We start from the raw sequence: 57,671 nt of genomic DNA, 5'->3' as shown, positions 1-57,671 counted from the left end.
TGCAATTTCGCGTCAACGCCTGTTGCGGCACTGGGCCGGTGCCATGGACATGACGATGGATGGATCGCCGATCATTGCGAAACTGCCCGTTGAAGGGCTCTATTTGAATGGCGGCTGGTGTTACGGCGGCTTCAAGGCCACGCCCGCAGGAGGATGGTGTTTCGCCTGGACCATCGCCAAGGACGAGCCCCACAAAGACAACGCCGAATTCACATTATCCCGGTTCGAACAGGGCTACCAGATCGATGAAAAGGCCCATGGGCCGCAGGCGAACCTGCAGTAAAGGGAAACAGATGATCCGTTTGAATTGCCCGGTGTGCGGGCTGCGTGACGAAACAGAATTTACCTATTTGGGAGACGCGACAGCGCGCCGCCCGAAGATGGACGAGACCGACCCCAAGCCTTGGGTGGACTTTGTTTTCTTTCGCGATAACCCGCGTGGCTCGCACAAGGAATATTGGCACCATGTCCTGGGCTGCAGGCAATGGTTGATCGTGGAGCGCGATACAGTGAGCCATGACATAAGCAGTTCTTCATTGGCAAAGGACGTCTCAGCATGAGCGCGCGTAGACTACCCGAGGGTGGACGGATTGACCGTAGCGCCTTACTTCAGCTGACATTCGACGGGCGAAGCATCGAGGCCTATCCGGGCGATACACTGGCATCGGCGCTGCTGGCTGCCGATGAGGCGATTATTGCCCGCAGTTTCAAATACCATCGCCCTAGAGGCATTGTCGCCGCCGGTGTGGAAGAGCCCAACGCGCTGGTGCAACTTCGCAGCGGTGCTCGAACCGAACCAAACACACGCGCCACAACGCTTGAAGCCTATAGCGGTCTGAACGCAACAGGGCAAAATGCCTGGCCAAGTCTGAAGTTCGATCTGCAATCTGTGAACCGGCACCTTTCGCCATTCTTCGGTGCAGGGTTCTATTACAAGACATTCATGGGTCCGTTCAAAGGGACCGGCTTCTGGATGACTTGCGAAAAGTTCATTCGCAAGGCGGCGGGGATGGGGAAAGGGGACCATTCCCCGGACCCTGACAGTTATCAGACAAGCAATGCCTTTTGCGATCTGCTGGTTATTGGTGCCGGCCCTGCGGGTCTGGCCGCGGCATTGGCCGCCGGAGAAAACGGCGATCGCATTCTTCTGATCGAACAGGATCATGAACTGGGCGGCTCTTTGCTGTCCAATCCCGTAGGTGGTCAAAGCGATACTTGGCTGGCCGAGATGCGCGCGCGTCTGACGGCGCTCGATAATGTGAAAATCCTGACACGCACGACGGTTTTTGGTGCCTATGACAGCGATGTATATGGCGCGGTCGAGCGGCTCTGGGACCACGTGGAGACGGTTCCGCCGCATCAGCATCGGCAAATCTTTTGGCAAATTCGGGCCAAACGTGCGGTCATGGCCACCGGTGCAATTGAGCGGCATCTGGCCTTTGGTCACAATGATTTGCCGGGGGTCATGCTGGCATCCGGGGTGCGCAGCTATCTCAATCGCTATGCCGTGCTGGCAGGGCGTTCGATCGTTGTCATGACCAATAATGACAGCGCCTATGGTGCCGCAATCGAACTGGCGCAGGCCGGGGCAAGTGTCACATTGGCGGACCTGCGCAGGACGCCGCCCGATGGATTGTCCAAACGTCTGGATGCGGCGGGTGGAACGGTTTTGGCCGGGCACGGGGTTCTTTGTGCGTTGGGCCGGAAGCGCGTATCGGGCGCGCAGATTGCTCCGCTGGACGAGCGCGGGCAAAGCTGCGGTGCCGCGCGCAAGGTCGATTGTGATGTCATTGCTGTCTCTGGTGGGTGGTCCCCGGTGTTGAACCTGTGGAGCCATCGACAAAAGAAACCCGTCTTTGATGAAAGTGCCTGGTGTTTCAAACCAAGCGCCGATGCTTTGCCGACACTCACTCCCGTGGGCAGTGCGGTGGCGGCCGGAACCTTGCAGAACACCATCGCAGATGGAGCCAAAGCCGGGGCTGTCAAGGGCGTGATGCCAGACCTGGCATCCGATAACCCGGACGCAGACCATTGGGTACGCGACATAAGCCCGGTCTGGCGCATCACTGGTGCGAACGGCAAAACAACAGGCAAAGCCTTTGTTGATATGCAGCATGATGTTGCGGTGTCCGATATCGAACTGGCTCATCGTGAAGGCTATGTTTCGGTGGAACATCTTAAACGCTACACGACAACCGGCATGGCGACCGATCAGGGTAAGCTGTCGAACATGCCCGCACTTGCGCGCATGGCGGAATTGCTGGGTAGCTCCATTCCAGAGGTTGGAACCACGACGTTCCGCCCCCCCTTTACACCGACAACGGTTGGGGCGCTGGCGGCAAATGATGCAGGTCACCACTTTGCCCCAACGCGGCGCTCGGCGCTGCATGACTGGCATGTGGAAAACGGCGCCAAGATCATGCAGGCAGGCCTGTGGCTGCGGCCCTGGTACTATCCTGATTCTGGCGAGGATCTAGACGCGGCCTATCGGCGCGAAGCCTCTCATGTACGTGATCATGTCGGAATGGTGGATGTCTCGACCTTGGGGAAAATTCAGGTACAGGGTCCGGATGTGGCCGAGTTCCTGAACCGGATTTACGTAAACGGTTGGAAGACCTTGCAAGTTGGTCGCATTCGATATGGCCTGATGCTGCGCGAGGATGGGATCGTTCTTGACGATGGTGCGACCGCGCGCCTGGGTGAGCATGAATATTTCATGACCACCACCACGGCCAATGCCGCCAAGGTTTTGGCGCTGGCTGAACAGCTGTTGCAAACCGAATGGCGGGACCTGAAGGTACATGTCACCTCGGTCACCGACCAATGGGCTGCCATGGCCGTTGCCGGGCCAAATGCACGGGATGTGTTGGCATCGGCGTTTGAGACTGTTGATCTGAGCGCCGAAGCTTTGCCCAACAATCATTTTGTCAAAGCGATAATTGATGGCATCCAATGCCGTATCCACAGGATGAGCTTTTCCGGGGAGCTCGCTTATGAGGTCTATGCGCCTGCGAAGTTTGGCTATCATCTGTGGGCCCAAATAATGGCACATGGCGCCACTTATGACATTCGTCCCTATGGCATGGAATCCATGGGCACGCTCAGGATTGAAAAGGGCCATGTTGCCGGACCGGAACTGGATGGCAGAACCACTCTGCACGACATTGGACTTGAAGGTATGGCATCAAGCAAAAAACCTTTTGTAGGCTCTGTGTTGCGCAACCGGCCACGGCTTGCGGATAAAACCCGCCCAACGCTCGTCGGGCTGGAAATCCAAGGGGATACCGGCGCGAAATCTGGGTCCATTCTTTATGACATGACCGGTAGCACGGACAATCACGGCCTCGGCTGGGTGTCATCCACAACTTATTCTCCGGCTCTGGGGAAATACATTGCACTGGGGTTCCTGGCCGAGGGCCGTGAACGTCACGGACAGCAGGTTCGCGTCATCGACTTTCTCGGGACCGGCACGCAGACAGCAACGGTCACCTCGCCGCATTTCTTCGATCCGAAAGGGGTTCGGCAAAATGGCTGATCAACGCTCACCACTGATCTCAGCGATGCAACCTGGCCGCCTTGGCGGTATGTCGCACAACGCCGGTGTTTCGATATGCGAAAAATCCTTGGGCGGGGTGGCTCAGATCGCTGGTTGGGAAGATCTCTCTGAGGAATTGTCACGGGTGTATGACCTGACCGGCCCCCTTTCCAATACCGCGAAACAGGCTGTCGGGGAGTTCACCCTCTTCAAGATCGCGCCCGAACGTGTGCAATTGCACCACCCTGACGCTGATGTGCTTGCGCAAAGTGGCCAACAACTGGACACCCAAAAAGCAGGCTATGTTGACCTTGGCCATGCCCGGTGCCGCCTTTGCCTAAGCGGCCCGGACGTAGAACAGGTTCTGTCACGCCTGGCCGCACTGGATTTTTGTACAAGCGCATTCCCCGCTGACGACTTTCGCCAGTCCGGTATCCACCACATAGGCACGTTGTTTCACCGCACGGCAGAGCATGAATTCGACCTGTTTGTGCCTACAACATGGGCCGTTAGCGTGTATGAATACATCTATGATGCGGCCCAGAGCTTTGGGATCGACGTCGCACCTTTCGAAGTTCACAAGGCATTATGAAATGGCTCAGGATACAACGGGAACCTTCACCAAGGGTCAGATTTTTGATCTGGCTTTCGACTGTTTGCATCGCAATGGGTGCGATGATGAAAATGCCCGGGCAATAGCCGACAACATAGCCCGCGCAGAGCTTGATGGCTGTGCCTCGCACGGGTTGTTCAGATTGCCAGGCTATGTCGCGGCCCTGCGGAGCGAAAAAGTTGACGGGGCCGCGCGGCCGCACACTGCGGTTTCTCAAAAGGCCCCAAGCGTTCTAAAAGTCGATGCGGCAGGTGGATTTGCCCCGCTCGCGCTTGAAGTCGCTCGCCCGGAATTGATTTCCCTGACGAAGAAAATGGGAATCGCCGCGATTGGCGTTGTTCACGTTCATCATTTTTCCGCCCTTTGGGCCGACGTCGAACCGCTGGCCGAAGCAGGGCTGGTTGCACTTGCGTGCACGGCCTACTTGCCTGCGGTCGCCCCCGTTGGAAGTAGTACGCCGTTTTTTGGAACCAATCCGATGGCGTTTGCCTGGCCCCGTAAAGGAAAACCACCGATGGTCATCGACCAATCGTCAGCCGCCATGGCAAGGGGAGAGGTCATGATTGCGGCGCGGGATGGCAAGGACGTGCCCGAAGGGGTCGGTCTTGACACGGACGGGCAACCAACGACCGATCCGGCGAAAGTTCTGGAAGGCGTGATGCTTCCGTTTGGCGGGCACAAGGGGTCCGCGATTGCCTTGATCGTCGAACTTCTGGCCGCGGGTCTAATTGGTGAATCCTTTAGTGTAGAGGCCAAGGAAAGAGATAACGCTGATGGTGGCCCGCCACGCGGTGGAATGTTCATGATGGCGATCAATCCAGATATGTTTGGCGACGAGAGTTGGGATGCACATTCCAATACCTTCCTGACAAAGCTGGAAAACCTTGATGGCGTAAGATTGCCGGGGCAACGACGCATCGCCAATCGCACGAACAACGCTGAACATGGTATTCGGGTAAAACAGGAGTTGCTGGATACAATTCGATCGCTTCCTTCCCTTGAGTAAGGTGATGGTCAGGTCGCGTCCATCGCAACCGCGTGCGCCAAGTTGATAGTTTCTCTGGGTGCATACAAATGGCCGGGCCTTGATCCTTTTGGGCTTTCGATTAGCGACCCACGGTAGGTGAGCCACTCAACTCACATCAGATCGGCCATTGAGTCCTGGCGCTGCAAAGGCTAATTTTGCCCGCGACTTTCCCATGTACCTTTATACTTTCACTGCGGGTCACATGAAGGGCTGCTCTGCTCACCGCAGTGAGGCGCGAGGTTCTGCCGCCGTGCAGCAGGAGAAATTCAGCCAGCAAACTTTGCGAGATTTTGGCACTTTTGCTCTGGGCTCTTCCAGAACCTTCGCTGCGTTATCCACGAACGGTAAGTCTAGGACGACACGCCTTTTGCTGCACCGTCTGCGAACTCAACAAGCGCGGAGATACTGTTGAAGAAGTCGATGTTTTGGTCGGCGCGGTGTTGAGCGAGAGGCGGCCGCGCGCCGTTTTCTTTCACGTTGGCGCCGCTACTGGCACCATCTTTGCCAGTTTCCGGACATAGCTGACTTTTGTATCAATAAGAGCAACGTCCGCATTCACTCGTCTTTGCCGACATTTGACCTTGAGACATTAGGCTCTGTTCGAGTTGAGTCCAAAAGCCACTTTTTTGGTTCGGGAGATCCAGTGGCCGAACTACCTTGCGCGCCACGCCAACCCGGCTTCAGTGCGACCGGCGGGGTGATATTCGCATCCAATCCATCCGGTATAGCTCAATTTTTTCAAGGTGCTAAACACTGCCGCATAGTCGCAATCACCATGATCTGGCTCGTGCCGGTCAGGGACACTTGCAATCTGGATGTGCGAGATGCAGGGGAAATGCATCTCCAGAGCACCAACTGCATCGCCCCCCATGATTTGGGCATGGTAGCAATCAAACTGAAGCCTCAAATTTGGCTCACCCAACTCTGAGAATAGTTGGTGTGCCTCGTGGGGATGGTTCAGGAAATACCCCGGCATATCGGTTGTGTTGATCGGTTCAATCAGTGCGGTGAGTCCCGCGTTAGCAAAGCGTCGTGCCGCATGGTTCAGGTTTTCAAGATAGATTTCTCTGGCACTATCTCGGTCCAAGTCATCGACACATCCAGCCATTATGTGCATCTGCCGTAACCCAGTGACATCGGCATATGACAACGCTGTTTCTACCGATGCCCTGAATTCCTGTTGCCTGCCCACAAGGGCTGCGATGCCCCTGTCGCCCGCCACCCAATCGCCCGGCGGCAGATTGTGCAGCACAAGCGTCAGCCCAGCGCGTTGCACGAACTCCGCAATCTCGGTGGGTGAGTAAGCATAGGGAAACAGAAATTCCACACCCCGAAACCCGGCATTAGCAGCGGCTTGGAACCGTTCATGAAAAGGCAGTTCGGTGAACATGAAACTGAGATTGGCGGCAAATTTCAAAGACATCAGACAATACCGGTCAAGATCTGGATTTATTGGTCTCACGAACGAAGGCAAAATAGCCCGATTGGTCCAGTTCACCCATTCCGCTCTCTACCATGGCAGCCCAAAGCCACTGGCTTTTGGACAATAGTGGTAAAGACAGTTCAACCTCCCTGGCTAAATCCACGGCATGTCTCATGTCTTTATGCTGTGTGGTCGCACGAGCACCGGGTGAGAACGCGCCGTCAATCATCCGCTGACCGTGCAGTTCAAGAATGCGGCTGCCTGCAAACCCGCCCATCAGGGCTTCGCGGACTTTCGCGATATCGGCCCCTGCAGCAGCGGCCAACGCAAGGGATTCGGCGATAATTCCAACTGTGGTCCCGACAATGGCCTGATTGGCGACTTTTGCAGCCTGTCCTGTTCCGACGGGACCAATGTGGGTCAGCGCGCCCCCGAGAACATCAAATACCGGCTTTGTTGCGTTGATATCGGTGGGATCCCCTCCTGCCATGATCGACAATGTGCCAGCCTTTGCGCCGACTTCCCCTCCGGATACCGGCGCATCTATATAGCGTCCACCGCGCATTTTAACTTCAACAGCCAAGCGACGTGTCGCACTGACTTCGGAGGTCCCCATATCGATCACCACCGCACCGGGAACAAGACCCGCCAGCACCCCGGAGTCTCCGTCAAGTGCGGCCTCAAGGGAAGGTGTATCGCTTACGCACAGGATAATGGTTCCTGTTCCGACATCGTGTGCGACCTGGGCAGGAGTCACCGCAACTTTAGCGCCCAGGTTAGCCAGCCCCGCACATTTTGATGAGGTCCGGTTATAGACGGTCAGGTCGGCATTTGCCTCCAACAGGTTTTTTGCCATTGGAGCGCCCATGAGGCCTAAGCCGATAAAGCCTATCTTTTTATATGTGAGGGGCACGCAAGCCTCCGATGGAATTAGTAGTAATTCTACAGGCCAGAATCTCCGTGAAGACCTGGCCTGCAAAAACCATTCTGAAGTGGCAAAAGCCCACCATCAACTGCCCTTCAGTATCCGAGAACCGATGGCAGCCAAAGTGATGCGGCTGGAACGAATGTCACAATCAGCAGTGTCCCGATCAATGGCACCATGAACGGAAGCGTTCCCATTATCGTATCTTTCATTGACACCCCGCTGACAGTACTCAGCACGTATAGTACGATCCCAAGCGGCGGAGAGAGCAACCCGATCATCAGGTTGAGTACCATAATCACACCAAACTGCGTCGGGTCAACGCCTGCGGCCACTGCAACCGGCATCAGGATTGGGGTCAGGATGGTGATCGCGGCAATGGCATCCAGGAAACAACCAACGATGATCAACAGCAGATTGATTAAAAGCAGTATGACGATGACATTGTCGGTCACACCGAACAGTGCTTCGGAGAATCCTTGTGCCACGCGTTCAGTTGTGATGATCCAGGCAAACAGTGCGGCCGCGCTGACGATAAACAGGATCGAGGCAGTCATTTCGGCGGATTCTTTGGTTGCCTGCCAGATCTCTTTGGGGCCCAGCGTCCGGTAAACAAAAAGACCGAGAATCAGCGCATAGGCTGCGGCCGCTATCGCGGCTTCGGTTGGCGTGAATATCCCGCCCAGAATGCCGCCAACAATAATGACCGGCGTCAACAGCGACAGGATTGCTTTATTGAAAGACTTGTTGACCGTGCACCACGAGAAGTTCCCATCCTTTGGCAAATCATTGCGCGCCGCGATCCAGCGCACCATGATCGCCAATGCGATCGCCATGATGATACCGGGCAGGAATCCTGCAACGAACAGTTTCCCGATGGAAACATCCGCCACAAAACCGAAAATGATCATCGGCAGGGATGGTGGAATTAGTGGTCCAATGATGGAGCTGGCGGCGGTCAGGCCGACCGACAAACGGTCGCCGTATCCCCGGTCGCGCATGGCTTTGATTTCAATTGCACCAAGCCCGCCCGCATCCGCTACCGCCGCACCACTCATTCCGGCGAAGATGACGCTGGCCACGATATTAACGTAGCAAATTCCTCCACGGGCCCATGCGAACAAATGTGAGGCAAATGTGAATATTCGGTCGGTTATCGCTGACGAATTCATCAATGCACCCGCAAGGATGAAAAAGGGAATTGCCAAAAGCGGGAAGCTGTCAATCCCGCTGACCATTTTCTGAATAATGACAAGGCTTGGAATGCCCTTAGCCAGGACAAACACGACTGATCCCAAAGCCATCGACACGGCGACTGGGATTCCGATGACGATCATCAAAGTGACCGCGATAATAAGAATTGTTGCGGCCATGTCAGATCCCCAGGTTTCTGTTTTCGTTTACGTCGCTGTCCCCATCATTTTTGATGGCGTGAAGCAGGTAGTGAAACGCCATCAAAAAGAGCGCGACAGCGCAAATCCAGAACAGGAAACTTTTTGGAATGGGGACGCTGCTCATTTTCAGGCTGGTGACATTGGCAAAGCGGACAGCAGTCCAGCTGAGAAACAAGAAGAATACCGCTGATACCACGTCAAAGCTGCGCACGAGCAGAGCCTTGAGTTTGGGCGGGAGCATGTCGAGGATCAAATCGACCTTGATGTGGCTATCTCTTTGCGCGCAAACCACTGCGCCCACATAGGTCAATACGATAAGAAACATCCGCGCGACCTCTTCGGTCCAGCCCAAAGAGTCATTGAGCACATAGCGCGTGAAGAACTGCAGTCCGACAATCAAAAACAATGCCCATAGCGTAAGGCACATTGCAATGACCTGGAGTTTATTAAGAATTTGCATCTGTCCCTCGCGTTATAGCTAAAAGGCCTGCGCGGCGATCACCGCGCAGGTCGTTTTCGGGATTATTCTGCGCCCAAGGCGAGCAAGTCTTCGATGTGACGTGCTTCCCAAGGCCAGTCGTCGGTCAAGATCGTCGGCCTGACGATATCAATGAATGGCTGGCGATCCAGCTCATGAACGTTGATACCTTCAGCGCGGAACCACTCGACCAGATCCTTTTCGGACTGGATGATATCCGCTGAGGCACCTGCCGCAGCTTCTTGCAGAACCTCACTGATGATGCCCTGGTCTTCTTCGGTCAAGCGAGCCCAAGTCGGTCCGCCGATCAGAGTATAGTAGCCGTCCGTCATGTGTCCGGTCAGCATGATATCTGACTGGACCTCGTAGAACTTCTTGGCCTGAATTGTTGGCAGAGGGTTTTCCTGAGCAACGACAACACCTTGCTGCAACGCGAGGTACAACTCTGAAAAGTTGACCGGTGTGGAGTTCGCACCAGCTGCATCCGGGAATACCATATAGATCGGCACCGGTGGCACGCGCATTTTGACGCCCTCAAAGGCGGCGGGCGTCAAAAGAGGTTCGTTTGCGGTGACATGACGCTGACCAAAATAGGTCAACGCGATGACTTTGCTGCCTGAAATTTCCTCATATGCGCTGGTCAGTTCCTCGTAGGTGTCACTTGTCGGGTAAGCCAAGAAGTGATCGAGGTCGCGCCAAAGGAATGCCGCCAGATGAATCGAAATCGGTTCATAACGCTGAGCCATGTGTCCAGCGCCGACGTATCCGATGTCCACAAGGCCAAGGGTCAGTGACTCTTCAACCTCACGTTCGCTGCCCAGCTGGCCAGACCCAAATACCTCGATCGAGTGGCGACCTTCGGTACGTTCCTCGACCTGTTCTGCGGCCCATTCAGCCCATTTGTAATGCGCTGAACTTGGCTCGTAGGACAGTGAAAGCTTTAAGGCGTCTGCGTATGATGCTGTTGCGACACACATCCCCAGCCCTACAGCCGCTGCAGCCCAAAATCGGTTCTTCATGGTTTCCTCCCATAGGTTACGATTCTATTTTTTGTATACCTTTTATACCAAAGCTGTAAAGAAACTTAATTCCAGACCCATTTGATGCCATCGCTCTACGTGCGTTTCCAAGACTTGAGGCGCGTTGTGAAACAGACCGCGATCACTCAAGTGGCTAGAGCGGATGCTACTTGAAAATAGGGCGAACTTCTGGCTAAGCAGGGGTATGAAGCAGAAGAAACTCTACGAACAGGTTGAACAGGTTCTTTCCGAAGAAATCGCTGAGGGAATTTACAAGCCAGGTGACGCCCTTCCTCCGGAACGAGAGTTGATGGAAAGGTTTGAAGTGGGCCGACCGTCGATCCGCGAGGCTCTGTTTTCATTGTCCAAGCGCGGGTTGGTTGAAATGGGAAGCGGTCGCCGGCCGCGCGTTTTGAAACCCAGTTTTGACACGATTATCGGGGAGCTGGACGTCATTGTCCGGCAGGTACTCAACGACACATCCAACATTGCGCATCTCATGGAACTCCGCCGCATTCTTGAATGTGCCCTTGCGCGTAAATTGGCGTCCGAAGTGACCGACGAAGAGATCGCGGAACTTAAGGCAAAGCTGGATGAAAACCAGAAAGCGCTTGGCAACCTTGACCGGTTCTGGGCAACGGATTCTGAATTTCACAGCATGATTGCCCGCATGAGCGGCAATCCGGTATTGCCGACTATTATCGACGTTATTCTCAACTGGCTTATCGTAAACCGGCGCGTGACACTGTCAGCACCAGGCAGTGACAAGATGGCATTCAAAGCACATCAAATGATCTATAACGGTATTGCGACAAGAAATCCCGATATGGCCGAAGAGAGCATGAAAGAGCACCTCCTAAGTGTTGAGAAACGCGTCAAGAAGGCACTGCAAAGCTCACCTGAATAGATTTCAAACTAAGCTGCAACTTTGAGGGTCACCAGCTCCCAGCTGCCGTGTCTTGGCGCGCGTAGTGCAATTCTCAGCTTGATTTGGTATACTCTTTATAGCAAAATCCCATCGAACTACTAACGTTCCGGAGGATTCGGATGATTGATTTCGCGACCCTGCAGGACGCGGCGCAAATTGGGTCGCAAGAGGATAGATCAGATTTGCAGACTCTCATGACTGCAATATCTGTAGGGGACACCGGCGTTGAGCTTGTCGACAGGGTGCAGCTCGCAACATCGATTGGTGTTCTGGCGAGATTTGCCGCATTTGGTTCTGGAGCAGTGCAGATCGCTGCACATCAGGCAACATGGGATATTGCTCGCGCGGCAGGCATCTATTCCGCGTCAATCGATGCTCTCTATCGTCAATTTGCACGCAATGAGATCTCCGGGCTGACGGTTCCGGCGATGAACATGCGTGCCATCGCGTTCGAGTCGGCACGCGGTGTATTTCAGGCCATGCAAGAGCTGGATGTCGGGGCTGCTATCTTTGAATTGTCGCGCGGCGAGATCGGTTTTACCGGCCAGCGCCCGCATGAATATGCAACGGTCATACTTTGCGCAGCAATTGCCGAGGGACATACTGGTCCGGTCTTCCTTCAAGGCGATCACTTTCAGGTTTCTGCTTCACGGTTCGCTGACAATTCCGAAACCGAAATCGTCGCAGTTGAAGCCCTGATCGCCGAAGCAATCAGTGCTGGTTTCTACAACATCGACATCGACACATCGACCTTGGTGGATCTGTCCACTAACGACATTGATGCTCAACAAGAGCCTAATTATTCCCTCAGTGGCCGGTTCGCCAATTTCACCCGGCAAGCAGAACCCGAAGGTGTCACCATTTCGTTGGGTGGTGAAATCGGTGAGGTCGGTGAAAGCAATTCGACCGTGGAAGAGGTCAACGTCTATCTGACTGGGTTTGAGACTTGCACGCCCGAAAACCAACTTGGCTTGACGAAACTCTCAATCCAGTCCGGTACGCGCCATGGCGGCAATGTACTTGCCGATGGCTCGTTTGGAGAAATGCCAATTGAATTTGACCTCATCGAAGATCTGAGCGCTACCTGCCGTGAACCCCATGGCTTGGGTGGCTGCGTTCAGCATGGCGCGTCGATGTTGACGCTGGAAAAGATCTCAAAACTGCCCTGTGCTGGCTGCATTGAGGTCCATCTTGCAGCCGCATTTCTCAACGCGGTTTATGACAACCTTCCAGATCATCTGGTTCAGAGCGCCGATCATTGGGCCAAGGAAAAGTTCTCAGACGAATGGAAGCCGGACTGGAGCGAGGCTCAGTTTTTGCACCATGCTAGGCGGTATCCGATCCGTGCTTTCAAAAAGGAGTGGTGGCAGGCACGGGAGTGTCACGACGCCGTTCGCAATGCTGTGTACCGCTCGGCCTTCGCCTATTTTAAGGCTCTCAAGGTCGACAACACAAGCGACCTCATTATTGCCGCCATCACTCACGAGCCCGTTCGGTGGGTGCCGCCTGTCTTGACCGAAAGCACCGGCAAGACTGACGAAAGCGCCATTCAGGATCTGGCAAGCTGACCAGGAGAGAAATGATGAAAGCTGCCGTTTTGCAAGACTGGAAGTCACTTGAAGTCATTCAGGTGCCTGCTCCGAAGGTACAACCGGGCGAGGCCATGCTCCGGGTTTCCGTGGCGGGGATATGTGGATCAGATGTCCATATTTACAATGGTGACAATCCGATTGCCCGCGCACCTGTTATTCCAGGTCACGAGTTTATGGGCGTCATTACAGAACTGGCAGAGCAAACACCCGGCCTGTCCGTCGGCGACCGCGTCGTTGTACAACCCTTGAGGTTTTGTGGTGACTGCCAACCCTGCAAACGCGGTGTGCCGCATGTTTGTGAAAAGCTGGTTGTCATCGGGGTCAATCAAAATGGTGGCTTTGCGGAATACGTTAACGTTCCCACCGATACGCTGTTTAAAATCCCCGGTTCTCTGCCAGATGCGGTGGCTGTTCTGGCTGAACCCTTCTCGATCGGCTATCACGCATGCGCACGCGGATTGGTCCAAAAGGGCCAGAATGTCGGTGTCATCGGGGGCGGTCCGATTGGGCTGTACTCCGCTATTATTGCGCGTGAGTTGGGGGCTGCGTCCGTCACTATCAGCGAACCCCTAAAGGAACGCCGCGAGTTAATCGAAAGTATTGGAATAACCGCAATTGATCCGCTGGCGACCGATGCGCTAAGCACGTTTAGGTCCCTTAGCGCAGGAGACGGCTACGATGTTGTGATTGAATCCTCTGGCGTCGACGCCGGACTGGATTTTGCCTCAGAGGCGACCGCCATTCGCGGAAACATCGTTACGCTGGGTTTTCCGGCCAAGAACTATGCCCGCTACAATATTACGCGCGGCATTATCAAAGAGATTTCATTGATTGGATGCCGAGTTTGTCCGCGTGATGAATTCCGTGCGACGCTGGATATGTTGCAGAAACTGTATGATGAGGGGACGATCGATTTCGGACGAATTGCAACTCAGCCGCGCCCCCTTGAGAACTTGGAGCGTTCTATCCTGGACGTCGAAACCAATCAGGAATGCGCAAAAATCCTGATAAAGGCGGAATAAGTCCACGTGACATCACCTCTGTTTGTTCTTCAGGGCGGTGGCCCAACTGCCGTTATTAACGCCACGCTTGCCGGGATCGCTGAGCAGGCGACCGGAAGATACGACAGGCTCCTTGGACTGCAGCACAGTTTCGAAGGGGATACAAATTCTCCAATCATGGATCTCAGCGAGCTCTTGGGTAACCCAGACGCACAAAAGCGATTGGCCCAAACTCCAGGAGCACTCTTGGGATCCAGTCGAAAGAAAGTGACCGATCAGGATATATCGAATGTCCTGAACCTGATGCACATGTCGGGTTCAGATTCGCTAATTGGTATTGGTGGCAACGGGACGATGGCAGCGCTCAACGTTCTCGCGAATTATGCCGCCGACAAGGGGCACAAACTTAAGATCGTCGGCGCGCCGAAAACTGTGGACAACGACTTGCCGCATGTCCACATCGCACCGGGCTACGGCAGTGCGGCACGGTTTATCGCAATGGCCACGCGCGACTACGATCGGGACTTTCTTGCGATGGACACTTTCGATGATGTCACCATCCTTGAAACCATGGGCCGCGATTCAGGCTGGCTTGCCGCCGCATCGGTTTTCTTGAAAGACGGAGAGGCTGCGCCACATATGGTTTTGCTGCCGGAGCGCCCGGTGGACGAAACAGAGCTTCTTCAGCGTGTAGAAGAGATAAAGAACGAAGTCGGACGCGTCTTCATTGTGACCAACGAACTGTTGAATGCTAAGGGTGGCGGCCTGATCGGAGAAAGCTATCAGAATGGACCGACCGATGGGCTTGGCCGTAAGATGTATTCGCTGTCTCTGGGCACCGGGAACTACCTGACACAGCTGATCTGGAAGGAATTGGGCCTGCAAACGAGATGTCTCCGGCCGGGAAACCTTGGTCGAGCGATGTCATTTTGTGTCTCAGAGCCGGACCGACACCTTGCGTTACGCGTTGGTCGTGCGGCAGTCGATATGATCCGGGATATGGGCACCGTAGAAGACATGATCACTATTGATCCGAGTTTGAATTTCGGCAGACGAGCATTGAACGAATGCGTTGGCCAAACACATATGCCCGAACGGTTGTTGTCATCGGACCCACTTGGCATTTCAGAGGATTTCCTGGCCTATGGCCGTGTAGCAATCGGAGAGATTACACCGTTGTTCTGAAAAGAGTGCTTCAAAAAACGGGCGTCCTCTGCGCCTTTTCCGTCCATCAAAGACAAACGGCTCAATCTCCGACTGTTACCCCGACGGTCAATCCGTTCACCTTTTCTACAATGCTATGCGCATCTATTCCAAAATGATGATAAAGATCACCGATAGTACCCGTTTGTCCAAAGTGTTCCACACCAAGAGGGATGGTCTGGTGCCCATGAACCGACCCCAGCCAGGACAGCGTCGCCGGATGCCCGTCGATTACTGTGATCATCCGGCAATGCGGTGGCAGATCTTTCAGTAGCGTTTCTACATGTGCTTCGGCCGCTATATTTCCGCGAGACCGCGCTCTTTGCGCCGCCGTCCAGCCAGCGTTTAGCCGATCAGCAGATGTGACTGCCATAACACCTACATCGCGTCGGCCATCGGCGATCACGCCAGCGGCCTTTATCGCTTCGGGCGCGACCACACCTTGATAGGCAATCACTACCTCACAATTCGGGCCCGGTTTGCGCAACCAGTACGCACCATCAATCGCGCCTTGTCGAAAGTCTTCGTCAACGCGCTTTCCCGGTTGTTCAAGCGGATTTGTACTGAGTCGCAGATAGACCGACCCACCCGTTTCATCGCGAAGCCAGGTGCGCTCATCTGGATCGCCCTCACCGTCTTTTTGCAGATAGGCAAATGCCCATTGCATGATCACTGCCAGTTCATCGACAAAGGCCGGCTCAAACGCCGCCAGTCCGTCCTGCGACATGCCAATCAGTGGTGAACCGACGGATTGATGCGCGCCGCCTTCAGGTGCCAGTGTCACGCCCGAAGGCGTGCCAACAATCATGAACCGCGCATCTTGGTAACAGGCGTAGTTCAGCGCATCGAGGCCACGGGCCACAAAAGGGTCGTATACCGTTCCAATCGGGATCAGCCGTTTACCAAACAAAGAATGCGACAGGCCCGCCGCGCCCAGTAACAAGAACAGGTTCATCTCTGCGATGCCCAGCTCTATGTGCTGGCCTTCCGGTGCGAACTCCCATTTCGCGGTCGAAGGGATGTTTTCGCGTTTGAACGTATCGTCCTGGTGGGCGCGGGCAAACAGCTTGCGCCGGTTCACCCACGGCCCAAGATTTGTCGTGCCCGTAACGTCAGGCGATGTTGTTACGATGCGTTCGGCCAGCATGCTGGTGCCCTTGGACAACTCGTCCAAGATCTTGCCAAATCCCATTTGCGTGGAAGTCTCTCGATCCGTACTGATTTCAATCTGCGGAACGTCGATAATGACATCGCTGAAACGCCGCCGTCCTTTGGCAAAGAACGGTGCCTGATCGAGAAAAGATTGGAGTTCGGACGCGTCGTCAACAGTTGCAAATTTTTCCCATTCAGCACCCTCTGGCACCCCCATGTGTTTTTGCCAGGTCGCCATTTGCGCCTTATTCATCAGCCCGCCATGATTGTCCTTGTGCCCGGCGATCGGCGTTCCCCAGCCTTTGATTGTGTAGGCGAGGAAACAGACAGGTCGGTCGTGATCAATTGCCTCAAAAGCGTCGGCCATAGTCTGCACGCAATTGCCGCCCAGGTTCTCCATTAACGCGGCCAATTCCTCATCATTGCGCGCCTTCAGCAATGTGGTGACATCGCCCTGATCACCCAGTGCCTCCATTAATCGCTCACGCCAGACAGCCCCACCCATGAAGGTCAGCGCTGAGTATAGCTGGTTGGGACAGTTATCGATCCACTCTCTGAGCTTTTCACCGCCATTTTCAGCAAAGGCAGCACGTTGCAGCGCTCCGTATTTCACGCGCACGACATCCCAGCCGAAAGCGTCGAAGATCTTCTCCACGCGTTTGAACAGACCCTCTCGTACAACCCCATCCAAAGACTGACGGTTGTAATCAATGATCCACCAGCAATTGCGCAGATCGTTCTTCCAGCCTTCCTGTAACGCCTCGTAGATGTTGCCTTCGTCGAGTTCCGCATCTCCGACGAGCGCAATCATCCGGCCGAGATCGTGGTCTGCCTTCCAATTTTTGGCGTGAATGTAGTCCTGGACGATTGAGGCAAAAGAGGTGATCGCGACACCCAACCCGACAGAGCCGGTAGAAAAATCCACATCATCGGTGTCCTTGGTGCGTGACGGATAGGACTGCACTCCCCCAAAGCCGCGGAAGTTTTCCATCTTCAGGCGAGTCTGGTTGCCCACCAGATACTGGATTGCATGAAAGATCGGCGAGGCATGTGGTTTCACCGCAACCCGATCCTCAGGCCGCAGAGCGGTGAAATAAAGTGCCGTCAATATCGAGACCATTGAGGCCGACGATGCCTGATGGCCGCCAATCTTGATCCCATCGGCATTTGGGCGAATATGGTTGGCATTGTGGATCATCCAATGAGACAGCCACAATAGACGTTGTTCGATGGTTTTGAGATGGTTTTTGGTCATGTTCCCGCCTGGATAATTGGTATGACCGAACGGGCTTGTAGCTCGTTCCTAGGGTCAATCGGTCATGCGCAAACCATATAATTGTTCACTGTAGCGCGTCCCTGCGATTTACGCTAATACTGGGTATAAAATTAGTGAAAACATTAATAAAAGCGGCACCACATGGCCAATACCACTAAGAATGACGATTTTGATGTCAAAATACTGCGTGCGATTCAGAATGATGGCAGAATCTCAATCAACGATCTGAGCGCGCAGGTCGGGCTAAGTCCGACCCCCGTTTCGCGCAGGATCCGCATTCTGGAAGACTCTGGCGTCATAACCGGCTACAGCGCGAACATCGACGAGGCTGCATTGGGATTTGATGTATCGGTCTTCGTCTCGGTCCAGCTCGACAAGCAGATCGATGAGGCCTTGGCTCATTTCGAAGCGGCCATCACTGACTTTCCCGAGGTCGTCGAGTGCTGGTTGATGACTGGAAACCGTGACTATCTGCTTAGAATTGCAACGACTGGCCTGCAAGAATTCGAACAGTTTCTGGTTGGCAAGCTAACCAAGTTGAACGGGGTGGCATCGATTGAGTCTTCAATCCCACTGCGTCGCGTCAAAACTGGAATGGCCCGAATACCTTAGGGCGCCAAACCGGTGCCGACACGCCAAACCTGTCGGTGGGCGAACGCACCAAGAATTGCTGCACCAAGCCCTGGATGTGCGAACGGCAGGGGATACTAACATCGCAGCCCTTCGTGCCGAGCGCGGCATTCGTCGAAATGGGCTCCAAGCCGCCTGATGCTGGTGCAGCAACACTGACGACGAAGGCAGTTTCGAAGCAGCCGTCCGCCAAGCGGGCTACGCAACTGAAAGTTCGCTGTTTTTGCGGATGTGCCGACATCCCCGCTTCAACAGCCGGTGTTGAGGCACCGCGCCGCGAAATCGGGCTGCGAGCCCTTTCTGCTGATTTTTTGCTGTGCGGCCAATGTCCGCAACAGGTATCAGATGCGTTTCATAAACCAGCAACAGCGTGTATTCATGAAGAAACAAGAATCCGCGTCTCAGTGGTCGCGACCTCTATTGTCTAGTCGAGATTATTTATGAGCGATCCCACTTCCAAAAACCCATCAGAGATGACGATCCTAGTCGTTGGCGCGTATGGTCTCATTGGGTGCGGGGTTGCGCAGCGTTTACAACGAGACGGACATACGATCATTGGACTTGGTCGCGACATCGACACCGGAAAACGTGTACTTCCAGCCATCAATTGGCAATACGCTGACCTTCATACTTTGACCGACGTAACCGCATGGCAGCCTTTTCTAAAAGGCGTCGATGCCGTGGTGAATTGTTCAGGTGCTCTGCAGGACGGACCGGGGGATGACCTTGAAGTCGTCCATCATTATGCCGTGGCTGCTTTGGCCCAAGCTAGCGCATCGGCGAATGTGAAACTCGTTCAGATTTCGGCGGCAGGTGCCCATTTGGATGCGACGACGCCGTTTCTGGCGTCAAAGGCACGTGGCGACGCCGCTATTCAGAGCGCAGGGGTAAGCCACCAAATTTTTCGGCCCGGGCTTGTCATAGCAAGGCATAGCTACGGTGGCACGACCATGTTGCGCATGCTGGCTGCATTTCCCCTGATACAGCCCATCGGAGTGGCAGAGGCCAAAGTTCAGACTGTTGCGCTAGATGATGTTGCCGAAGCCGTGAGCGCCGCGCTCGCAGGCAATATTCCCAATAGTTTTGTTGGGGATTTGGTCGAAAAGGAAACACAATCCTTGCGCGAGGTCGTGGCGTCTATGCGCCAATGGTTGGGCTTTGCGCCCGCCAGACGAGAGGTGTTCATTCCGGAATTAATGATACGAGTAACGTCAAGAGTTGCTGATGGCTTGGGCAAACTGGGGTGGCGGTCGCCACTGCGAAGCACCGCTGTGAAAGTGCTTGCCGATGGTGTTACCGGCGGTCCAACAGACCTATCGGAGTTTGGACTACTTCCGGTCAAATCAATGTCGCAGACATTGGCGAGTATGCCAGCGCGAGCCGAGGATCGCATGTTCGCGCGTATGGCTTTGCTGACGCCAATAATCATCGCCACGCTTGTTGCGTTTTGGTTTTTGTCTGGCCTCATTGGTTTCATCAGCGTGAACGAGGCAGCAATTGTACTGGAAGATGTCGGTTGGCCGCGTGCGCTAGCAGTCGCCAGCGTGCTATTCTGGGCTGTTGTCGATATCGCGATAGCTTTTGGATTGGCCTATCGTCCTTATGCGAAAATGGCGTGCTGGTCCGCAATTGGCGTCAGTCTTTTCTATTTGGCGGCATCCACGCTATTTGTCCCCGACCTTTGGCTTGATCCCCTTGGCCCGATGGTCAAGGTCTTACCAAGTATTGCTTTGGCCTTGGTCGCACGTATTGCGTTGGAGACACGATGATCGACTGGATTGACGTTGTCCGTTTGTTTCATGTTCTTGGCGCGTGCGTCTTGATTGGAACTGGTGCTGGGATCGCGTTCTTTATGGTCATGGCCCATCGCACCAAGGACCCCGTCAGTATTGCACATACTGCCGCAATAGTGGTCATCGCTGATATGTTGTTCACAGCAACGGCCGCCATCGCGCAGCCTGTCACGGGCATTATTTTAGCGCTCAATCTTGGATGGCCCATTTTAGAAGGCTGGATCGCCGTCTCGCTCGCGCTTTACGTTTTCATTGGGCTTTTCTGGCTACCAGTTGTGTCGATCCAAGCAAAGATGCGGGATGAAGCCCGCGCGTCTGTGCAATCCAACGTACCACTTACGTCACGCTACATGCGGCTCTATCGCATTTGGTTTGCGTGTGGCATCCCAGCGTTCTTGGCCATCGTTGCATTACTATGGCTCATGATCGCAAGGCCAGTGATCGTGTTGTGAACGCGATGCGCTCGTTGGTTCAACCGCTTCTTCTTTGTCGTTAGTCAATGAAAGGTTGAAGAAAGCAGCCATTGGAGCAGGTGCAGCGAAGGACCGGAATGTCCGCAGACTCCCGGTTCGCCGACAGCTCGATTTTGCAGTCGCGACGAATGGCAGCTAAGCGGGCTGCGACCGCAGCATCGTGAGGTAGAGGCGAGTGACCGGTATGGGCCGTCCCCGCTCAAGCGAAATGGGCCTGCCGGCTAGATGCTGCATTGGCACCGATGGCGGTAGTGAGCCCAACCTGTGAATTCGTTTTCCTTGCTGCGTGCGCCCGCAGCACGAAAATTGCGGCGACTGCTCGGATCTTGCCGCTGCACGGCGGCAAGAAAACCAGCCATTCGTTCACTTCGCAGCAAAGATCCGGGCGACAAGGATCAAGTCGCGGACAAAGCGTGATTCCGCTGCGGGTGCACCAACGGCTGCTATTTCGAGAACGACCTAAATGTCTCGACTTTCAAATTTGAAAGGACCGTTGAACATCAAACGAGATCACCGCCTTGTTCAAGCCTCAATAGAACAATCGCTGGGTTGTGCTGCTTTGATATTTGCAATGGGCTTGGTACGCTAACACGAACCATCTTTGGCAACCGACGGCCCACTCTATTGTGATCTGGAAAACTCATGAAACGACTGACCCAACGCGACTTCAGACTGGACATCCCATTTGGCCCTGAGAATTGACCAACGGCTTTCAATCCAGTGCTGCCGCTCGGTTGAACTGAGTGACCCTAGTGTTTTACGCGTCGGGAGAAGCTCTACGCGATGGGACGATGAAACGATCCATGAGGGCTGAGCATCTGTCATGACCAGAATGAGCTCTCTTTTTTGAAATTGCTTGCTGCCGGTTATCGCATCCAAAGCCCGCTGGGCCTCGGCCCAAGGAAGTCCAAGAGTTGTAATTGCGACGCGACCGTTTTTGGGGCTCGGTGCCCCGTCGCGTGGGACCAGTAATACAGACGGTCCGGCGCTCTGTTGCATTGGATCAGTATCTTGTTGGCCCACGTTTCAAACCTGATTTGATTGCATTGTGTGACTATGCCATCCTTTTCATCAAAGAAGAATACACCGAACTACGCACTATCATTTTGTATCGTGTCATCTGGGGGCTACCGTGAACAAAATCGTGTACCACGGCGAAGGGACGGTCACGGAAAATCCAACAGCCCGCACGGGTTGGGTATCAGATCCAGATCCGTTCGAGCATTTTCGCAGGGCCACAGCTGCGGCGTTTCCTGCCTATTTTCGGGCCATGCGTGGACGCACTGAAGACTTGCAAATTGGCCTCGCCGAACGTTTCGCGCACAATTGGATCACACTGAACATTCGCGCCAAGGGCAGTGTCCTCGCAGATCAGCAGGACATACTTATTGATCGGGCAATGGCATCAAATGGTTTGAACGGCTTTGGTTTGGTGGTTGCAGCGCTTCTGGCGTTGCGCCAACAGCAGTTCGTTTCTGCCGAGGTCCTCGCGAGTAAGGCATCCGCCGCCGATCAACATGAGACATTTGCACAACGCATTACCTTGGCCGCGCAAGAGCAAAGCCAGACATTGCGTCTGGAGGTTGATGAATGGCTCGAAGGCAGGTTTTGCTCCAATCCATTTACGACAGCAGAGATCATCGGGTCGAAAGACGTCTTTACCTGCTGCGCGGCTTGGATGCCCGCGGCACTTGGCAACGCCAGCGACGATCAAAACAGTTGGCAAAGCGCGCGCGCAACGGAAATTCGGCGCTCTATTCTGGATGGGGATTTCGGGTATTGCAGTCGCGTCAGTTGCCCTCGGATAGCCGGGCGTGAGCTTCCGCCCCGCGATGATGCCAAAGCGGATGATCTGCGCCGCAAGATTGAAAAGGGCCAACCCCTTCCCAATCCACGCCGTGTCCTGTTGTCATATGACGAGTCGTGCAATCTGAGCTGCCCGTCGTGTCGTTCCTCACTTATCTTGGCAGATCGCGAAAAAACCGCGGCCCTAGACAAATTCTTTGATCAGCATGTTTCGACCGTTTTGCAGGACGCATCGGAAATCAAAGTGACCGGAAGTGGTGACCCATTCGGCAGCCGCCATTTTCGCAATGTCCTGAAAAAGATCACTGCACAAACAGCCGACAGCGCGCGCTTGCAACTGCAAACCAACGGTGTCTTGTTCGATCAACGAGCCTGGGACGATCTTGGGCTGTCGGGGCACGTCCGTTCGGTTTGGGTTTCGATCGATGCGGCCGAAGAAGAAACCTACGCAAAACTGCGGCGAGACGGCGATTTCAAGCGCCTCATCGAAAACCTGAAAATGCTTGGAGAACTCCGGGCGCGAGACGCATTTGCAGAGTTTCGTCTGGATTTCGTGGTTCAAAATGACAATTTTGAAGAGATGGAGGATTTTGTCGCGCTTGCGCGCAATGTTCGGGCAGATGGCGTGCACTTCCTGCAACTGCGCAACTGGGGCACCTATCAGCCGACGGAATTCCGCACCCTCGAGGTCACGCGCCGCGATCATCCCAACCACGCTCAACTTCGAGAAATGTTGGATCGCCCATGCTTTGCGGACCCTTTTGTCGATCTGGGCAATCTTGCACCATTTCGTGCACAAAAACCTAAATCTGCGATCAACACTGCAGCCGCCGTCAAGAAAGTCGTTGTGTTTGGCAGCGCTCGGAGTGGCACGAATTACTTGTTCGAAATCATCCGGTCTTTCCGTGAGTTTTTTGTCTTTGCCGAGCTTTTCAACGAAGAAGGCGCTTTTGGGCTAGAACACTATGCCTCCGCCGGACTCAAACACCTGAGTGTCCGAAGCGGCATCAATTTTGCGGGTGAACGCGATCCAAGGTTGATAGATTTTGCGCGATCCCAGCCAGCAGCGATGCTCTCTCAGCTCACGGAAGTGGCCGCTCAAAACGCAAGAACCGCACTCTCTTTGAAAGTTTTTCCAGGGCATTTTCAGCACGATGACGACTTGGAGGCGCTCGTGAGTGATCCTGACCTTGTTCCGATCATCCTTCGGCGCCAACCCCTTGCGGCCTACGCGTCCCTTTTGCAAGCGCGCAAAATGCAGGTTTGGAAAGGGGCTGACACAACCGGACTCAGGGTGCCCTTTGAAATCTCCCATTTCCAATCATGGTACCGGATACATGCCGATTGGTATCGGGCGCTTGGCATCGCCTTTGCCCAACAAAATCAAAGCCCACTGGTGTTGGAGTACGAGGCGTTCTCGCAACTATCGCCAGTACAGATAAGAAATAACCTCGCCAGACACCTGCAAGACCGCGGCCTTAAAACAGTGCCGATAAGCGACATCCAAACTGATCTAAACCGGCAGGATCGGACGCAAAATGTCTTTGATCGGTTTGAATACCCCGAGCACGTGAAGCGATCCCTCTATGATGCAGGATATTTTTTCCGTGCATTTGCGCCATTCGAGGTCTAACATTTTCACTTTAAGGTTAGGATTGATTGAGCGATGAAAAAATTCTTCGTCATGGGATTTGCCGCATTTCTTGCCGCTTGCGCCGCGACCCCGCAAGAACAACAAGCATGGGATAATGCGCGCTCAACCGGAACGGTTGCAGCCTATCGGGCGTATCTGACGGAGTTTCCAAACGGCTTTTATGCGGGCCAAGCCATCGGCGCTCTTGAAAGTGCCTTGGGGCCGAGTGCTGTCGCGGAACTCGGCTACGCTTCGCCTGCGCGAGGCTCCGAGCGGCCTAGAGTCGCAGCCTACTAACCGTTTCAAAGCATCCGCTTAATGGCGCATTTTGATATCGTTCACGCCGGTGATCCCCGCTATCTTGGGGGAACATCTTCGGCACTCCGGACAGAAATTGCCGCTGGTGTTGCTGCCGGTTTGCGTAGTGCGTTCCTGCCTTACCTCGGGCCGCGTTCCAATACGGTCACGGGGATGGAACCGCGCCTTCTGGACACCATGATCAGCCTCGACATTCCTGTTCTTATCGCCAGCGACGTCGTCGAAACCGACTTGCTGTTTGCCCATCACCCAATGGTGTTCGAGCGCCTCCCCGATCGCCCTGTCAGGCTGCGGGCTAAACATGTGGTAATGGTCCTACATCATCCGCTTTTTGACGGTGCCGGCGTTGCACAATACGACTGTAATCGCTTGATCACATCGCTGCGGCGCACCTTTGGTGCGCCTGTCTCGCTCGCCCCGATTGGTCCGGCTGTTCGCAATCAGCTGGGGCCGGTTGATCATCCAAGCGGATCGATCCTCCCGGTCGATCTACCCAACCTCATTGATGTTAGCGAATGGCCTTTGCGGGATCGCCCGCCGCCCTCCAGTCATGCGGTGCTTGGCCGCCATTCCCGAAATGATCCATTGAAGTGGCCAGACACCGCAGAGGAGGTGCGCGCAGCCTATCCCGTCAATGATGTCTGCTCAGTGCGGGTTTTAGGCGGCGTGCCGATCGATCAATCTATCGGCGGGCCAAACGGTTGGTCGGTCAAGCCCTTCACAGATCAAGGCGTTTCACAGTTCCTTCGATCACTTGATTTTTTCGTTTTCTTTCACAGCCATAATTGGGTCGAAGCCTTTGGAATTGCCATTGCCGAAGCCATGGCAACTGGCTTGGTCACGCTTTTACCAGAACATTTTCGTCCGACATTTGGTGATGGAGCCGTCTATTGTAAGCCCGACGAGGTTTCAGACGTTATCAAATTCTTCATGGCGCGGCCCGATGAATACAAACGTCAGGCACGGGCGGCCCGCGCAAGGATCGTGGCGTACCACGGGCTTGAAACACATCCTGACCGCCTGGCCGCGGTGACGAAGGCTTTGGACTTGCCCGCATCACCAAAACCCCGATCTGCCGCGCTGACAGTGCCGCCACGAGAAACGCAAAAAATCCTTTTGGTCGCGGGCAATGGGGTCGGTCTGGGTCACATCACACGACTGCTTGCGATTGCGAAAGCGCTTCCTCCCCACATTCAGCCAATTTTTCTAACCCTGTCCCCTGCAACTCCGCTTCTTTGGGAACACGGCATGTCCGCGGACTACATCCAGTCTCACGGTCGCGGCGAGGTAACCAGCGAAAGCTGGAACGCTGCTTTTGAATTGGAACTTGAAGGCGCGATCAATGCCTCAGGTGCAGGAATGGTGGTGTTCGACGGGAATGATGCCTTTCCAAGCGTGCGCCACCTTCTGTCTGCGCGTCCAGACATCGCCAAGGTCTGGATAAGACGAGGGCTGTGGCAGCCGCAATCCGAATTGAACGACGAAACCGAAGCCCTCTTCGATATGATCTTGGAGCCGTGGGAGTTCGCCCAACACGATGACATCGGCGCCACCGCACATCGCCGTAAAGTCGAAGCGATCGGTCCGGTGCTTTTGATCCCACCGCACGAACGACTGCCCAGAGAGGTGGCGCGGGCCGAATTGGGCCTTGAAGATGACGATTGGTGCATTGCGGTCCAACTGGGCGCTGAGGCGAATACAGACATGCAACCTGTTCGGGATGAAATTGCAGCCTTGCCAAAAGAACTCACGAACAGAAGGATTCGGATTCTCGAATTTGTGAACCCGATGTCAGTTGCACGTGACGATTCACCCTTTGAACAACGTCAACGATACCCTGTTTTCCCGCTCAGCGCGGCCTTTGATCTGATGATCACGACCGCAGGGTATAACGGGTTTCATGAATGTACGTTGGGTGGCCTACCAACAATCTATGTGCCCAATGAGGCGCCGGAAATGGATGATCAGGCGTTGCGGGCTGCATCGGCGGAAAGTTCTGGCCTCGCCTATGCTGTGCCCTTGCGGGACGCGTCTCGCCTCAGATCCAAGGTCGTATCGATGCTCGATGACCGCGTTGCCGAAGGCATTAAAATGCGCGCCGCCGACTTGCCCGATGCAACCGGCGCAGAAGATGCAGCGCAGCGGATATCATTGTTCCTCGACTCGATCCGCACGGACCGAGACCTTGCGCGAACACTGCCGCGCCAAGCCCCCAGGCCAATAGAAATCTGACCCGGCGCATTGTAAATAGTGAACACAGGTGCCAGAGTTTTCGTGAAACCTGACTGCACTGCAATAGCGGCCGTTCATGCACACTGCAGCATCGGTCAGTCTGGGCTCACAGTCAGATTTCGCCGCGTCGTCAACGAACGGCTGGTTTCACTCACGTACGATTCTGCCCCTTACCGGAACGGACCCCATGATAATCGACGAAACCCACCCTCTAACTACACGTGCGAACCTGCTGCTCTGCGGCGCATTTTGAGAGGATAGAATCATGATCCGGCCCTTTCGCGCTGAAGCGGATCCGACTGGAAGTTGGAGGGTCTAGACCAAGACATGGGCATTAAAATTCCATCTTGAATCCGATGCTGCCCTTCAGTGTTCTTCCTGAACTCAAACTAGTTCCGAAATCAGTTCCGGCCGTCACATCGGCAAAGATCGCCATCCGCGCGTTGCCCACACCGGTCCACTCGTGTGAGGCGCCAAGACCGATTTCACCGCGCCAGGGTCTCTGCTTGTTAACCAGACGCGTACCGGCGGAATTCACGACGGTCATATCATCCAGATAGTGAAACACGTTGCCTGATACATACAGCCGATCGTTTCCATTATGGGCGTTGGAATCCCGATAATTGAAGGTGCCGCCAAGCCGGATCTCGGTAGTTGTGCCATCTTCTAGGTAGACATCGTCACCAGTCTCTCCGACGTAGCTATCGAAATTCAGATCATAGTACATTACCTGTGCTTCGGGCGTAATCGACAGGGCGGGGCTCAACGCATAGGTCTTGCCAACCTCGATTGATGCGGCAAGGCCCGAACCCCGATTGTCGGACACTGCGAATGAACCGCTGGTAGATAGATCGCTCTCGAACTTTGAGTACTGAAGCTGCGCGTCGACATAGAAGCTCGACTCGTCGTACCAAGTCAGGCTCGCTCCCACACCAAAACCGTCGGTATTCAATTTGCCATTTTCGTCTGACGCTGCACCCGACAGGGACGCAGAGCCGAAATAAACCCACATTCCACCTACAAGCCGACCGTTGTCGTCATCGGCAAGCGTGGTATCTACACCGAACTCATACTTCATTGTGGAGATGTCATAATCGATTGAAGTACCTAGATCAGCTTCGATCGTAGAGAACTTAGGATCAAAGCCGGACAGAGAGCCGGAAAGCTTCATCCACACACCAACCTCGCTGCAGGGCCACGCATTACCATACCGATCGGTTGGCTGCACTTCGTGGCTACCGCAAAATGGATCGCCTCCGGCTAGCCAAGCCCTGTTACGAACGCGCTGGCTGTGACCAACAAGCTTGTTGAGCGTATCCAGGCCTTTGGGGTAGGCTTCGCTGACGAGGCTTGAGGGCAGGAAGTCAAGCAGCAAGAACCACTGAGAGTCGACAAGCTCCAGCAAATAAGGCAGACTTCCGACCCTTACCGTACCGCCATCCAGCTGGAAATCGCCGGCACCGGTCGCACCCATCACATCGACAAGTAAGATGTCATTGCCGCTGGCCGTACCGGTTGAGACATCAGCAACAACAACCGTGGTCCCACCCACTATGACATCGCCCGCGATCGTCAGGGTATCGGCCGTATCGCCAGCAAAATCGACGTCAAGCAGCAAGGCGCCAGCGCCAGAATAACTGCCGCCCGTGGTGATGGAATCGCCTGCTGCTCCATCCTGGACATTTATCTCCCCGGAGTTGCGGATGTTACCGGAAACCGAGAGCATCGAGGCGTTACCAGGAATGCTCTGATAAATCCCGCCGTCAAGCGTAACCAGATCGCCGGTCAGGCTAAAATTCCCCGAACTGCTGATAATGCCACCGACGCCGGCAATCAGACCCAGGTCCCGACCACTGCCGACTGTCAGGTTTGGCCCGAAATCGACGGTGCCGTCAAGGACCTGTATCGATTCCCAGTTACGGACAAGGGCGGAACTGGTGGTTACCGATACACCATCAAGGGCCAGACTGTCGATGTAGCCGTCGGTCAGGGAAGCATCGTCACCGCCGTCGAGCATCTGGCTGCCGTCATACTCGGTAGCCGTCACTCTGGCTAGGTCCGACCCGTCGCCGCCATCAAATCCTGCCATCGTGCCCGAAGTCCAAGTGAAGTCATCCTCGCCATCGCCACCAATCACCTCACCTCCGATTGTCCCGCCATCAAGTACGATTGTATCATTACCTGAGTTAGCATTGACGTCTCGCCCCACGGTGCCACCGTTCAGCGTGATAGTGTCATCGCCCAGATCACCTCGCACATCGGTAGAGATCGCGCCGCCTGTCATCAGGAAAGTATCGGCTTCGGTCGAGGTGCCGTTGTTGCGCCCCAGAATGACGCTGCCGCCAACCGAACCCGAGTTTGCAGTGATGAGATCTTGCCCTATTCCTCCTAAGAGATCGCCCGTCACAGTCGCACCGTCGAGGGTGATCGTGTCAGACCCAGAGCCCGCATCTACGCTGCCCGCAGAGCCAGAAAGCAGGCTGAATGTATCATCGCCACCACCAGCGGAGATCGATGCAGCGACCGATGTGCCATCCAGTGTGATCGTGTTAGTCCCCGACCTGGCATCTACGTTGCGCCCTATATTGCCACCTGTCAGCGTGATCGTGTCATTGCCATTGTCGCCACGCACATCTACGGCAATCATACCACCCGACATAACCAACGTATCGTCATCGGTAGACGTCCCATTGACGCGGCCCAGGAGGACRAAGCCGTCCACCGAACCGGAAGTCACGGTTATCAGATCTTCTCCCAGCCCACCGCCAAGGTTGCCCGTCACAGTCGCACCGTCGAGGGTGATCGTGTCAGACCCAGAGCCCGCATCTACGCTGCCCGCAGAGCCAGAAAGCAAGCTGAATGTATCATCGCCAGCCAGACCGCTTACTGCCTCGCCCAAGGGGTCGTTCGCATCATCACACTGAAAAACATCACTTCCAATGGTTCCAGTATTGGAAGAAGTGGTACCATTGAGCAGGCAAGCCGCATTAGCTGGCGAGGGCATCCAAGACAACAAAAGTACACCAGTGATGGCACTCGCTGCTAGTCGGATATACTGATCGCAAAGTACCAAATTGTAGCCAATTCTTTGCTTGCCACCAAATCGATGTCGGAGAAGATTAAGAGATCGGGTTTTGTACTGTTTCATCTTTCTACCATCTAACACTGACCGAGAGGTTTTCCCTGAAACCTATTTCAAAGTACCATCTCGTATTTAACGAGCCGATAACATTCGGCTCGTCCAAAAAAAGGGAACAACGAAGGCCTTTTAGGGGTCAATTGATGGCGCTCTGTTGACCTGCGCCCCAAGTTCCCTTGGTGTGGGGCCACTTATTCGGACAAGTTTGCGGCGCTTCTAGCAACTGTATCCCTCATGCTTGTTCGTAGGTCCATTTCTGTTGTCACTTAGCACTTAAAGCTGATAATTCGTTCTACGCAATTTCAATAACTTAGCGTTGCACTTAGATATGAGAATTAGCACTTAATTTGATAACGACGGTTGGATTTTGGCAGTTAATTTGAGAATGCCCGCTCTCCCTGAGAAGACTTAAGGCATTGTATTAATGTGTCTTTCTGATCAACGAGTCTCATTTCAAACTGCTAATTTGGGTCGAAACACCGGCATTCTTACAATGAAGTGCCAAGTGACAATCGTTATGTTTCGTGCGGGCCGTCCCAAACGGTCATCGACCCGGGCCCGATGGTTTCCTGGCAGCCGATTCTTGAAAATCTAGTGTAAGGCGGGGGTTCCTCCGCACAAATCCATTCTTGCGTGCAATCCTAGAGAATTTCTTATTATAATTGGCAAATGCAATTATTGTGCCTTTGTCAGGGGGAAAGATGCCGTTCCTGTATATTTACAGCCCTACCGATTTCATCGGTGGACTTCCGAATGAGCAAAGCGCCGCAGCGCAGGGCACTCCACCGTTTAATCTAACCCTGGCTCCAGGCGCTACGCCCACGGTTGTGGAAATAACCGACAATGACGGAGTCTTTAATGAGATTGATGCGTCTCAGGATTTGACGAGCACGGTCACAATTGACGGCACTACCTACAATGCAGGCACCGGCATTTTTGGATCATATGATCTGATCAATACGACCACCGGTCACCAAGTGACCGGTGTTCACATCGGTGGAAATGGATTTCAGCAGGGGGCTGTCCAAGGTCTCGCGTCCTCGATCGAATTGGTGCCGGGAACTACCTACACGTTCAATTTTGAGCGAACGTCGTATCAGCAAGGCAACCAGTATGACGACTACGTGGCTTGCTTTTGCGATGGCACGCTCATTGAGACAGACATGGGCGAGGTTCCCGTCGAGCACCTTGCAATCGGTGATCGTGTGCGGACCCTTGACAGCGAGTTTCTTCCGATCAGATGGATTGGGCATCGCACGGTGGAGGCAGAGGAACTTGAGGCCGCCCAAAACCTCTACCCGGTCAGAATTGCTACGGGAGCTTTGGGCAACGGATTACCAGAAAGGCCGCTGAAGGTCTCTCCGCAGCACCGCGTTCTTGTCACTTCGAAAATCGCTAAGAGCATCTTTGATCAGGCTGAGATATTGGTCCCTGCGATCAAACTGGTATCGCTACCGGGAATCAACATTGCTCGTTCCACTGGCCAGGCAGAATACTATCACCTGCTGTTCGACCAACACGAAGTTATATTCAGCAATGGTGCTCCCACCGAAAGCTTGTATCTTGGGCCTCAAGCTATCAAGACGATCCCGTCCGAATGCGTTGGTGAAATTCAAGCTCTATTTCCCGAGCTCCTGGCTGAGAACTTCACCTATGCGCCTGCGCGCTGCTTCGCTGAGCCTGGACGGCTGGCGAAAGAGCTGGTCCGCCGACACAAAAAAAACAACCGCCCGCTGCTGGCAGAACAAGTCAGCCTCACGCCAACACAACATCATTTGGGAAATATCGGCTGAAACAGTGCAGGGTCCCATCATGCCGTTCAATTCGATCTTGGTCGCGTCATGCAAATCAAACATGGCCAATGGTACCATTTTTTCCTGCGGTCTGCGAACGACTGGATAGTCCTGCGACCTTCAAGTTGATGTTCAATGCAGCAACCACCTCTTTCCCTCCCAGAACAGCCGTTCTTAGATCAAGCTGCAAAAGGGGATGGAGAGCCCATAGCGTCGGATTCTGCACTTAGTCCGAATGTCTGGTTTCGTTACTCACCTAGAACGCGCTTTCGATTTGCAGTCCTATGCTGCTGCGCGAGACGCCACCGATGATCTCGCGGCTCAACTCGATAGAAAACTCGTTCAAGCCATCATGCGAGCTGCCATTCCATTCTACACTCAGCCCCCCGCCGCAGCCAGAGCTGGAAGACGTCGTGCGCAGATCCCCGGAGAAAGCGCCTGATATGTTGGAGCGCGACGCATTCGGCCAAAACGCCGCGATATGTCAGGCTTACATTCAGCGTCCTCTGGGGGCGACACAGCGTACTGAATTTTGGCACTGCCCAATCCACTCCAACAAGCCGCTGCAGGCTTTCGACGAACCCATTCGCCAGGTGGGCTCGAACCAGTGGCGCCTTCACTGGTTTACTCTGCCGCGGCGGAAGGCCAAACAGGATCTTCAGCGTTAGACACGTCTGAACGGCCGCATCGCTGAACTGTTGCTGACGACCGCGTTTGTCACGCGGCGATGGCACCCATTCCATATCAGGATCGAACCAGATCGAAAGCGATCCACGCTACTTCAAGCTGTCATTACAAGACGACCTGTAGGTCGTCTTGGACTTCGTGGGGGTCCAACTGCTCATGTCTGACAGCTATTACGCTGGATTCAAACAGTGAATCACTCACACGATTTGTGCAACATATCCGGAAGCAGCTCTGACATACTTGACCCATTTTGCTTCCTTTAATTCCAAGAAAGGGATCGCAACATCAAACCGTGGCATCAACCGACTTGTAGGTTCTTTTCCTCGGAATTTCGACGTAGAAAGTCGACAAAAAGCGACTTTGTACCGACCGTTGAAACAGATTTCCACAGCGCTATGGTGTGCAGTCGCTCAGTTACTCCCTCCAGAGGTAGAGATACCAGACCGTCAGTTAAAGAATTGCTGGCGCTTTCGGTCAGCACTGTGACCCCCATCCCGCAAGCAACCAGACCGAGTATGCCCGCAGAGTTGTAGGCCTCTTGGACGATGTTGGGGACGAAACCAGAACCCCTGCATAACGGGATCAGGCATGAATAGAAATGTTGCCAGTCTTTCGCAGGACCATGTACGAAGTTTTCGTTTGTCAACTCTTCTAGATGAATACTGTCCTTTCCAGCTAGCCGGTGGCTTTCATAAACGACGCAGACCAGTCGTTCAGACTGAATAGGTTCCTGCTCAAATCCAACTCTGCTAATTGGTCCGGTGACGAAACCGACGTCCAGTTCGCCTTCATCTAATTTCTGCAATTGCGCGTTGGTGACGTGGTGATGAGGCTGTAGCACTATACCCGGCTGCCGGGCCTGAAACTCTTTGAGCAGTGTCGGTAGCACTCCCCCCATCGCCATGTCGGTGTAGCCAATGCGTAGGTTGCCCATTAGCCCACGATGCACCTGCTGGGCTTCGTAGGCTGTGTGCTCAACCGCATTTAAGATACTGCGGCAGCCATCGAGGAAAGCACAACCCGCCCCGGTGATGTACACGGCGCGGTTGGAGCGGTTGAAAAGCACAACATCCAGTTCCTGTTCCAGGTGTTGGATAGCCCGGCTCAGGGCGGGCTGTGCCACGCCCAGCCGATCGGCGGCGCGCCGAAAATGGAGTTCCTCGGCGACGGCGACAAAATATCGGATATGCCGTAGGCCAAATTTCATGATGCCACCTCGTTATCAATTGTGACCCAATTGATATTATCTATTTGCATCTTTTGATACTACCCTAATCTTGATCAGGGGGATCAGAGATGATATTTTCACACGTTAAAAAGCTGGCAGTGGCACTTCTAGCTAGCAGCGCATTCGGTGGTCAGGTTGCATATGCACAGGATCTGACGATCAATTTGGGATACGCTGCGGCTGAAACAAGTACCTATGGTGTTCTCGCCGCCAAGTTCGAAGAACTGGTAGAAGATTATTCAGACGGCAGTATTGACGTGAAGGTCCGGTGTTGTGGCCAATTGCTGACTGAGGACGAGGCCTTCAAGGCTCTGCAGCTTGGGACCGTCGATATGTTCATCATCACAGGCAACAACGTATCGCCACATTTTCCGCTGATGGATGCATTTGTACTGCCCTACATTTTCCAGAGCGAGGACCATGCCTATCAGGTTCTTGAAGGCGATGTCGGCGTGGCCTTTGCAAACAGTCTGCAAGAGGCGACCAGCGTGCATTTGTTGACATATGGATTTGTCGGCAATCGCGACTTCTTTAACTCGGTGCGCCCGATTACCACCATGGCAGATATGGCAGGGATCAAGGTGAGGGTTCCCAGAAACCAAGTTATGATTGATACATTCGAAGCTTTTGGGGCTGCTCCAATTCCATTGCCTTGGGCGGATACGCCCACTGCACTTCAGACTGGGACAGTAGATGGTGGTGATGCAGGCACGTCTTTCATTATGTCGCAGAAATTCTATGAGATCATGCCAAATCTAGCTGTTTTGGGGCATTTTTCATATTTCACGCCGCTTCTGGCAAGCCCGAGAATTATGGACGAACTTAGCGACGACCAGCGTGATGCAGTTCTGAGGGCGGCCAGGGATGCCGGTGCTTACCACAAGGTTGAAATGGCAAGCCAGACAGAGGGCATCCGCGCTTTCCTCAGCGGTGAGGGGGGGATGGCGCGTTCCGAAGTGGACCGGACGGCTTTCATCGAAGCCGGGTTGCAGGTGCAGGACAAATACGCCGCCGAAAACGGAGAGGAATTCAAGGAACTGCTAATCAGCATTCGTGAAGCCGCAGAGTGATAACGGTAAAACAGGTCACAAGACGGCCCATGCGATCCCGGGCGTTCAACGAACCAGAATGCCCGGGATTAACCACCTAAAGGGAGAAAGACATGAACTTCGGACTCAATAATCCACTTGCGGCCATTGCCGCGCTGCTAGTCTCCGGACAGGCTGTCTATGCCGACGATGTCGTCATCAACCTAGGATATGCCGCAGCAGAAGGCAGTTCCTATGCCGTGCTGGCCGATAAGTTCGCAGAGCTCGCAGAGGAATATTCCGACGGCACTGTTGATGTCAAAGTGCGCTGCTGTGGCCAACTCATGGGTGAGGATGAGGCGTTCAAGGCGATGCAACTTGGAACCGTCGACATGCATATCATCACCGGCAACAATATCTCTCCTCACTTTCCGCTGATGGATGCATTTGTACTGCCCTATATCTTTGAAGATAAGGCACATGCCTATCGCGTTCTGGAAGGCGAAGTCGGAGAGGATTTTTCTCAAAAACTACAGGAAGCCACAGGGGTACATCTTTTGACCTTCGGTTTTGTTGGCGATCGCGATTTCTACAACTCACGCAATCCCATCACAACGATGGCGGATATGTCGGGCCTGAAAGTCCGGGTGCCCAGGAACCAAGTGATGATTGATACCTTCACCGAATTCGGCGCTGCGCCCATTCCGCTTCCTTGGGCCGACACACCTACGGCGCTGCAGACCGGCACTGTTGAAGGGGCCGATAACGGCACCTCTTTCATCCAGTCCCAGAAGTTCTATGAAATCATGCCCTATTTCACCGTGTTGGAACATTTCAACTACTTCTCGCCGCTCTTTGCCAGCGAGCGGATCATGGACAAGTTGGATGACGATCAGCGCGAGGCCGTGATGCGCGCCGCACGCGAGGCTGGCATCTATCAGAAAGAGGAAATGACCGCGCGGGTGACCGAAATCCGGGATTTCTTGCTTGGCGAAGGTGGTATGGAGACGGTCGAGTTCGATCGCACGGATTTCATCGCCGCCGGGCAGCGTGTGCAGGACAACTATGCCTCTGACAAGGGGGAAGATTTCCAATCGCTGGTCGGCGAAATCCGCGCTGCTGCCGAGTAGTGACCCCTCTCCCTACAATTTCGGGCTGCGATTTGTTACCGCAGCCCGCTTTTACCCTACTTGAAAGGGGGTAGGCCATGCTGGGCAAACTTGACCGGTATTTCGAAGAAGTGCTCTGTACGATTTTTCTTACTGTTGTTGTGGGCTCGGTCCTGATGCAGGTCGTGATGCGATTTGTCTTTCATTCCGCCGCCGCCTGGGCCGAGGAAACCGCCGTTTACGGCATGATCTTTGCGGTCTATTTCGGGGCCACCATGGCGGTGCGCGACCGCGCGCATATCCGCATTACATTGCTTGTCAGTCGCCTGCCGCGCCGCTTGAAGGTCTTCTCAATCGTGCTGGCAGATATGTTGTGGGTTGGTTTCGTTATTTTCATGATCGTGCAAACGACTACCTACACTCAGCTTCTTTTTAACGTCACATATCAGACGCCCGGCCTTGGGATTGAGCAGCGCTGGATCCAGATGTTCATTCCAATGCTTTTCTGCCTAATGCTGTTTCGCATTCTTCAAGTCTATTGGCGGTGGAGAAATGACGGTTTCAAAGGATTGCCGCTATGACCCAGACAGATGTAACACCTAAGGGCCGCGGGACAATTCCGGCAATTATCTTCGGTCTCCTGATCCTGAGCGTGGTCGTCACCTATTCCGTAGGCCTGAACGGCCCGATCACCATGGCAGTGGTTTTTGTTGTCGCCATGGCGGTTGGCGTGCCCATCCCTTTTGCGGCAGGTATTGCGACGGTTGCTGGGCTTTATATCGCCGATATCCCGATGACGCTGATGGCGCAAGCCGCCTGGACCGCGTTCGAACCTTTTCCACTGGTCACCATTCCGCTCTTCGTGCTGGCAGGTCAGTTGATGGAGCAGGGCGGCATGTCGGACAAGCTGGTCAAAATCGCTCAAAAACTGGTGGGTGCCTACAAAGGCGGCCTCGGTCTAGTGACTGTAGTAGCCTGCATGTTCTTTGCCGCACTCTCAGGTTCCGGCCCGGCCACAACTGCTGCTATCGGGTCAATCACGATCCCCGCAATGCAGGAAGAAGGCTATCGCTCACGCTTTGCAGGTGCAATCGCGGCCGCTGCAGGCGCTTTGGGCAGCATGATCCCGCCTTCGAACTTGCTTATTATCTTTGCACTGGTGACGGACGTTTCGATCCCGCGCTTGTTTCTGGCGGGCATCATCCCTGGCATCGTTCTGGGCGTGATGCTAATGATTGTGGTTTTCATCATCTCGGTCAGGAACGACTACGGTGGCACCGGCGAGAAATTCCGCTGGGGTCCACTGCTTGAGGCATTCTGGGAAGGCAAATGGGCCGTCATGGCGCCGGTTATCATCCTAGGTGGTATCTATGCGGGAATCTTCACCCCATCTGAGGCCGCAGGTGTCGCCGTGGCGTACGGGCTGTTCGTGGGCATGTTCATCTACAAAGGACTAACCTGGGTCAAGCTCTTTCATGCCTTCAAGTTTACTGCGATTGTAATAGGTACTGTGCTCTTTATTCTGGGCTCCACCAAAGCGTTCGGGCAATTGGTTACCATCTTCGACATTCCTGAGGGTGTGCTTGGCCTGTTCCGTGGTCTGGTTGAATATCCCTGGCTGGTGATGCTGCTGATCGGTGTGTTTTACATCATCGTCGGCATGTGGCTGGAGAGCATTCCGCAGATCATCATCTTCACCGCGGTCTTTTTCCCGCTGGTCACCAGCATCGGTATTGATCCAGTTGTTTTTGGTATTTTCACCGTGATGACCTGCGAGATTGGCTTTCTGACGCCACCCATCGGCGTGAACCTCTTTGTCGCCGCAAGGATCAGCAAGATATCGATTGAGGAAATATCCGTGGGTGTTCTGCCGCTGCTGATCCCATATGTCCTCATGATTTTCCTGTTGGTCTTCTTTTCCTCTTGGGTGACCTTTCTGCCTGATCTCGTTTACGGACCGACGCGATGACCGAATCACTCCAGAACCCGCCACTTCTGGGCTATGTGGATCACCTATCCGCACGGCCCGGCGAAACGCTGGCGTTCAAAGTGTCCTCAACTTCTGAGAAGCCATTCACGGCAAGGTTGAAACGATCGATCAGCGCTGATCCAAACCCGGCAGGTCAGGGTATTGTTGAAGAGGATGCGTCGGTTTTTTTTGAGCCACGCACCTTACCTTCTGTTGAACGACCCTTTTGCCCCGGCTCTTACGGCATCGCGCAATCTGAAGTTTCAGCCACGCCCAGACACAAGGTTGTGCTAACAGCCACGGTTTTTCCAACTTTGCGCAGAGGCCGCAAGCAGACAGTTCTTAGTCTGGGCGCGCTCGACTTTCATCTGGATGCGGAAGGGGCGCTCTGTCTAAGTGTGGGCGGGCAAGAGCTTTCAACAGCTAAGGCACTGAAGTTGCGGAAGTGGTATTGGATTGAAGCCCGGATAGAGGCAGGGCGGGTCTCGCTCAAGCAGGTGGAGCTTGAGGGACTATTTGACGCGAACGCTCATGTCGAGACGCCAATCGAGGATTTGCCTGAAGTGTCGGGTATGGCTGTGATTGCTGCATGTTTGAATGGAGAGCAAATCAGCCAGCACTTTAACGGAAAAATCGAGGCTCCGGCCATCACCGTTGACAACATTCCCGTCTGTGCCTGGGATTTCAGTGTGGGTATGTCATCAACAACAGCCCATGCAAGTTCGGGTCCCAATCTGACCCTTGTTAACTATCCCGGGCGGGCGATGAAGGGCGCGCAATGGGATGCATCCGAGATGAATTGGAACCATCGGCCAGATCACTACGCGGCAATCCATTTTCACGAAGATGATATCTATGATTTCAAATGGGAAACCGATTTCACCTTCACAATTCCCGAAGAAATGTCCTCGGGTGTCTACATCATGCGTCTGGATTGTGACAGGCATCGGGATGCTATCCCGTTTTTTGTCAGCCCGCCCTTGGGCAAGCCGAAGGCTGAATTATGTGTGCTCGTGTCCACGTACACTTATGCAATCTACGGGAACCATGCGCGCCCAGATTTCGATCCTTCGTGGAAGGATCGAATGGCGGACTGGGACGCTTACCCATACAATCCTGCTGAGTATCCTCAATACGGTCTGTCGACCTACAACTACCATTCTGACAGCTCCGGCATTGCGCATGCATCCCACCGTCGACCGCTCTTTAATATGCGCCCTGGCTATCTGACCTTTGGAAATACCGGCTGCTCGGGCTTACGGCATTTCCAGGCCGACAGCCACCTGCTGAGCTGGCTTCACTCCAAAGGCATATCTTATGATCTTGTCACCGATCATCAGCTGCATTCGGATGGTGTTGCTGCCATCGAGGGTTACAAGGTTGTCACCACAGCGACCCATCCCGAATATCATACTGCCCAAACGCTTGATGCGCTGCAGAGTTTTCGAGATTCCGGCGGTAATCTGATGTACCTTGGAGGTAACGGGTTTTACTGGCGTATTGCCGTTCATCCTGAAGATGACAGCGTTCTGGAGATCCGGCGGGCTGAAGACGGCATTCGCGCTTGGGCCGCTGAGCCAGGCGAATACTATAACGCCTTCGATGGCACCTACGGCGGGCTTTGGCGTCGCAATGGACGTGCGCCGCAAATACTTGCGGGTGTCGGGTTTGCTGCACAAGGTGAATTCTTTGGAGATCCTTACCGTCGTGTCTGTGCAGACCCGGATTTTGACTGGATATTCGATGGGGTCGATGATGAGTTCATCGGCAACTTTGGGTTTTCCGGAAATGGAGCGGCAGGATTTGAACTGGATCATATCGACTATCGTCTCGGGACACCGGTACAGACCGTGTTGCTGGCCCGATCGGTCACGCGGGACAACGGGTTTAAGCTGGTTCCAGAAGAGCAACTGACCCACCTGACAAATCTCAGCGGCGGCTCGGAGAAAGATGCACTTCATGCCGATATGATCTGGGTCGAATTTCCGGGTGGTGGCACCGTTTTCTCAACTGGTTCCATCACTTTTTGCGGCTGTTTGCCTTGGAACAACTTTAACAACGATGTCTCAACGCTGCTCCATAATGTCCTGTCCAAACTCCTTGACAGAGGCACAAGAGCTGAAAGTGCTAAAGCTTCGAAAAGTCACCCGAGCAGATTATGAAGTCCGAATATTCAACCACTCATTCGCATGCCGCACAGCCAATAGGGCGTTCAGCGCAAGATAAAAATCAGACCGGCAGGAGTGTGCGGGCACTAAATTCAGCAATGTCTGCCGTGTTCTGTTTGTTGGCAATTTGGATGTCGTCCGAGGCTAAGGCTCAGCAGCGGACAATTATCAATCCGGGATTTGAGCAATTCAATACGGGTGCCGGCGGGCCTGTATACTTTCCCACGCCCACTTCCCCGGTTCCCCCAACTGGCACTGCGCGCCTCGTGGTCGCGGATCAAAGTTATTTCCCCGGGTGGCGATCGACGGATGCTGACCGGATCGAAATCTGGCGATCCGAACCTGGTGGTATTTCAGCGGCATCGGGCACCTACTTTGCGGAAATGAACGCGTTCAACTCTTCAGCATTGTACCAAGAAGTTTGTTTTCAAAACGGTGAGGCAATATCGTGGAGCTTCGATCACAGAGCGCGAGAGGATGGTCTGGCGGTCCAAACAGCAAATTTTCAAATCGCGACAACCGCAGGTTCGGTACAACAAACGCTGGCGACACAGTCCACAGCCGTTGGTGATGGGTGGCAGACCAATTCAGGTTCTTCGACATTTTCTGGTCCATCGGGGACTTATCGCATCCAATTTCAAACACCTAATCCTGGTTCTGTTGGGAACTTTTTGGACAATATTCAAATTCAGCTGGCTGCCTATGCGGAGTTTACGGGCACTGCAACGTCTTCACCAGAAAACTCGGCAGCACAGTCCCTCCCGCAAGTTGTGATTGCAGGGCAAATCCCTAACGCTGTGACCATCCCCGTAACTATCATTGGTGGGACCGCGACCCTCGGTGTAGACTTCGCTCAAACGGCGACTTCTATTACAGTTCCGGCTGGTTTATATGACGGCGTTAGTGCCGCTTCATTCTTTACAGTGCCAATTACAATCACAGCGGATACTTTCTTTGAACCCGATGAGACTATTGTTCTTCAAATCGGAACACCATCTTCGCCCACGGTCCAGATTGCAGCGCTGGATTGTACACCCCCGCCTTCGACTGTAGCGATTCACACTATTGAGAACGACGATGTTGCCATCGACGCGATGGATGACACACCCGCGGCGGTGAGTGGCTTCAGCGGTGGGGCTACGGCGACGGTCCTGGGCAACGACACGCTGAACGGCGGTGTGGTCAATCCGGCAGATATCACGCTGAGCCGTGCGGGCACAGCCTCAGACGGAATCACGGCACTGGGGTTGGTGAGCCCGCCGTCGGCGGGCTCGGTCACCATGAACGCGGACGGTGAGCTTGTGGTTGCACCGGGCACAACCGCGGGCACTTACGTCTATACCTATGAGATCTGCGAAGTCCTCAACCCCACCAACTGCGACACCGCAGAAGTGACAGTTGTGGTCGACCCAACCGATATCAACGCCATCGATGACACACCGGCGGCTGTGGATGGCGCAACGGGCGCAACCATCCCCAACGTTGTGGCCAACGACACAGTGGATGGCGTGGCCAACCCAACTATCGGCACGGATGTTACCGTCAATGTGACAGGCACCGCACAGGACGGCACAACAACGCTCGGCCTCGATGTCACACCAACAGCGGGCGGGATTTCACTGGACCCGGCAAACGGTGAAGTAACCGTCGATCCAGGCACAACCGCAGGCACTTACGTCTACACCTACGAGATCTGCGAAGTGCTCAACCCCACAAACTGCGATACCGCAGAAGTGACGGTCGTGGTTGAAGCAACGCCTATCGTGGCGAATGATGATGCGCCCCCTTCTGTGGAGGGTGTTACTGGAGGAACAATTCCGAACGTCGTGGCCAATGACACGCTCAGCGGCGTCGCAAACCCGACCATTGGAACAGATGTCACCGTCAATGAAGCCGGCACCGCACAGGACGGCACAACAACGCTCGGCCTTGATGTCACACCAGCTGCAGGCGGCATCACGCTCGACCCCGCAACCGGCGAAATCACAGTCGCTCCAGGCACCACGGGTGGAGTGTACAATTACACTTACGAAATCTGCGAAGTCCTGAACCCCACAAACTGCGATACTGCAAATGTCATCATCGGTGTTACGCCCTTCGATCTGATTTCACGTATCGAAGAGGACCTCGAAGTCATCCTTGAAGAAGACCTTGCCAACACGCTGACCATGCAAAGTTATCAGATCAGTGGCTATTCTGCCGATGCTCTGGACCGTTTGCGCGATCGTGGCGATGACCAGTGTCTGGCAGCAGTGAACATCGAAGCAGATAATATCCTTTTCGACGTGGACAAGGCGATCATAAAACCGGAAAGCCGCCGCACATTGGATACCATTGCGGCTATTCTCGCAAGCTGCCCTGGCAGCGCATTCGAAATCTCCGGTCATACGGATAGTGATGCATCTAACGCTTATAACCTCGACCTGAGCCAACGCCGCGTGGAAGCAGTTTTGCGCGCTCTGACGGCGCGTGATATTGATGCTACAGGATACATTGCACGCGGCTATGGTGAGAGCCAGCCAATCGCGAGCAATGCGACGGCGGCTGGGAAAGCACGCAACCGCCGCGTGGAGTTCCGCGCTTTGACTGATGAGGACGGCTATAGCGGGCCTTGTGAAGACAGTTTCAGCCTCGTGCGGGCCTTCGATGCTCTGGCTAACGATGATGGCGCAAATGCAGACGGCCATTTCTTGAGAGATGAGCATGACTGTATCACAGACCGTCGCGAGGTCTTTGAGGGCACTCTGAGTTTCTCTGATACCAATCAAGGTCAGACACAAACGGCGATCAACCTGTCCTACCGTCAGGAACACTACCGAGGCCGCGATAGTGTCTTTGGCTATTTTGTTGGCATGTACGCTTCGCAATCGGATGTTTCCAGCAGAGCCACTGGCGAGATACGTGGACTAGGCATAAACGCGGGTATCTACGGCGCAAATCGCCTATACGAAGAACTGTCCCTGGATTACTATCTGGGCGCAGCGACTGGTCGACATGAGTTCGATCTTGCCTTTGACCGCAGCATTGGAACGATCACCGCCACCGGCGACTACAGTTACGTTGCAGGGTTTGCCGGGGCTGCGATCTCTGGCGAACTGGAATATGGCGAGACCAAGCTCACTCCTCGTGTCGGATTTGACTATGTCTACACCCCTGGCGCTGACGTAGACGTCCTCGCCGAGATTGGCGCTTTGTCAGAAGCCGGTGATCTTGAGCTGGATGCGATTTCTGGTGGGCGCATTTTTGCTGAAATCAGAACAGATCGACTTGTTAACAACGACGCAAGCTATCTTTGGTTCAATCCACGCATTGCCTGCTATCAATCACTTGGCAACTTGGATGGTGTTTGCGGTATCGGTGGATCTCTTGGGATCGAAAGTGCCGATGAAGACAGTGAATTGACATATGCCATCGAGCTAGATGGTGAAAAGGGTAACGACTACTTCCTAGGGAATCTCCGGGCGAGGGCAAGCCGTCAAATTGGACCAGCTCAAATCAACGGCGATGCTGGTTTCAACTCTGATGGAAATGTTACAATGGGCGCAAACTTGGAAATGAAGTTCTGACACACCACAGTTTGAGAATTGAATTGGGCATGCGGAAAATAGCTATAGCTGACAGTTTGGTGATGGCCCCAGAGGGGCGGGATCTCATGGCGGTGTTGAAGACGCCGATAAAACATGATGCCTATGGTCGTTCACGCAATCGGTGTGTCGATATCTGGGGGCGTTAATGCAAGCCGACACTAATTCAATTGAACGCAAGCAACACCGGGCCGCCACTCACGGATGACATGCTCTTGAAGCGTGCTATCGGCAGCCTACTGGCCCAGCGAACCGATTATGGTTCGCTGGGCTAGCGACCGGCTTTGTTGCACAAATCAACTGATGGGATTCATGTTGCGAATCCAGTATGCTAGCTGGCATGGATTAGCAATTGGGCACCTACGACTTACAAGTCCACAAACTGGTCAGATTACAACAGGATCCTGAAGCAACGTGGGTCGCTATCAAACTGGTTTGACGCTGCGGTCCAAGCATGCCTGACGATCAAAGTGCTGTTCGGCTTGCCTTTGCGCCAGACCACAGGCTTCGTTGAAAGTCTGTTAGCTTTAGCGGGTCTTGAGTGGTCCGTGCTGGACTTTACACCTTATGTCGGCGGCAAAGGACGTTATTGGTGGCCATTCCGTATCGCGGTTCATCCGTGCCATTGCATCTATTAATCGACAGCACAGGTGTCACTGTACCCTAGATCTGTGACAGCCCGGCCATCAATTTGAAGAACAGAGAGTCCGGTCAATCTGACAATCGTGTTTCGGTGTCGTTGATGGCGTTCCCTTGTGCAGGAATACGACGGGCCACGGCGCGTCATGCAGCGCGGTGATTTGGTCGCCATCGATCAGATACGACCCGGACAGCAGGCGCGTGGCTATGTCGTCTTTAGGGATCATGCCTCTGATACTCATGTGGGTGCCAGCCTTGTGGTCCTGGATTTGGGGAATGTCAGAGTTGCCTCCTTGTCACGGTGCTCAGATGAGGCGGATTTCCCCGGCTTTTGAACAAGCATCAAATAAACGTTGCATGGATATGCTCACTTCGCCTTTGATGGAGGGTATTGGATTGGGGGATATTTCTATGGCTCGGAAGTTTACACTTGGGATTATTTTTGGTGACAACGGTGACAATACGCTGATTGGTACTGCTGGGCGCAACATCATATTTGGCCGCAATGGCGATGACGTAATTGATGGGGGCGGCGGCCCGGATATCATATTCGGGGGGCGTGGCGATGACACGATCCGTGCGGGCGATGGAGATCGCATTTTCGGCGGTCGCGGGTTTGATCAGGTCGTCTACAGCGGCAGTGTTGAGGCGGCCCAGGTCTCTGGCATCAACGGCCAGGGTAGGGCGAAAGTCACCATCAACGGTGAAACCAGCCGGGTTTACTCTGCCGAAGAGCTTTACTTTGAAGATGACGACTACACCGTCAATTTGCGGGGCGAAAATAATGCGGTGTTGGCGCGCGATGATGCGCGCTCGGCTTCAGAGGACGGGCCGACTGTTCTTTCGGGACTGACCGACAATGATTTCGATTTTGACGGTGATGCGCTCCGGATCGAAAGCATCGATACAAGCGGCCTCACCGGCAGTGCCGTTCTCAACGCCAACGGTACAGTCACCTATTCCGCAGATGGCGCATTTGAGAACCTTGCCATGGGCGAGACCGCCACAACTGAGCTGACCTACACCGTCACTGACGACAATGGATCGACCCAAACCGCAACGGTCATCATCACAGTGACCGGAGAGAATGACGCACCAACACTCGATGTGCCGCAAATGGTTAGCATCCCCGAGAACCTCACCGAGGTTCTTACCGCCATGGGGGCCGATATCGATACCGGAGCCATGTTGACCTATACGATCTCAGGCACTGACGCGGTGTTGTTTGACATCGATCCGAATTCTGGGCTGCTGACATTCGTGCAAGCACCAGACTTTGAAATGCCGGCTGATGCAGATCAGGATAATGACTATGAAGTGACTGTCACAGTCACGGATGAGCATGGGGCATCAGCCTCTGACGATGTGACCGTTACAGTGACAGATGTTGAAGATGGGCCATTGCCAAAGGCTTGGATCAATGAATTTCACTATGACAATGTCGGAGGCGACACCGGCGAATTCATTGAGGTTGCTGGCACTGCCGGGTTGGATCTGACGGGCTGGGAACTGGTTCTGTACAACGGCAGCAACGGCAGCGCCTACAACACGATTGACCTGTCCGGCGTGATAGCCGATTCCGCTGGCGGCTTCGGGTTCTCGGTCGCGGATTTGCCATCGAACGGGCTGCAAAACGGAGCGCCCGATGGGATCGCGCTGGTGAATGGTCTGGGAGAGGTTGTCGAGTTCATCTCATATGAGGGTGAGATGACGGCAGTGGATGGTCCGGCAGCCGGTCTTATGTCGCAGGATGTGGGCGTCGCCCAGATCGGCGCGCCAATCGGGGCATCAGTCCAGCGCGTCGGTGTTGAAGACGAATTCATCTGGGCCGCTTTGGACGCAGATACAAGCGGTGCGACCAACACAGGTCAGCAGCTAGGTCCGGTGCAAACATCCGCCTTCCTGAACGAATTTCACTACGATAATGCCGGCTCGGATGTCGGCGAGTTCATTGAAGTTGCGGGCACTGCGGGCGCGGACCTCACGGGGTGGACGCTTGAGCTTTACAACGGCAGCAACGGAACCGTGTACAACACCATTGCCTTGTCGGGCACGTTGGATAATCCCACAGATGGTGTCGGCTTTACGGTGGTCGATTTGCCGACCAATGGCCTGCAGAACGGCAGTCCGGACGGGATCGCGCTGATCAATGAAGTGGGCGAGGTCGTCGAGTTCCTATCATACGAAGGCGTACTTACCGCGGCAAACGGCACAGCCGCGGGTCTGACGTCCGAAGATATTGGCGCGGCCGAAAATGGCGGCTCGCCTGTCGGGGGCTCTTTGCAGCGGCAGGCAGACGGAACCTGGGTTGCGCTGGACGAAAACACGAGTGGCGCTGTGAATTCCGGGCCGGATCTTCAGGCCAACGCATTTATCAACGAGTTTCATTACGATAATGAAGGTTCTGATGTCGGTGAATTCATCGAGGTCGCAGGCGTTGAAGGGGCCAGTCTGTCGGGCTGGACCCTTGAGCTTTATAACGGCAGCAACGGGACCGTATATAATACCATTGCGCTTGATGGGACGTTGGGCAATCCGACCGATGGGGTGGGGTTCTCGGTTGTAGACCTGCCGTCAAATGGACTGCAGAACGGCAGCCCGGACGGCATTGCGTTGATCAATGACTTGGGCGAGGTTGTCGAATTCCTTTCCTACGAAGGCCAGTTGACGGCGACCAATGGCACGGCGGTTGGCCTGACATCAGTCGATATCGGCGCCGAGGAAAGTGGCAGCACACCCATTGGTGGATCGCTGCAGAAGCAAGCAGATGGCACATGGGCTGCGCTCGATACCAACACAAGCGGTGCGGTCAATGACGCTGGTGGTTCTCCGCAGGATCTGTCGATCAACGAATTCCACTATGACAATGCGGGCAGTGACGTTGGTGAATTCGTCGAGGTGGCAGGTCCGGTCGGGCTCGACCTCACCGGCTGGTCGCTTGTGCTCTATAACGGTAGCAACGGTGCGAGCTACAACACCATCTCGCTGACAGGAGAGACCCTGCAAGGCAGTGGGGACACCGGTTATGTCGCGGTTGATGCACCCGGCATTCAAAACGGGTCGCCCGATGGCATCGCCTTGGTGCGGCCAGACGGAAGCGTTGTGGAATTCCTGTCTTACGAAGGTGCGCTGACCGCGACCGATGGGCCTGCGGTGGGCCTGACTTCGACGGATATCGGCGTCGCAGAAACCGGGACAACCGCAATTGGTCAATCCTTGCAAAAACAGGCCGACGGCACGTGGTCAGGACCCGAGGCAGACACGCGTGGTGCGGCCAATGACGCGGTTGACCCGGTGCAACAAGCCAGAATTCATGAGGTTCAGGGCGCAGGTGACGCGTCACCTCTGAGCGGGCTCACCGTCGGCGTAACCGGCGTTGTGACAGCTATCATGTCCAATGGTTACTACCTGCAAGAGGAAGACTCCGATGTGGACGCTGACTTGGCGACCTCTGAAGGGATATTTATCTTCACGGGTGGCGCCCCAACCGTCACGATCACGGATGTGGTCTATGTCGAAGGTGCGGTGTCAGAATTCTTTGACTTCACGCAGATCACAGCCGCGACAGAAAGCATTCTGGGCACCGCAGCCTTGCCAACGGCCAGCCAGATCACTCTGCCACTCAGCGGCACTGCAAACCTCGAGGCGCTTGAGGGCATGCGCGTGTCCGTCACAACCGACGGGTCCGAACCTTTGACGATCATCGAGAACTTCAACTTTGACCGGTTCGGCGAGTTGACAGTCAGCGCGGGGTCGCAAATTCAGCCAACGCAAATCTATGATGCGCAAACGCAGGCGGAGCTTATAGACGAATTGCAGGCGGCGAACCTTGCCAATCGCATCACGATCGATGACGGGGCGGGTGGCAGCAATCCGTCCACCTTCGGTTATATTGCGAACACCGGCGCAGGTGACGATGGCGACGGCATCCTTGGGTCCGGTGATACGTTCACAGCGGATGGTCCGACACTGCGCCTTGGGTCCGAAATCACGGCTCCGATTGAGGGCGTGCTCAGCTTTAGCTTTGGCGAATACAAAGTCATCCCGACCGAAGTTCTGCAAATCGACAGTGCCACCAACGAAGGCGCGCGCGATGTAACCCCACCAGATGTCGGAGGGGACCTGACAGTCGTCAGCTTCAACGCACTCAATTACTTTACCACTTTGGGCGAACGCGGTGCTTTCACGGAGGAGGACCTCGCCCGCCAGACGGAAAAGCTGGTTAACGCGCTGGTCGAACTGGATGGTGATATCATCGGGCTGCAAGAAGTTGAGAACAACGGCTTTGGGGCCGATTCCGCGATTGCAGCTTTGGTCGACGCGCTAAACACGCGGCTGGGGGCCGAAGTTTACGGTTATGTCGATCCGACTGACGACGGTGGCCCCATTGGTACCGACGCGATCTCAAACGGTATCATCTACAAACTCAGCAGTGTGACTGAGCTCAGTTCAGACTTCTTCATATTCGATGATGGCGGCCAACAGCGCAACCGCCCGGCTATCGCGACATCGTTTGAGAATGCCGACGGAGAGGTTTTCACCGTCGCAGTCAATCACTTCAAGTCCAAGGGACCAAGCGGGCTGACAGCAGGTGATCCGCTTGATCCCAACAGTGACAGCGGGGACGGACAGGGTTTCTGGAACCAGGTACGCACAGACGCGGCCGACCAATTGGCAGCCTGGCTTGCAACCGACCCATTGGGAACGGGCGATCCGGATGTCCTTATCCTTGGCGATCTGAATGCCTATAGTCAGGAAGACCCGCTACAGGCTCTTGAAGCAGCTGGATACGCCAACCTGATCGAAGACTTCACCGGTGCGGAAGATGCGTTCAGCTTCGTCTTTGATGGCCAAAGGGGCGCCCTGGATCACGCGTTGTCGTCGGACAGTTTGACGAGCCAGATCACGGGTCTCGCTGAGTGGCACATCAACGCCGAGGAACCTGATTTGCTGAATTATAACTCTGGGTTCAATGACGCTGGCTTCTACAATGGAGCGGATGTCTTTGCCGCATCAGACCATGATCCACTCGTTATCGGCATCAGCCTTGGTTCTGACACGTTCGACTTCGTTTAGACCAGTCACCATCTAGATTGCGCATGTCGGAAGATTGCCTATTGGCAAAGACATCCTCTGCAGATGAGCAGTGGTTGTGAACGGTCAGCATTGCAGAGCCATAAAGGGTAGTGTTGTAAGAAGATGAGCCCAGTCTTCTATTGCAGCGGACACAAACCCCTGTTCAATACCTAGGCGCCCAAAACGGTCCCTTTTGTCACAAGCATCTCTTCCATTAAAGCCATTGCAAATTCCTGTCTCACAAACCTTTGGCCAATCTCAGATCGAATTTGTCACCATTTCTTTCCATTAGTTGAGGATCGGACATTCATGCGAAGCGCGGCATCGGGCACTAATGGGATGTACCGGCTGCTTCACCCAGCAGGTTAGGCTTGGCCTATACTGCAAATAGGAGAAGTAGCATGGCAAAGAATGATTTTGATGAGCTGATGTCGATTGGCGTTGATATCGGCAAAGACGTGTTTCACTTGGTTGGTTTTGATAAGAGCGGACAGCTCGTGTTGCGCAAGAAGATCAAGCGTATGGCGTTGATCTCGACGTTTGAGGAACTTCCACATTGCATTGTGGGTATGGAAGCCTGCATGAGCGCGCATTTTGTCAGCCGCACGTTGCGCAAGATGGGGTTCGAGCCTCGGATCATTCCAGCGGTCAACGTGCAGCCGTTCAACAAGGGCCAGAAGAACGATTACAACGATGCTGCGCAAACTACGATCCTGCCCTTTACCGGAGCAACCTCCAGAGTGCCACGGAATTTTTTTCGTCTATTCGCCCAAAACACCGGCTTTCCAGACCCATGTTTGCCGCTGCCCTTGTAGCTTGCGAACCGGTAGTCGGCCAACATCGCCCAAACTGGGCGTTCGGGTGTTGATGTGAACATATTCCATTGTTTTGCACTTCGAGCACGCAAATGGCGGGATATGCACCGGATGACGTGGATCAATGACCTGAACCAAGTCGGACGCCATAAAATTCATACCACGTCGGCATAGGTTGCATTTAATTTCAACAATCTGACCTGCTTTGGCGGCGTCCTTTATGGTTCGGAACGGCTTTGCAGGGTGGGCGCGAAGCAGGCATGATCGAGATATAGACAACAGGAACAGAAAGTGAACAATATTCTGGAAACCAATCGCTAATCGGAGGGCTCGCCGTCACGCAGAATGCCTATCCCATCCATGACGATTTTCATACGATCAGAGGGATACGGGCGCAAAAGCGCGAGGGCTTCTTCAGGCGAGCCGTTAAGCCAGGTTTCATAGTCAGATGGATCAAGGATAACAACCATCCTGGAGGGATGCACTGGACGCACGATGTCGTTTGAAGTCGTCGTGACCACGGTATGAGAGAGGCCCGTGGGAGTATCAAGCGACGTCGCCAGGGCAGGGGGCGTTGGTTGCCACAGCCCAGCCATCGCAAACGGCGGCCGTGGTTCGTCACCCATGAGTGCAAACCAGAAGTCAGTCGCCGGACGTTTGCCTTTGGCTTCACGGAAACTGCTGGCCGGGATCAAGCATCGGCGCTTCAAGAAGCTGTTCTTCCAAAGCCCGTTGGTCCTCACCTTGTCATCGCGGGCATTGTTCCAAGCCTGCGGCTTCAGCTCTTTGCCGGTCTTCTTGCTTACACTTTTGGTCAGAAATCCCCAGTTCATTTCGACCAGTTCGCGTTCACCTCCGTCGTCAGTACGCACCACCGGTCCTGGGTATTTCGGCCAGATTGCTGTTCTTGGTTCTGCGTTACCCAATCGATCATTTTCAGGCTTGACGCGGAACAGTTCCCGCATGGCTTGGACATTTGTAGTCGCTGAATAGAGGTTGCACATGATGAATCAATCTACAGGATAGTCCAGTCTAGTCCCACTCGATCTTGGGCCACATTTCCTGGACTTTTTTCTTCGCAACCCGTGCCAGCATTGCTTTGATTTCTGGCAGGTCATCCCCTCGGTGAAGGACGCGATAGACTGTTTGGTAGCTATGCCCTTTATCAAGGCACCAGGTACGCAGGTTCAAATCCTTCAGCGCAAGTTCGTCATTGACCCACTGGTTTCTCCGTAGTCGTGTTTGAAAGTATTCCCTCGTTGCATCACTGATCAGCAGTTCCGCCGTGGTCGCGCCAGCAAAGCGCGCTGTCTCGATGACAGCGCCAAAGGGCTCAATGCGCCGTGGTTTGTTTTTCTCGCCGGTGAGCGATGCTCCATCGATCTCTAGCGTCCATTGGATTTTAGGGTTAGGCCGCGACATTCGGATTACGCTAGATTTCGGGTTGTCTTGGTTTTCTCCGAACGGGACAAGGGGCAGTGTGATGCTGGTCGCTTTGCTGTACGTTGCCATCATCTGAAACAGCGAGATCCCGTCGATTATGGCCGGGACTGCTATTGTTGATTTCTTGTCTATTGCGACCAGGGTCTTTGTAGCGCCTTTCTTCGAGAATGTGACGTGGTAGCCTTTGGCACCTTCCCGCAAGTAGGTGTTTGGCTGATAACCTTCTCTGAGCAGGTCGGCAGCTTGATCCCAAAACACTGCGTTGATGGCCAGTATCTGATCGAGATCTGCGCTTTTCAATGTATTTGCCTTCTTGGTGGCTTCGATCGCCCGTTTTTGTTGACCTCCAATGTTGCCTATCTGAGCCACGGAGTCATTACATTTTTAAGGCATTTCTTGCGCGACAAGATTCTGTAAAGGTGTAATATATTTTGTGTTGCACTTTTTTACTTGCATCTTGACTACTGATGTTTCTACCCTAGGGCGAGGGCGCATTGTCCTCTCCAACAGAGGTAAAAGCTATGTTCAAAAAACTTATCCTATCCAACTTTGGCCGTCTGGCTGTTGTGACGGCGGCCGTTTTGGCTCCTTCGTTCGCCTCAGCTGCCGGTGCCGGTACAGGCATCGATGCGTCGTTCACAACGATGCTTGGCGACCTCAACACAATGCTCGGCGGCAACTTCGGTGCTTTGATGCTGCTGGTGTCGCTGATCATTGGTATCGGCGTCTATGCCGTCACATCCAATTGGAAGTGGGTCATCTCAAGCGTGATGATCGCGTTCCTGATCGGCTATGGCGTTGAAATCATCAATGGCATCGGTGGTGTGACAGCGACTGTCGATATGTTGACAGCCGCTGCCGAGGTTCCATCCGTCCCCTTTGACGGTGTCGGCCCAGTCTAAAGCTGGGTTCGTGGGCTCCGCAGTTGGCGGCGGGGTCCACATCAACTTTGATCATGGGGGATCAAGATGTCTGATAATTCTAACATTGTACTGATTGAACAAAAGCTCGAAGTACCTGGGCGCCTGTTTTTCTTCACTGCAGACGATGCTGCGATGTTTCTTGGCCCGTGTTTTGTCGGGTTCTTAGGTCGGAACCTTATCGCTGGCATCGTGATTGGCCTGATACTCCTTGGCCTTTGGCGTCGTCTGAAAGGGGAAGGTGGGATCGAGCGGCTGAAGGCCGCCGCATATTGGTTTTTGCCTCCTGAAATCTCTCCATATCGGTCGTTTCCGCGATCGGATGTGGTCCATTGGAGGGGATAGTCATGAGCCCTCATCAACAAGCACGCCAGTTGCGTTCGTCGCGTGGTATGCGCAACCTTTTCATCATCATATCGCTCGCCGAACTGGTGGTTATCGTCATGCTGGTGGGGTCCTACACCCAAATCCAGCGAACAACTGTTCTTGTGCCGTCCCGCATCAGCGACGGAATGGTGGCCGCTGGCGCTGTGGATTCTCGGTATGTTGAGTCTCTCGCCCTGGATGCAATTTACGCCTTCTACAATGTGTCGCCTGAGACAGCAGCCTATGGTCGGCGTGTTGTCGAGCGGCTTTCGAGCGTCCGTGACCGTCCACGGTTGTTGGATGCATTTGATGCCGTTGCCGAAGATATTCGTGAACGCCGTATCTCAACGACCTTCTTTCCAGAGCGACTTGATCATGACCTTGACGGGTTGCGGATTGTGGTCACTGGTAACCTTTCCACCTTTATCGAAACACAGCGGGTCACGCGGGAAGAACGGATCATCACCCTGATTTTCGTTGAAGAGGCGTCTTCGGTACGTTTGGCCTCGATGACTGTTGAGGAGCCGTCGTCATGAACCGTTTCTCTCTCAAATCGTTTGTGGTCTGTGTCTGTTTGTTCGGATCGTCGGTGGTGGCAGACACTGTTCGGTTAACAACCCGACCAGACCAGAACATCTCGTTCGATGTATCTGTGACAGGTCCAACGCGCATTTCCGTTGTCGATAACCGTATCTCAAAAATCCTGCAGAGTTCGAGCAACTTTGAGATGGTCAATGATGAAGGGACTGGCGACGTGTTTTTGCGGTTCGCTGGGGGTCAGCCCACGTCGGAGAGTGGGTACATTGTGACAGAGACTGGTCATACGATCGGTTTCACGATGAATCCCAAAACTGATCTGGAAAATCATACTGTTCTAGTCACGCTTCGGGGTGTTTCTTCCGCTCCTGCCAGTTCGCAACAAGCGAATGCGTCTGCTGATGCGTCTGGATTTGCCGTGAATTCTGGTGGCAGTGGTTCTTCCCGTACCGCAAATTTGGTCAGCTTTACCCGTCAAGCCTACGCCGCTCGGATCGGCAATCGTTCTGCCTCTGGACAGCGTGTTGGCAGCTTTGCGTCCTATTCAGCTGGGGGCCTGATTGCCCGGATCTCTGTTGTGAGCGCCCGAGGCGGCCAAATCCCTACCGAACGTCAGTTTTATCGATCTAGCCGCACCCTCGCTGTCTACGTGGACCGCGTGATTTCAGGTGGGAAGGTTTGGGTCATTGTTGTGGAGGACACAAGATGAGCAATACGTCTCGCAGAAACAAGCAACTGATCATCGCTGGCATGTGCGGTTTCGTTGGTCTCGGTGCGATGTTTGTGGTCAGTCAGACACTCAATAGCAGCGCACCAGGTCTTCCGATGGGGCAGTCCGAAAGCGGTGTGACAACGACAATGATCGCCGATCGTACCCGTGCTGCTGCACCAGAAATGTCCTGGATCAAGGATGCGGCCACTGAACTTGATGACCTTCGCGACAAGTACGTCAATTTGGAGACGTCGGTTCAGACAATGGTCGAACTACATGAAGCTGAGAAGGCGCAAACGGCCACGGAATACGACGCGATACTCTCGCGGTATGAAGAGACAATCAATGCTTTGCAGCAACGGCTTGAGGCAGGGCAGGGGGGCGCAATCAATCCCACAACAGGTGCTTCACAAGGGACGGGATTTAACCTCCCAGGCAGCGGTTTGGTGTCGGACTTTTTGTCACCGGCTGCTGTGCGCCCCCCTGTGAATGGACCACTTGGTCCACAGACTGGACCAAACAACGGCGCCGGGGGGAGTATTCGAACACAAACACAGCCGGGCGGACAGGTTGCGCCTGTAGGAGCAATACCCGGCTTCGAACCCATTCCGTTCTCGCGTCAATTTACACTGACGTCCTCGGGTGGTTCTGCAGAGGAGCAAGACGTACCTCCGCATCTGTCTAACTATTTACCGGCAGGTTCTTATGCTCCGGCTATCGTTTTGTCTGGTGTTGATGCTTCCACATCGGTGACAAGTCAGGCGGAACCCGTGCCAGTGGTTTTCCGTATTACGTCTCCAGCCATCACGGCCGGGACACGTTCCACTCAGGGCCATACCATTGATTTAACTGGCTGCACCGTTACCGGGTCGGCGCGAGGCGATCTGAGTTCGGAGCGGGTTTATGTACGGCTGTTGAAACTGTCCTGTGTTCAGTCCGGCGGTCGTGTGTTCGAGCGGGATGTTGCTGGCTACATGAGCGGCGCTGGTAAAGCCGGCGCGCGTGGTTTGGTGGTGTCTCGCGAGGGCCGGTTGATCAACAATGCAGCCATTGCAGGCGCGCTTGGTGGTTTGGCTGACGGGATCAAGAGTGTCGGCGATGCCGCATCTGGTGCCGAAGCGACTTCCTTCGAAGATGTGCTCAACAGCGCAGGTGCGTCCTCCGCTGCTGGTGGTGTTAGCGGCGCCGCCAATCGCCTTAGCGAGTATTACATCGAACGCGCCGAACAGTATCAGCCCGTCGTGTCGCTCTACGGTGGCACGCAAGTCGAACTCGTCTTCATGGAAGGCGTGAACCTTGAATAGGTTCTGCCTCTTGATCCTGTGTGCGTTTGTCAGCGCATGCGCGGAGCATGAACCGTTTTGTGGCCCCATGCTCCCCTCATATTTGGAGAACTCAGAATGAACCGCCGATTCATTTTTGTTGTCGCCGTTGCTTTGGCCGGTTGTGGTGAAAGCAGCACTGAACAGAACTTTCTCTGCGGTGCCCAGACCGGCCAGCCTTGTAGAACGATGGCTGAGATTGATGGATCTGGTGTCATCGGTGGCGCAACCGTTTCTGAAAACCCGCAAGACAGTCAAAACGACCAGTTGACGCAACCAATCCTGACGGGTGGCAAGCCTGGGTCTGCTGTCGCTGGTGTTCCTGCGGGTGGGGCTGCCTATCAGTCGGCGCGGTACAGGATCCCGGAAAAGACCGGCCGTTTATGGTTGCCTCCATACTTGGATGAAGCCGAAATCCTTCACGAAGGGACCTATGCCCATTTTGTTGTCCGCGAAGCGCGCTGGGGAGCAAGCTAATGGGCGGTTTTGCCAACTTTATGTCGTCGCTGTTCGATGATGCCCCATTCACGATGGAGGATCGACAGTCTTTTGTAGATCATGTGTTTTCGGATCTCCTGTCCTACCGTGTGTATGATCCAGAGGACAATCTGTTCCACAACGATGGGACGGTCGGCTTTCTTCTTGAGACGCCGCCCGTGATTGGTGCGGACGTTTTTCGCACACTTCAGACAGCCATATCCAGCTACTGCCCACCCGACGGAACCGTTCAATTCATTTCCTGGGCATCTCCAAATCTAATGCCGAACCTTACCCGATGGTCCAGCCAGCGCCATGTTCAAACCCCTCTGATGCGCAAGATGGTCGAACGCCGGATTGGTCACTTCAACGGCCTTCGCTTTGGGACCAATGGCCATATGAAGTGTGTTCCGCATTCGCGTCGCATCTTGATATCTGGATGGGTCGATGGTGATCCGTCGCAAAGCCAGCTTAAAGGGCTGAAGGAATTCCGGCGCAACCTCATCCTCGCGATGGGTGGCGACCAGCTCTGCGCGAATGTGCAGCCCAGTGTCTTTTTGGAGCTTCTTTCAGAGATGCTGCACACGCGTGGCTCGGTTTCTGCAGAACCACTTGTCTATGACGATGATGTCCCACTGAATTATCAACTGCCTGGTGCTGGCTTGGCCGTCGCGAGCGATGGTATGTCTTTCCTCAATTCGCCGGAATTGTCCGTCTCGTCTGCGACGGTCCGCATGGTCCCGCACGAATGGGCCGGCGCCTTGGGATCACTGTTTAATGGGTCGCCCGACAGGCCCGATGATAACCCTCATGGGCCCGTTTTGACATGTCTCACGGCCCGTTCAAAACCAAACCGTCAGAGCATGTCCGAGGTAGTCAAAAAGCGGGCGAAACTTGAACATGCGAAGACGACGAACTTCGGCAAGTGGATGTCAGATTTGCCGGAGCAAGATGCTGAGTATGAAGGGCTTCAAACTCAGCTCGAACGTGGCGAACGCATCTTTGAGACGCTCACGACCGTTTCAGCCTACGCGCGCGGCGACGTTGATGACAGTACCGCAGCCTTGTCCGAGATGCGCAAAATCTATTCGATGGTCGGCGTCACGTTGGAAAAGGACAACTTCCTCCAGCTCCCCGTGTTCCTCGCAGGTCTTCCATTTCAGGCCAGCGGTCCACGTATCGAAGACATGCGCAAAGCCTCTCGTGTGAAAAAGAGGAAGGGTGCTGCAGTCACCGCATTGGCGCCGATCCACGGTGAATTTGTTGGTGCGCGTGAATATACGGGTTTGCTGTTGTGCGGTCGCCAGGGACAGCTGTGTGACTGGGACAATTATCGCTCTTCCGGCAACTACAACGTTTCGGTTGTTGGTAAGTCGGGTGCCGGTAAGTCAGTGTTTATGCAGGAACTTGTCACCTCGATCTATTCGGGTGGCGGCCGTGTCCTGGTCATCGATGATGGACAGTCGTTCAAGACCACTTGTGAGATTATTGGTGGCGATTGGCTGAGTATCGGATCTGGCAGTCAGTTTCGTCTCAATCCATTCGCAATGCTCAGTGCTGAACACATGGATTCAATCGAGTATCGCGGCGAAGCGCTGGAATTGATCACTCGCGTGATCGCAACGATGGCCAACCTCGGTGAGCAACGCGAAGGTCGCGTTTCCGGGATTGAGGAAGAGTTTATTGAGCTGGCCTGTGCTGAAGTGTGGGACAAGCTCGGCAACGATGGCAACGTCACCGAAGTTCTAGGCATCCTTAAATCCAACGTCGAGAAAGAACCGCGCTTGATTGACGTTATCACCAAGCTGAGCCGTTACGCGGTCGGCGGGACATACGGTGAAATGTTTGACGGGCCTTCAAACGTGTCCATCGATAGCGCCTTCACTGTTTTCGAGATGTCTGAGCTGAAGTCTCAGAAGGATCTCGAAGCCGTTGTTCTGCAGATCATCATGTTCCTCGGCACGGAGTTGATGTTCAAAACGGATCGTTCGACCCGTGTCGCAATCCTTATTGATGAAGCTTGGGACATGCTTGGTGCTGAGACGGCGAAATTCCTCGAAGGGGTCGTTCGGCGCGCGCGTAAATACACTGGTGCTTTGATTACCGGCACGCAATCGATGTTGGATTACTATGAAAATCCGGCTGCGCTCGTTTGTCTGCAAAACAGCGACTGGACGATCTTTCTATCCCAGAAACCGGAGGTCATCG

Annotated in this window: 41 protein-coding genes and 3 pseudogenes (2 of these 44 only partly in view); 33 read left to right on the top strand and 11 right to left on the bottom strand. The window is 54.3% G+C overall.

The features are described from left to right. The 5 genes in view from DHN10_RS17435 to DHN10_RS17415 are tightly spaced (at most 10 nt apart) and all read left to right on the top strand, a layout consistent with a single transcriptional unit that may run on beyond the window. On the top strand, nt 1-283 hold the 3' portion of the coding sequence (locus DHN10_RS17435) for a sarcosine oxidase subunit beta family protein (RefSeq protein ID WP_108816640.1). It extends 974 nt beyond the left edge of the window; the window shows 283 of its 1,257 coding nt (coding positions 975-1,257); its start codon lies beyond the left edge, outside the window; it ends in the stop codon at nt 281-283. A gap of 10 nt (nt 284-293) precedes the next feature. Then, entirely contained in the window at nt 294-560 is a 267-nt protein-coding gene (locus tag DHN10_RS17430; protein ID WP_108816639.1) for a sarcosine oxidase subunit delta, read from the top strand. Next, entirely contained in the window at nt 557-3,535 is a 2,979-nt protein-coding gene (locus DHN10_RS17425; protein ID WP_108816638.1) for a sarcosine oxidase subunit alpha family protein, read from the top strand. The genes DHN10_RS17430 and DHN10_RS17425 overlap by 4 nt, the downstream gene beginning before the upstream one ends. Continuing rightward, the gene (locus DHN10_RS17420) at nt 3,528-4,127 is read left to right on the top strand and encodes a sarcosine oxidase subunit gamma (RefSeq protein ID WP_108816637.1); all 600 of its coding nucleotides are present in this window, start codon (nt 3,528-3,530) and stop codon (nt 4,125-4,127) included. Before DHN10_RS17425 ends, DHN10_RS17420 begins: the two co-directional genes overlap by 8 nt. Nucleotide 4,128: 1 nt before the next feature. After that, on the top strand, nt 4,129-5,154 hold the full coding sequence (locus DHN10_RS17415; protein ID WP_108816636.1) for an Ldh family oxidoreductase: 1,026 nt from the start codon (nt 4,129-4,131) through the stop codon (nt 5,152-5,154). A 673-nt stretch (nt 5,155-5,827) separates the two neighbouring features. Here DHN10_RS17415 and otnI read toward each other — a convergent pair. From otnI to dctP, 5 genes are all read right to left on the bottom strand, one after another. Further along, complete coding sequence (otnI, locus tag DHN10_RS17410) at nt 5,828-6,598, bottom strand: 2-oxo-tetronate isomerase (protein WP_108816635.1); 771 nt, start codon at nt 6,596-6,598, stop codon at nt 5,828-5,830. Nucleotides 6,599-6,611: 13 nt separating this feature from the next. After that, on the bottom strand, nt 6,612-7,511 hold the full coding sequence (locus tag DHN10_RS17405; RefSeq protein WP_267895724.1) for an NAD(P)-dependent oxidoreductase: 900 nt from the start codon (nt 7,509-7,511) through the stop codon (nt 6,612-6,614). 107 nt (nt 7,512-7,618) lie between these two features. Beyond that, entirely contained in the window at nt 7,619-8,896 is a 1,278-nt protein-coding gene (locus tag DHN10_RS17400; protein WP_108816633.1) for a TRAP transporter large permease, read from the bottom strand. A 1-nt stretch (nt 8,897) separates the two neighbouring features. Then, complete coding sequence (locus DHN10_RS17395) at nt 8,898-9,344, bottom strand: TRAP transporter small permease (RefSeq protein WP_234417182.1); 447 nt, start codon at nt 9,342-9,344, stop codon at nt 8,898-8,900. Between the two features lie 95 nt (nt 9,345-9,439). Beyond that, nucleotides 9,440-10,414, bottom strand: a complete 975-nt coding sequence (gene dctP, locus DHN10_RS17390; protein ID WP_108816631.1) for a TRAP transporter substrate-binding protein DctP — start codon at nt 10,412-10,414, stop codon at nt 9,440-9,442. Nucleotides 10,415-10,619: 205 nt separating this feature from the next. Between dctP and DHN10_RS17385 the strand changes: the two genes are divergently transcribed. The 4 genes from DHN10_RS17385 to DHN10_RS17370 all read left to right on the top strand — a co-directional run bounded on the left by DHN10_RS17385 (nt 10,620) and on the right by DHN10_RS17370 (nt 15,120). Then, the gene (locus DHN10_RS17385) at nt 10,620-11,321 is read left to right on the top strand and encodes an FCD domain-containing protein (protein WP_159087054.1); all 702 of its coding nucleotides are present in this window, start codon (nt 10,620-10,622) and stop codon (nt 11,319-11,321) included. Between the two features lie 215 nt (nt 11,322-11,536). After that, a complete protein-coding gene (locus DHN10_RS17380) occupies nt 11,537-12,910 on the top strand; it encodes a class II fructose-bisphosphate aldolase (protein ID WP_159087053.1) in 1,374 nt (457 codons plus the stop codon). Nucleotides 12,911-12,924: 14 nt separating this feature from the next. After that, nucleotides 12,925-13,956 (top strand): zinc-dependent alcohol dehydrogenase, encoded by a 1,032-nt coding sequence (locus tag DHN10_RS17375; protein WP_159087052.1) that lies wholly within the window; start codon nt 12,925-12,927, stop codon nt 13,954-13,956. Nucleotides 13,957-13,962: 6 nt separating this feature from the next. Then, on the top strand, nt 13,963-15,120 hold the full coding sequence (locus DHN10_RS17370) for a 6-phosphofructokinase (RefSeq protein WP_108816627.1): 1,158 nt from the start codon (nt 13,963-13,965) through the stop codon (nt 15,118-15,120). Nucleotides 15,121-15,181: 61 nt separating this feature from the next. On the opposite strand, the gene DHN10_RS17365 is transcribed toward DHN10_RS17370, so the two are convergent. Next, the gene (locus tag DHN10_RS17365; RefSeq protein ID WP_108816626.1) at nt 15,182-17,545 is read right to left on the bottom strand and encodes a 1-deoxy-D-xylulose-5-phosphate synthase N-terminal domain-containing protein; all 2,364 of its coding nucleotides are present in this window, start codon (nt 17,543-17,545) and stop codon (nt 15,182-15,184) included. Between the two features lie 162 nt (nt 17,546-17,707). Here DHN10_RS17365 and DHN10_RS17360 point away from each other — a divergent pair, with 162 nt between their 5' ends. The 7 genes from DHN10_RS17360 (at nt 17,708) to DHN10_RS17325 (ending at nt 26,451) form a co-directional block, all read left to right on the top strand. Further along, nucleotides 17,708-18,178, top strand: a complete 471-nt coding sequence (locus DHN10_RS17360) for an Lrp/AsnC family transcriptional regulator (protein ID WP_108816625.1) — start codon at nt 17,708-17,710, stop codon at nt 18,176-18,178. Nucleotides 18,179-18,213: 35 nt separating this feature from the next. After that, nucleotides 18,214-18,624, top strand: a complete 411-nt coding sequence (locus tag DHN10_RS19800) for a hypothetical protein (protein WP_159087051.1) — start codon at nt 18,214-18,216, stop codon at nt 18,622-18,624. 12 nt (nt 18,625-18,636) lie between these two features. Next, the gene (locus DHN10_RS17350; RefSeq protein ID WP_108816623.1) at nt 18,637-19,965 is read left to right on the top strand and encodes an SDR family oxidoreductase; all 1,329 of its coding nucleotides are present in this window, start codon (nt 18,637-18,639) and stop codon (nt 19,963-19,965) included. Next, nucleotides 19,962-20,441 (top strand): DUF2269 family protein, encoded by a 480-nt coding sequence (locus DHN10_RS17345; protein WP_108816622.1) that lies wholly within the window; start codon nt 19,962-19,964, stop codon nt 20,439-20,441. The genes DHN10_RS17350 and DHN10_RS17345 overlap by 4 nt, the downstream gene beginning before the upstream one ends. A 1,153-nt stretch (nt 20,442-21,594) precedes the next feature. Beyond that, complete coding sequence (locus DHN10_RS17335; protein ID WP_159087050.1) at nt 21,595-23,901, top strand: radical SAM/SPASM domain-containing protein; 2,307 nt, start codon at nt 21,595-21,597, stop codon at nt 23,899-23,901. A 33-nt stretch (nt 23,902-23,934) separates the two neighbouring features. Next, complete coding sequence (locus DHN10_RS17330; RefSeq protein ID WP_159087049.1) at nt 23,935-24,198, top strand: hypothetical protein; 264 nt, start codon at nt 23,935-23,937, stop codon at nt 24,196-24,198. A gap of 21 nt (nt 24,199-24,219) precedes the next feature. After that, entirely contained in the window at nt 24,220-26,451 is a 2,232-nt protein-coding gene (locus DHN10_RS17325) for a glycosyltransferase (RefSeq protein ID WP_108816618.1), read from the top strand. 334 nt (nt 26,452-26,785) lie between these two features. Here DHN10_RS17325 and DHN10_RS17320 read toward each other — a convergent pair whose 3' ends face one another. Then, on the bottom strand, nt 26,786-29,350 hold the full coding sequence (locus tag DHN10_RS17320) for an autotransporter outer membrane beta-barrel domain-containing protein (protein WP_159087048.1): 2,565 nt from the start codon (nt 29,348-29,350) through the stop codon (nt 26,786-26,788). Between the two features lie 902 nt (nt 29,351-30,252). Between DHN10_RS17320 and DHN10_RS17315 the strand changes: the two genes are divergently transcribed. After that, nucleotides 30,253-31,383, top strand: coding sequence for a Hint domain-containing protein (locus DHN10_RS17315; protein ID WP_234417173.1), 1,131 nt, complete (start codon nt 30,253-30,255; stop codon nt 31,381-31,383). 473 nt (nt 31,384-31,856) lie between these two features. Here DHN10_RS17315 and DHN10_RS17310 read toward each other — a convergent pair. Together DHN10_RS17310 and DHN10_RS17305 are read right to left on the bottom strand one after the other, a co-directional pair. Next, nucleotides 31,857-32,228 (bottom strand): annotated as a pseudogene (locus DHN10_RS17310) (transposase); the annotation flags it as partial. Nucleotides 32,229-32,368: 140 nt separating this feature from the next. Next, complete coding sequence (locus DHN10_RS17305) at nt 32,369-33,277, bottom strand: LysR family transcriptional regulator (protein ID WP_108816615.1); 909 nt, start codon at nt 33,275-33,277, stop codon at nt 32,369-32,371. A gap of 89 nt (nt 33,278-33,366) precedes the next feature. Between DHN10_RS17305 and DHN10_RS17300 the strand changes: the two genes are divergently transcribed. From DHN10_RS17300 to DHN10_RS17260, 9 genes and pseudogenes are all read left to right on the top strand, one after another. Then, on the top strand, nt 33,367-34,368 hold the full coding sequence (locus DHN10_RS17300) for a TRAP transporter substrate-binding protein (protein ID WP_108816614.1): 1,002 nt from the start codon (nt 33,367-33,369) through the stop codon (nt 34,366-34,368). Between the two features lie 92 nt (nt 34,369-34,460). After that, nucleotides 34,461-35,456 carry a TRAP transporter substrate-binding protein gene (locus DHN10_RS17295; RefSeq protein WP_108816613.1) on the top strand — a complete coding sequence of 332 codons (996 nt, stop codon included), beginning with the start codon at nt 34,461-34,463 and terminating at the stop codon, nt 35,454-35,456. Between the two features lie 77 nt (nt 35,457-35,533). After that, on the top strand, nt 35,534-36,016 hold the full coding sequence (locus tag DHN10_RS17290; protein ID WP_108816612.1) for a TRAP transporter small permease: 483 nt from the start codon (nt 35,534-35,536) through the stop codon (nt 36,014-36,016). After that, nucleotides 36,013-37,404, top strand: coding sequence for a TRAP transporter large permease (locus tag DHN10_RS17285; RefSeq protein ID WP_234417172.1), 1,392 nt, complete (start codon nt 36,013-36,015; stop codon nt 37,402-37,404). The genes DHN10_RS17290 and DHN10_RS17285 overlap by 4 nt, the downstream gene beginning before the upstream one ends. 314 nt (nt 37,405-37,718) lie before the next feature. After that, a complete protein-coding gene (locus DHN10_RS17280) occupies nt 37,719-39,566 on the top strand; it encodes a N,N-dimethylformamidase beta subunit family domain-containing protein (RefSeq protein WP_199910709.1) in 1,848 nt (615 codons plus the stop codon). A gap of 677 nt (nt 39,567-40,243) precedes the next feature. Next, nucleotides 40,244-43,138, top strand: coding sequence for an OmpA family protein (locus DHN10_RS17275; protein ID WP_159087047.1), 2,895 nt, complete (start codon nt 40,244-40,246; stop codon nt 43,136-43,138). Between the two features lie 362 nt (nt 43,139-43,500). After that, nucleotides 43,501-43,811: pseudogene (locus DHN10_RS17270) on the top strand (transposase); the annotation flags it as partial. A 341-nt stretch (nt 43,812-44,152) separates the two neighbouring features. After that, the gene (locus tag DHN10_RS17265) at nt 44,153-48,871 is read left to right on the top strand and encodes an ExeM/NucH family extracellular endonuclease (protein WP_234417171.1); all 4,719 of its coding nucleotides are present in this window, start codon (nt 44,153-44,155) and stop codon (nt 48,869-48,871) included. A gap of 401 nt (nt 48,872-49,272) precedes the next feature. Then, nucleotides 49,273-49,569: pseudogene (locus DHN10_RS17260) on the top strand (IS110 family transposase); the annotation flags it as partial. A 434-nt stretch (nt 49,570-50,003) separates the two neighbouring features. Here DHN10_RS17260 and DHN10_RS17255 read toward each other — a convergent pair. After that, entirely contained in the window at nt 50,004-50,690 is a 687-nt protein-coding gene (locus DHN10_RS17255; RefSeq protein ID WP_108816608.1) for an SOS response-associated peptidase, read from the bottom strand. A gap of 28 nt (nt 50,691-50,718) precedes the next feature. Beyond that, nucleotides 50,719-51,498 (bottom strand): hypothetical protein, encoded by a 780-nt coding sequence (locus tag DHN10_RS17250; RefSeq protein ID WP_108816607.1) that lies wholly within the window; start codon nt 51,496-51,498, stop codon nt 50,719-50,721. A 152-nt stretch (nt 51,499-51,650) separates the two neighbouring features. Here DHN10_RS17250 and DHN10_RS17245 point away from each other — a divergent pair, with 152 nt between their 5' ends. The 7 genes from DHN10_RS17245 to DHN10_RS17215 form a co-directional block, all read left to right on the top strand. Continuing rightward, nucleotides 51,651-52,031 (top strand): hypothetical protein, encoded by a 381-nt coding sequence (locus tag DHN10_RS17245; protein ID WP_108816606.1) that lies wholly within the window; start codon nt 51,651-51,653, stop codon nt 52,029-52,031. Nucleotides 52,032-52,097: 66 nt separating this feature from the next. Further along, nucleotides 52,098-52,394: a type IV conjugative transfer system protein TraL gene (gene traL, locus DHN10_RS17240; RefSeq protein WP_108816605.1), complete on the top strand. Its 297-nt coding sequence runs from the start codon at nt 52,098-52,100 to the stop codon at nt 52,392-52,394. 2 nt (nt 52,395-52,396) lie between these two features. Then, a complete protein-coding gene (locus tag DHN10_RS17235; RefSeq protein ID WP_108816604.1) occupies nt 52,397-52,951 on the top strand; it encodes a TraE/TraK family type IV conjugative transfer system protein in 555 nt (184 codons plus the stop codon). Continuing rightward, a complete protein-coding gene (locus tag DHN10_RS17230) occupies nt 52,948-53,661 on the top strand; it encodes a TraK domain-containing protein (RefSeq protein ID WP_108816603.1) in 714 nt (237 codons plus the stop codon). The genes DHN10_RS17235 and DHN10_RS17230 overlap by 4 nt, the downstream gene beginning before the upstream one ends. Then, nucleotides 53,658-54,968, top strand: coding sequence for a TrbI/VirB10 family protein (locus tag DHN10_RS17225; RefSeq protein WP_108816602.1), 1,311 nt, complete (start codon nt 53,658-53,660; stop codon nt 54,966-54,968). The genes DHN10_RS17230 and DHN10_RS17225 overlap by 4 nt, the downstream gene beginning before the upstream one ends. Before the next feature lie 96 nt (nt 54,969-55,064). Next, nucleotides 55,065-55,463, top strand: a complete 399-nt coding sequence (locus DHN10_RS17220; protein ID WP_108816601.1) for a TraV family lipoprotein — start codon at nt 55,065-55,067, stop codon at nt 55,461-55,463. Next, nucleotides 55,463-57,671, top strand: partial view of a TraC family protein gene (locus DHN10_RS17215; protein WP_108816600.1) — the 5' portion only. The gene runs 272 nt beyond the window's last position; 2,209 of the gene's 2,481 nt are visible here — the first part of the coding sequence; its start codon is at nt 55,463-55,465; its stop codon lies off the right edge, out of view. Before DHN10_RS17220 ends, DHN10_RS17215 begins: the two co-directional genes overlap by 1 nt.

The sequence above is a fragment of the Loktanella sp. Alg231-35 genome (genome assembly GCF_900143545.1).
Lineage (GTDB): Bacteria > Pseudomonadota > Alphaproteobacteria > Rhodobacterales > Rhodobacteraceae > Yoonia.
This window is presented reverse-complemented; position numbering and strand designations above follow the sequence as displayed.

Coding starts and splice junctions, on each gene's coding strand:
- DHN10_RS17430 (WP_108816639.1), top strand. CDS start 294: ATGATCCGTTTGAATTGCCCGGTGTGCGGGCTGCGTGACGAAACAGAA.
- DHN10_RS17425 (WP_108816638.1), top strand. CDS start 557: ATGAGCGCGCGTAGACTACCCGAGGGTGGACGGATTGACCGTAGCGCC.
- DHN10_RS17420 (WP_108816637.1), top strand. CDS start 3,528: ATGGCTGATCAACGCTCACCACTGATCTCAGCGATGCAACCTGGCCGC.
- DHN10_RS17415 (WP_108816636.1), top strand. CDS start 4,129: ATGGCTCAGGATACAACGGGAACCTTCACCAAGGGTCAGATTTTTGAT.
- otnI (WP_108816635.1), bottom strand. CDS start 6,598: ATGTCTTTGAAATTTGCCGCCAATCTCAGTTTCATGTTCACCGAACTG.
- DHN10_RS17400 (WP_108816633.1), bottom strand. CDS start 8,896: ATGGCCGCAACAATTCTTATTATCGCGGTCACTTTGATGATCGTCATC.
- DHN10_RS17395 (WP_234417182.1), bottom strand. CDS start 9,344: ATGTGCCTTACGCTATGGGCATTGTTTTTGATTGTCGGACTGCAGTTC.
- dctP (WP_108816631.1), bottom strand. CDS start 10,414: ATGAAGAACCGATTTTGGGCTGCAGCGGCTGTAGGGCTGGGGATGTGT.
- DHN10_RS17385 (WP_159087054.1), top strand. CDS start 10,620: ATGAAGCAGAAGAAACTCTACGAACAGGTTGAACAGGTTCTTTCCGAA.
- DHN10_RS17380 (WP_159087053.1), top strand. CDS start 11,537: ATGACTGCAATATCTGTAGGGGACACCGGCGTTGAGCTTGTCGACAGG.
- DHN10_RS17375 (WP_159087052.1), top strand. CDS start 12,925: ATGAAAGCTGCCGTTTTGCAAGACTGGAAGTCACTTGAAGTCATTCAG.
- DHN10_RS17365 (WP_108816626.1), bottom strand. CDS start 17,545: ATGACCAAAAACCATCTCAAAACCATCGAACAACGTCTATTGTGGCTG.
- DHN10_RS17360 (WP_108816625.1), top strand. CDS start 17,708: ATGGCCAATACCACTAAGAATGACGATTTTGATGTCAAAATACTGCGT.
- DHN10_RS17350 (WP_108816623.1), top strand. CDS start 18,637: ATGAGCGATCCCACTTCCAAAAACCCATCAGAGATGACGATCCTAGTC.
- DHN10_RS17345 (WP_108816622.1), top strand. CDS start 19,962: ATGATCGACTGGATTGACGTTGTCCGTTTGTTTCATGTTCTTGGCGCG.
- DHN10_RS17330 (WP_159087049.1), top strand. CDS start 23,935: ATGAAAAAATTCTTCGTCATGGGATTTGCCGCATTTCTTGCCGCTTGC.
- DHN10_RS17325 (WP_108816618.1), top strand. CDS start 24,220: ATGGCGCATTTTGATATCGTTCACGCCGGTGATCCCCGCTATCTTGGG.
- DHN10_RS17305 (WP_108816615.1), bottom strand. CDS start 33,277: ATGAAATTTGGCCTACGGCATATCCGATATTTTGTCGCCGTCGCCGAG.
- DHN10_RS17300 (WP_108816614.1), top strand. CDS start 33,367: ATGATATTTTCACACGTTAAAAAGCTGGCAGTGGCACTTCTAGCTAGC.
- DHN10_RS17295 (WP_108816613.1), top strand. CDS start 34,461: ATGAACTTCGGACTCAATAATCCACTTGCGGCCATTGCCGCGCTGCTA.
- DHN10_RS17290 (WP_108816612.1), top strand. CDS start 35,534: ATGCTGGGCAAACTTGACCGGTATTTCGAAGAAGTGCTCTGTACGATT.
- DHN10_RS17285 (WP_234417172.1), top strand. CDS start 36,013: ATGACCCAGACAGATGTAACACCTAAGGGCCGCGGGACAATTCCGGCA.
- DHN10_RS17265 (WP_234417171.1), top strand. CDS start 44,153: ATGGATATGCTCACTTCGCCTTTGATGGAGGGTATTGGATTGGGGGAT.
- DHN10_RS17255 (WP_108816608.1), bottom strand. CDS start 50,690: ATGTGCAACCTCTATTCAGCGACTACAAATGTCCAAGCCATGCGGGAA.
- DHN10_RS17245 (WP_108816606.1), top strand. CDS start 51,651: ATGTTCAAAAAACTTATCCTATCCAACTTTGGCCGTCTGGCTGTTGTG.
- traL (WP_108816605.1), top strand. CDS start 52,098: ATGTCTGATAATTCTAACATTGTACTGATTGAACAAAAGCTCGAAGTA.
- DHN10_RS17235 (WP_108816604.1), top strand. CDS start 52,397: ATGAGCCCTCATCAACAAGCACGCCAGTTGCGTTCGTCGCGTGGTATG.
- DHN10_RS17230 (WP_108816603.1), top strand. CDS start 52,948: ATGAACCGTTTCTCTCTCAAATCGTTTGTGGTCTGTGTCTGTTTGTTC.
- DHN10_RS17225 (WP_108816602.1), top strand. CDS start 53,658: ATGAGCAATACGTCTCGCAGAAACAAGCAACTGATCATCGCTGGCATG.
- DHN10_RS17220 (WP_108816601.1), top strand. CDS start 55,065: ATGAACCGCCGATTCATTTTTGTTGTCGCCGTTGCTTTGGCCGGTTGT.